This is a genomic window from Paraniabella ginsengisoli (genome assembly GCF_022513635.1).
In the GTDB taxonomy this organism is placed as follows: Bacteria; Bacteroidota; Bacteroidia; order Chitinophagales; family Chitinophagaceae; genus Niabella; species Niabella ginsengisoli.
Window position 1 is genome coordinate 1 of record NZ_JAKWBL010000005.1, and the last position, 57,671, is coordinate 57,671.

The following is a 57,671-nucleotide window of genomic DNA, read 5'->3' on the forward strand; positions in this document are numbered from 1 at the left end:
TGAACGGTGCTTCCAAATCTAATAAAGGCTGGGAATTTGTAATTGGATATCGTGGCGAAAGAACAACAGATTTCAGTTATAATGTTCAGTTCAACTTTGCACATTTCAGAGATAAGATAACTGAGCTTCCTGAAGAAGTGAGGCCTGCTTATCCAGGCAATCTTGTAAGCACCATTATCGGGCGTTCACAATTCGACATTTTTGGTTATAAAACTGACGGATTATTCCAGTCGCAAGCCGAAGTAGATGCAGCTCCTGAACAAATTGGCGCAGGCCCGGGAAGAATAAAATATGTAGATGTTAATGGAGATAATGTAATTAACGATCTGGACAGAACCTGGATTGGCACTACATTACCGAGCCTGGAATATGGTGTAAGGATTGATATGAATTATAAAAAATTCGACGTTGCTATTTTTGGTTCGGGCGTTGCAGGAAGAACCGGCTTTGATGTGTACTCTCAATTTAACCAACTAATGCGCAGCCGCGAAAATGTGGGCCCGGGCGTATTTGACGGATGGACGCCACAAAATACTAATACCACTGTACCTGCACTTACACTTAGTGACAATAATAATGAAACCCGTACGTCGGACTATTTTATGGTAAGTACAGCCTTCTTTAAAATGCGTAATATACAACTGGGTTATACGCTTCGTCCACAAAAAGTATTTTCAAATCTTCGCTTCTTTTTAATGGCCGAAAATCTGTTTTGGTTTAAAAGCAAAGATTATTTAAGTCCCGATCCGGAACGGATTGACTTCAATCCCATTCCAATTCCCAAAACTTACACATTTGGCATTAACGCATCATTTTAATTAAAAACGATTGAGACATGAAACGCTTAAATAAATTTTTTACGTTCACAGATGGGATGTCTAAAAAGCGTTCCATCCGACTATTAAAAAACATAAAATATATACGGATGAAATATTCTATACGTATTATAACATATATAACAATCACATTAGTTATTGCCTCTTGCACCAAGCAATTAGACTATAAACCCGAAGGTTATTTGGCTTCTACCGATCTTACTTCAGCCGAAGCAGCGGAAGGGCTGGTAACTGCCGCTTATGCTGCCATTGGTAATGGTGATATGATCGGTCCTATTTACAGCAACTGGGCTTATGGCAGTGTACGCTCCGACGATACCTATAAAGGTGGAGGAGGAACCGGAGACCTTGACGAAGTGGATAAAATGGAACATTACAATCTGGTAACCGCTGATATGAGTGGAATTGGCTTTCTTCCAAGAACATGGAGAAACTTGTACAAATCAATATCAAGAGCCAATACAGCTTTACGTGCTATAAACGCATTAACAGATAGCGACTTTCCACAAAAACAATCCCGTGTAGCCGAATTGAAATTTTTAAGAGGACACAGTTATTTTACTTTAAAATTGTTATTTAAAAACATTCCCATATTTGATGAAAATGCAACTGAAGAGGAAATTTTAAAAACATCGAATGATTTAAGCAATGAAGAATCGTGGAATAAAATAGCAGCTGATTTCCAATATGCAATTGACAACCTGCCCGAAACGCAAACAGATCTGGCAAGAACTAATAAATTAGCGGCTCAGGCTTATCTGGCCAAACTACGACTTTTTCAGGCTTATGAACAAAATGAAACACATCAGGTAACCAATATTAACAAAGAACGATTACAGGAAGTAGTAACCTTAACGCAGGCTGTTATATCATCTAATAAATATCGCCTTAGCGCTGATATTTCAGATAATTTCCTTCCGGAAACCGAGAATGGGCCTGAATCGATTTTCGCTATTCAGTTTACAATAAACGACGGAACAACGGCTGGCAGAATGAATTATGAAGATGGGCTAAACTATCCGCATGGTGCGCCACAATATGGTTGCTGCGGTTTTCATGCAGGCAGTCAAAATCTTGTAAACGCACACACAACAGATGCAAACGGACTTCCCAACTTTACTACATTCAACAATACAATTGCCAATCTGAACTTTGCTACAGTTGATGTAAGGCTTGATCATACGATTGGTATTGACGGACACGTTTACAAATATGACAACACCAAATTATTCAGCAATAGCTGGGTACGCGATGCCGGTGTGTATGGAAATTTTCACACCATGCGCAGCCAGCAACTAGCAACCAGCTCTTCCTATTTTAAGAACGGGCCTTTTATGGGTTCAGCAAAAAACTACGATGTATTGCGTTATGATGAAGTGTTATTAATGCAAGCTGAAGCTTATATTGAATTAGGCCAACAGTCATTAGCTTTGCCACTCATCAATCAAATAAGAGAAAGAGCTGCAGCCAGCACAGAAAGGTTGAAAAAGCTAGATGGAACTTTTGCATCAAGGTATAATGTAAAACCTTATCCGGCTACAGGTTGGACGCAGGAATATGCACGCAGAGCTTTACGTTGGGAGAGAAGGTTAGAATTTGCAACAGAAGGCCATCGCTTTTTTGATTTGGTAAGATGGGGAATTGCAGCTCAGGTTTTGAATGATTATCTGTCGGTTGAAAAAGTAAGAAGGCCGTTTCTTTCGACAGCAGTATTTACAGCAGGAAGGGACGAATATTTCCCTATTCCTCAATCAGAAATAACTTTTACTAAAGGATTGTATAAACAAAATCCGAAGTACTAATATAGCGAGGAGGAAATAGCAAGTGTCGAGTGGGTTGCAGGCTTTAAGTTCACAATCTATTATCAACTATCATCTGCAGCTCACATCGTCGCTTATGTAGGATGACTTATAATCGGGACGATGAAGGGAGCGTCGCAATTACGATGCCATGTATTTTCCTGATGATAAAATAAATATTTTCGTACACTTCATTTCATTAACATCAGAACCAGTCAATAATGATAAAAAAACATTCGCTTACCGGAATGCTGTTATGCTTCTTGATCTGTCATAAAGGTTTTACACAACAGGTAACACTTAGCAGTGTTCTTAAAGAAATGACAAACTTTGATGCTGTAACAAAATATCCATCTCCATTATATTCGATGAAGCAGGTAAGTAGTTATGACAGAAAATCCATTTCACCGGACAAGCCTGGCTGGTTTGCTAATGCAGATTTCAACCAGTTTATGAGGGAAGAGAAAAACGGGAGCCGTACTGAATATGTAATGATGGACGCTGAAGGCCCGGGTGCCATTGTACGCTTCTGGCTTACGACCATTGTGAAGCCCGGCACTATGCGGTTCTATTTTGATGGAAATGAAAAAGCCGCAATTGAAATTCCGGGGTTCGATTTGTTAAGAGGATTTAAATTAGGTTCAGCGCTGTTGAACCCGCACAGCAGTTACGAGCCGGAAGGCAAGGGTGGCAACACTTTATACTTTCCATTGCTATATCAAAAACATTGTAAAGTAACATGGGAATATACAGACACATCTGTCATTAATAAACCTCATTATTATCAAATAAACTATAGAACTTATACGCCGGAGACAAAAGTAGAAACTTTTTCGCCCAATCATTTTACAAAATATAAAAAAGAAATTGATAAGGCAGAACAGACACTTTGGAATCCGATGGCTGTTGCAGGAAAGAAAGTCAGCACCAATAAGATTCTGGCGTCTGGTGAAGAGATCAATATTTCGTTGCCAACAGGAACAAATGCTATTCGCTCCATATCTGCAATTTTAAAAACCGATATTAATATTAATTATGAAAAAATGTGGCGTTCCATATTTTTAAAAATCGAGTTTGATGGTAAACAAACGGTAATGTGCCCGCTTGGAGATTTTATAGGCGGCGGTTATGGAGGAAAAAAATCAAAAGCTGGTATCGGGATTTATCGGATAGTGGTGCCTTGGTTAGTCGTTGGGTGATGCCTTATCAGAAAAATGCAAAAATTTCATTTATTAATAAAAACCCGTTCCCGGTAAACATCAAAACTGATGTAAGCGTGACTGCATACAAATGGGATGATGCAACGATGTATTTTCATACAACTTATAAATATGAAGAAAATATAAAAGATGCTAAATGGGATTATGATGTAACCAAAGTTGCGGCCAAAGATCCGGCAGCGCCTATCGACTGGAACTTTGCGACTATCAATGGGAAGGGTGTGTATATGGGCAATACGCTCTCTATCAACAACCGCATGAATACCTGGTATGGTGAAGGCGATGCTAAGGCTTATGTTGATGGAGAAAAATTCCCTTCCGAATTTGGTACCGGGCTTGAAGATTATTATAATACTTCATGGGCACCTGTAGTTTTATACCAAACTCCTTTTGCTAATGCCACACGCGCTGACAATCCGTCTTCTGCCGGATTAAATACTTTCACAAGAACAAGGATTTTAGATGCAATTCCTTTCAGCAATAGTTTTTCATATGATATGGAAATGCTAAGCTGGGACGGAGGCGTAATTGATGCAGCCGCAACAACATATTGGTACGGTATGCCTGGTGCTAATTGATAGTTTAAAAGTTAACTTACCCATCACAATAAAAATATTCTTTCTACATCTTGCAAAAAAATAAACATGATTAAAACATTACTCAACACGTTTTTATTTCTTTTAGTTTTTGTGTCCGGATTTGCACAAGACCAATCGCCAACTAAAAACATTGCTACCTATTTCACAGCAGAAAAAAATACCTGGTTTTGCCGGTTAAAAATGGCGCAACCAAGCGAAACCTGGAGCTTTGGGTAGACGGTATAAATACACGTTTCTGGGATATGGAACTGGCCGAAGGTGAGCCAGATTGGTATGCTTATATGCGAATCGATCAATGGAAGGGCAAACCTGTTGAACTTAGAGTAGACAAAGTTGCAACAACATCAAAAGTGTTTGATACTGTTTTGCAAAGTGATAAGGATACCAACACAAATGAGTATCATGAGAAGTTACGTGCACAATTTCACTTCTCGCCCAAGCGAGGCTGGACGAATGATCCAAATGGAATGGTCTATTTCAATGGTGAGTATCATTTGTTTTTTCAACACAATCCATATGGCCGAAACTGGGGCAATATGACCTGGGGACACGCCGTGAGTAAAGACCTCATTCACTGGACTGAACTTGATGACGCGATACATCCAGATCAAGGAGGCCCCGTATTTAGCGGCGGCGGCGTGGTAGATAAAAACAATACCAGCGGATTAGGTAAAGACGGAAAACCAGCAATGGTACTGTTTCATACGGGTGCTAAAGGTTGGGGACAATATATGAGCTGGAGTACGGACGGACGCAACTTTCAGCAATACGGCAAAGCAGTTGTGCCGCGCATTAATAAAGACAATCGCGATCCGAAAGTAATATGGCATGAACCAACAAAGAAATGGGTGATGGTTGTTTGGGTAGAACGGGGCAACAACGAACAGCACAGCATGCAGTTTCTTACTTCTCCGGATCTTAAAAACTGGACGCCAACAAGCATTACTTATGGTGGCATAGGTAACGACCGTTATCTTTTTGAATGTCCTGAGTTTTATGAATTGCCTGTACAAGGTTTGCCCGGCGTAAAAAATGGGTGCTTACTGGCGCTAATACTGAATATGCTATTGGAACTTTTGATGGCAACAGTTTTAAGGAGGAGGAAAAAAGCTACAAAACCAATATGGACGCGACTTTTACGCACCACAAACATTTAGCGATGAACCAACTGACAGGCGCGTTGAAATTGGATGGTGGCGCACTAATACAGCTAAGGGAGATATGACATTTAACCAATCGATGAGTTTACCTATAGAACACAAATTGGTAAAAACAGCTGAAGGCATCAGGCTTACACGAATGCCTGTGAAAGAAGTTGAAACGCTGAGAGGTAAATCTTACAAATTAGGAAATAAAACTATTAAAGAAAATGGTGCAAACCCGTTGAAGGATATCAATATAGAATTAGCTGAAATAAGCATGGATATCATTCCAGGTAAAGCAAAGGAAGTAATACTAAATGTTCGCGGAGTAGATGTAAAATATGATGTAACTAATCAGCTACTGATAGTAGATGGTGTTAAAGCACCAGCGCCTTTGCAAAAAGGTAAATTGTCGTTGTTGTTGTTTGCAGATCGCACTGGCCTTGAGATCTTTGCCAATAACGGGTTAATGTTTATGCCAATTAATATCAATATTGAAGGTAGCAACAGAACCTTATCACTATCCGCCAAAGGCGGCACTGCAAAGGTTTCCAATCTTCAGGTATATGAATTGAAAAGTATTTGGCATTGACAGTAAACATCATAATTATTAAAAAATAAATAGCATGACTTTAAAAATAAAATGGCTTTTATTATTATTCATTGTTAGTTATTCCGGGCTGTACTGTAGCCAGAAAGAGGCCAAAGAGCAGGAAGAACAACATCGCCCAATCATTCATTTCACACCAAAAAAGGCTGGATGAACGACCCAAACGGAATGGTATTTCTGAATGGAAAATATCATTTATTCTTCCAGCACAATCCTGATAGCACTGTGTGGGGTCCGATGCATTGGGGCCACGCTACAAGTACCGATCTGGTTCATTGGCAAGAGTTGCCGATAGCTTTATACCCGGATAGTTTAGGTACGATATTTTCCGGCAGCGCCGTTATAGATGAAAACAACACGGCAGGATTTGGAAAAAACGCGATGGTGGCTATCTACACCAATCACAGCCACGAATTAGAAAAAACAAATGTTGATACATTCCAAACCCAAAGCATTGCTTATAGTTTAGACGAAGGTAAAACCTGGACTAAATATAGCGGCAATCCTGTTATACGAAATCCGGGCATTCACGATTTTCGTGACCCAAAAGTATATTGGTTTGATGCAGATAAAAAATGGATTATGACATTGGCAACATTAGATCATATCACTTTTTATTCATCGCCCGACTTAAAAAACTGGAAAGAAGAAAGCAAGTTTGGTAAAAACATTGGCGCACATGGCGGCGTATGGGAATGCCCCGATCTTTTTCCGATGGATTATAACGGAAAACAAATATGGACCTTAATTGTAAACATTAATCCTGGCGGGCCAAACGGAGGATCGGCTACTCAATATTTTACTGGAAATTTTGACGGCCACAATTTTACACCTTTTGATACAGCAACGCGTTGGTTAGATTATGGCCCTGACGAATATGCTGGCATTACCTGGAGCAACACCGGTAACAGAAGAATATTTTTAGGCTGGATGAGCAACTGGCAATATGCCAATGTAGTGCCTACTGAAAAATGGAGAAGCGCTACAACTATTGCAAGAGAACTTTCTTTAGAAAATGTAAACGGCAGTTATTTAGTTACATCAGTGCCTGTAAAGGAATTGGACAAGGTGGTTAAAAAACAAACAGTCTTATCAAATATTGATGCAAAAAATTACACGCTAACGGATGACCTGATCAAGCTGAATGGTGCAGCCAGACTTAGTTTCAGCTCCAATAAGATAAAATCATTCGATATTATCTTATCGAATGAGAAAGGTGAAAAAGTAGTAGTGGGTTATAGCAGAACCAACAAGAAATATTTTATAGACCGCACTAAAAGCGGCAATATTTCTTTTGAAAAAGGTTTTGCCCAAAAGCATACAGCACCTCGTTTCAGCACAAGCGACACAATGAATATCACACTTGTCATTGATAAAGCATCTGTAGAACTTTTTGCCGACAATGGTCTGACTGTAATGACTGAAATATTTTTCCCGACAACACCATTTTCAATCATTACCATTCAATCTCCTGAAGGGATGATGATTCAGGAATTGAAGTTTGATGAGCTGAGTGGAAAATGATAATGTTCGTTTATGGTTTTTTATAGACCGCAATTTAAAACCGTGGTCTATAAAATAATCATAGGCTATAAAATTTTTTATCAAAATCCTATTCAGCATTGGCATACATTTTTTGAGCCTTATCAATTTCTGTTTTCCAGCTTGTCATCATCTTTTTTACTATTTCAGGATTTTGCGCAGCTACATTTTTTTGTTCGTAAGGATCATTTTTATGATTGTACAATTCAATAGTTGGCTCGCCTTTTCTAAAATATTTTGTAAACCGATAATGCGGTGTTCGTATGGTAATACCCTGATTGTAATAACTTAAAGCAGCATCTCGTAAAGAAGGCTGTTTTTTATTTTTCAGCAATGGCACAAGACTTTGTCCATCTGCCGCATAAGGCATATTAAGTCCGCACAATTGCATCAGTGTTGGATATACATCAACAGAACTTACTATGTTGTTACAAACTTCGCCTTGCTTCATTTGCGGTGTTTTTACAATAAAAGCGCTGCGCAGTGCCCAATCAAAAAGCGTGTGCTTACCCCAAACCAAATCATCGCCCAAGTGCCATCCATGATCGCCCCAAAGCACCACGATTGTATTTTTATCCATTCCCGTTTCTTTCAATGCCTCCAACACTTTTCCTATCTGTGCATCTGTGTAACTAATGCTTGCATAGTAAGCGTGGCGCAGCTTTCGGGCATAAGCGTTGGATACTGGCTTGTTTAAAGAAGCGCGTTCATCACTTAATTTATATCCGTTTAATTCGCCGCTCTCATGCAAGCTCGCTTTATTTACGGCTTGAGGAATAAAAGGCGAAGGCGAGAGTGAGAGGCCATCTTCCTTGTACATATCCCAATATTTTTGGGGCGCATTAAAAGGCAAGTGGGGTTTAAAAAAACCAACACCCAAAAAAACGGTTGCTTTTGCTGAGCCAGCATTTTTATTTTTTCTGTGGCCAACTTTGCTGTCAGACCATCAACATAACCCTCATCATCACAATCGCCGGCTTCGTAAGGTTTTACCATTTTGTCTTTCGTTGTGCGACTCGAACCATCCTGGTAACCAAAGAAAGCATTCCATCCCGTTTTCCATTTACCGGCATCAAAAAGCATTTCATCCCAGCTATTGGGGAGCTCCAACTTATTGCTCCGCTCTTCATCATACTCGTATAAATACCCATCTGCCGAATGGCTTATTTTTCCAATGCCAACGGTATAATATCCGTTTCGTTTAAATTGCTCAACAAAGGTTTCAGGATTTTTTCCTGACGGTTTTCCGGAAACGGTTTTCTCTAATGCGTTATTAGCTATTTGTATTTTCGTTTGCGGATACATGCCGGTTAATATGCTGGCTCTTGAAGCCCCGCAGGTAGGCACCGCAACATATTGTCGCTTAAAAAGCATGCTGGCATTTGCCAACTGATCTATATTAGGTGTATGCACTTCTTTGTTGCCGTAACAACCCAAATCGGGTCGTAAATCATCAACAAAAATAAACAGTACATTAGGTTTGTTTTTTTGAGCAGTTGTATCAGAAATAAACGAGAAAAAATCAGTATTAAAAAAAGAAATCGTTGTTGCATGTTCAAATATAAAAACATCGACAGAAAGTCAACTGTTTATTTAAATAAAAAGAATCATTTAACTTTCCAAAATGGGTACAGTAGAAGTTTCTCCAAATCACACCTTGTTCGTTTTTTCGCACATTGTTACTTATGGCAATGCCGCAAATGCTGCGCTTACAATGCAAATAAATGATGAAATTGAAACTATGTGGAATGAGCCACAGGCAAAGATTGTGTTTAACAATGATTACTATAAAGTACAATTCAAAATATCGGCTGAACATAAACCACACATTACGCCCGAAGAAATTTTAAGCAATGATGATCCTCGAAATAACTATTTCAGAATAGAAGCATTTGCACACGGTAATATTTCATTTGTCGATGGATTGGGTTGCAATACCGGTTATTTTAAACTGGAGAATTTATACAAAGGCTCCACAACTGCGGCTCATGAATACGGACATACACTTGGACTGAAACACCCTACAATACTGGATTTGAGAGGAAAAGGCATTCCGGGCATTATGTATCCAAGAGGCACATTGGTAGATCCTGAGTTTCAATACGATCCATCTATTCCTGCTGGTGCTAAGGGCGGCACCATGCATCCTATGTATAGAAAAGTTCTTGAAAGTGATATTGCTTTATTGAATATCGATCGACTTGATTTTAGCAATAGCAAAGCTGTTATCGGTGATTTTAGCAGTGTGTGGCATCCAGATCATAAGGATATCGACTATGTATAATGATTATTTCTGAGCTAATAATTGCTCAATAGCCGCATGAATGGTTGGATAAGAAAACTTAAAGCCCGCATGCTGTGCTTTGCTGCTGCTAACTGTTGTGCTTTTCAAAACTTCGGTACTCATTTCTCCAAGTATAATTTTTAGCACGAATTGCGGAACGGGAATGGTCAGGAAAAAGTTTTTATTTGATTCTTTTGCCAATTCTTTCATAAATACTTTATTAGATACCGGATCCGGCGCTACAGCATTATAAATACCTTCGAAGGCTGTATCTTCTATTCCCTTTATATATAATTCGACCAGGTCGTCGATATGGATCCAACTAATGATTTGTTTGCCGGAACCTAAAATAGCGGCTACACCAAGTTTTAAAGAACGCTTAAATTCTTTTAAAGCTCCGCCTTCATTACTTAGTACAATACCAGTTCGAAATATAGCAAGCCTTATGCCCAAATCAGTAACCGGCAATATTGATTGCTCCCATTTATAACAGGCGTCACCGAGGAAATCTTTTGCATGCGAAAAAGTTTCTTCAAAAGGGTGTGAATTCGGGATAACCGGATCTGCGCCATACCATCCAATCGCAGATGCACTAACAAATACTTTTACTTTATGGTTAATGGTACTTAAAGTTTTAACAAGCAGTTCACCGCTTTTTACACGGCTTTCTATTATTGTCCTTTTACGTTCTTCGGTCCATCGCTTTCCTGCAATATTAGCTCCCGCAAGGTGCATGATAAAATCGGCCTCTGCAACGGCATCCATATCTATCGTCTCCTTTTCTACATCCCAATGCGCATAACGGATATTACCTTTTTTATTAGACTTGTTTCGCGTTAACACAATCACAGAGTAACCTCTCTCAGTTAACCTCTTGACAATTTGAGTGCCTATCATACCTGTGCCACCTGTAAGTAAAACGGTGCTCATACCTTATAGTTTAGAAGATTATATAATTTTAATGTTTAACTAAGTATGTCGTTCCGACTGAAGTTTTTCGCTCGGGATGACGACGCAAATACCAGTTCTCTTATAATTGCTTTCAAATACCATGCAACAAACTAATCTACTAAAAACCCCCGCATCGAAGCGAGGGTAACAACTATAAAACTAAGCCAAACTCCACGTGCAGACTAGTAGACTAATCTGGCTTTTTCCCATCCAGAAAGGTATTAATGGTATTGATCTGTCCATGATTTTGATCATCAGAAGAAATCTCAAATTTGCTGTAATAACTTTCAATATGAGATGTATTGTTCTTTAGTTCCATGTTACGCCTAATATAAGCAGGAACATTTTCAAATTCGTCTGATGGATCGTTTGAGTTAACATTAAAAGAAAGATTGCGCAGCTTCTGAATGCGTTCTAATTGCCTACGCTTTTGCAATTCTTCTTCTTCAAAAGCGTGAGTCAATGCGTCAATTGTAGGCTCCACCTCTGTCTCTTTCTCAATAGCTGAAAAACTAATAGTAGTTTTTTCAACAGTCTCGCTTTTTTCATAAACCGAAAATTGATCTCTGGAAATTTCTTTCTTTTCCACATACGACTCTTTCTTTTGTGCCGCAGGTTCTTCAGCCTTTGCTTCAGCGTAAATATTGGCTGGCTTTGACAAATAGCTTTTTACAGGCTCTTCTTTCTCTTCTTCACTTTCAGCCTCTTGCTGTCCGGACTGATTTGAGTGTTCCATTATCCGTTCGCCAGGTATAGCCGGTGAATAAAACACATCTGCTGCTTTGTCTTCAACAACTACTTCTCTTTCAAAATTCTCAACATCCTTCACAAATTTCAGTTCTTCAGTTTCCGGACTTAAAAGAAAACTATGAGTTTTACTTTCCTTTACTACGTCTTCAACAGTCGGCATTGGCACGTCTATAAAAGAAACATCATCTACTAATTTAGGAGCCATTGGATCTGGCTTTAACTCAATTACAGCCTGAGGTTGAGGCTCAATAGCAACAGTTTCCGTAGTTACAGGCGTACTTACTTCATTATCTGTTGCTTTAGCAGCAGGTGCTGCGTTCAGCTTCATTACAATCTTTCCTTCGGCAGCCTCTTCTTTTTCAATACAGGTTTAACAAAAGGATCTTTATTTTCAAAACCAGTAGCAATAAGGGTTATACCGATCTGATCTCCCAGTGTGCTATCATAGCCTAAACCTAAAATAACATCGGTGCTATCGCCAGCATGGCTTAGCAGATAAGACTGAATAACTTCCACTTCATCCATTGTGAACTCATGTTCGCCTTCGGCGGAATTAATATTGATCAGTATCCATTTTGCTCCTTTAATATCATTGTCGTTCAATAGCGGAGAGCTAAGTGCTTCTTCTATAGCTTGCTGTGCCCTTTCTTCGCCTCTTGCTGACGCGTTCCCTAAGATAGCTCTACCGCCGTTTTTCATTACAGTACATACGTCTGCAAAGTCAACGTTGATCTGGCCTGTGCTATTGATAACATCTGTAATACATTTAGCGGCAGTTGCTAAAACATTATCTGCTTTTTCAAACGCTTCGCGCATTTTTAAATTACCATATTGGTGGCGTAATTTATCGTTGCTTATTACCAATAAAGTGTCTACGTATTGTTTTAGCTGGCTGATTCCTTCTTCTGCCTGTTGCTGGCGTTTTTTGCCTTCATAAGCAAAAGGAGTAGTGACAATTCCAACCGTTAGAACACCCAGATCCTTACATATTTTAGCAATGATTGGGGCCCCGCCAGTACCGGTACCACCGCCCATACCTGCGGTGATGAAAGCCATTTTAGTATTTACTTCCAGGATCTTTCTGATCTCTTCTAAAGACTCAACAGTTGCCTGGCGGCCAATTTCAGGATTTGCGCCAGCACCTAAACCAGATGTAAGCTGTGGGCCTAACTGAATTTTATTAGGGATTTTGCTGTTGGCAATAGCCTGAGCATCTGTATTACAAATAATAAAATTTACACCATCGATATCCTGACTGAACATGTGATTTACGGCGTTTCCACCGCCACCACCTACACCTATTACTTTTAGTATAGATGATTGTTCTGTTGGTAAATCAAATTGTATCATAACTTTAATTTTTAGTACGCTTGCAGCGCACGATTTTAAAATGGGTTAGTAAGTATTACCTTACTCCGCCTCCCCTCTCCAATCTCTATCCAAAGACAGTTTTGGAGAAGGGAAACAAGGCCTAAGGGTTATAAACTTTAAAAGAACTTTTATTGATAATTGTACTGTTGTTGCAGTATGCGATCAGCCTGCGGCGGACACGCGCAAAATTGATCATAGTAGCACTGCAGCTGACGGAAAAAATTATAAATGTCCGTCTTCCTCTTCGGCAAACATTTTAATAATACCGTCTTTAAACTTCTGCCAGAAGCCTTCTTTAAGCGGCCGTCTGTTTCCCGTTTTTACAGGTCCTGATTCGGCAGCCTCAACCAATTCTCCTTCCAATTCTTCCGGAGATTTTTTCAAATCGTTTGGAACTTCCACATTGATAAAGCTTTTCTCAAATACCTTACGATTATTTTCATAATCGTCGCAGCCTTTTAAAATCAGCCCCAGGCAAGTTGAATAAGTTGGCTTAGCCAACTCCTCAATGTGGCCGGCAGCCAAATGCTCATTGGGCAAACCAATACGAGCCGGCATACCAGTTACGTATTCTGTAAGCTGAATCAAATGCCTTAGTTGAGAACCGCCACCCGTTAAAACGATACCTCCGTTTAGCTGGCGATTGTCCATACCAATTTGTTTTAAATGGTAAGTAACAAAATCCAGTATCTCACTCATGCGCGCCTGTATGATGTTTGCAAGGTTTTTAACGCTGATTTCTTTTGCTGGCATACCGCGCAAACCAGGAATAGTGATATATGCATTAGCTTTTGCTTCGTTTGCCAAAGCGCTACCAAACTGCGTTTTCATTTGTTCTGCCTGGCTTTTTAGAACACCCAAACCAGCTTTAATATCGTTGGTTATGTTTTCACCAGCAAAAGGAATTACTGCAGTGTGACGTAATACACCTTCTGCAAACACAGCGATATCAGTTGTTCCACCGCCAATATCTACAATCGCAACACCAGCTTCCAGATCTTCCTGTGCCATTACTGCTGCAGCCGAAGCAAGCGGCTGCAACACCAGATCTTTAGTGCGCAAACCAGCTTTCTCAACACTTCTGTTAATGTTGCGAATAGCATTTTTATCGCCGGTAATGATATGAAAATTAGCGCCCAGCTTAACGCCGCTATAACCAATCGGCCTTACAATATTGGGCATATTATCAATCGTATATTCTTGCGCAATAACATCGATGATCTGGTCGCCGGCAGGAATATATGTTTTGTATTGCTTACTAACCAGCAAATCCACTTCAGCCGGAGTGATCTCTTCTTCCTCATTTTCGCGAACAATATCTCCGCGTGTTTGAAGGCTTTTGATGTGATGGCCTGCAATGCCCACATACACATCGTTAATGTTAAGATTTGGATTTAAAGAAATACAATTGTCTAAAGCCTGATTAATTGCCTTAATAGTTTCATCAATGTTCAGTACCTGTCCGTGCTTTACTCCATTGCTATTGGCTTTACCAAAGCCAAGTATCTCCAGCTTGCCAAACTCGTTCTTTCGCCCGGCAATAACCGCGATCTTGGTGGTACCAATATCAAGGCCTACAATAATGGGTTGTTCGGAATTCATAGTATATCGTTTTTTAGTTGTTTTATATGTTCAATTATTTTTTCGCCTTTGTGTTCAACTGCTCACCCCTTTTTCTTCGCAGCGGTTTTAGTATTGGATGTTACCTTCGCTTTTTTCGAAGCCTCTTCTTTCTTAGTAACAGCTTTTTTCACTTCTTTTTTAGATGCACTTTTAACCGTTTCATTCTTCTTAGCGCCCCCTTCTTTATACCTGTTTTTGATTCGTCTTTTTTTGTGTCCGTTTTTTTAGCTACAGGTTTCTTTTCACTCTTTTGTTTATCAGTATTATTTTTAACCGTGGGCTTTACTTCTTTTGCTGGCGTCGATTTAGCAATTGCAGCGGCAGCGGTCACTTCCTGCTTCTTGTCATCAGCCGGCTCGTTATTTTGTAAATACTGTATAGAATCTTCAGAAACATCGTTTCCCTGATAGATCATTTGTGCTTCAGCTGATGTGTCTATCTGTAATACGCCATCATAATTCAATGATGGTGCCACCTGTACCATTTCATTATATTGTCTTGATTGCTGTAAGAGGTTTTCAATATTTTTTCTTAATTGAATCGAATCCACCTTTGTATAATTGCCTTCAACACCAATTACCTGGCCACTGTATTGCACGTCTATTTTTTGATACTTATCAAAACCTGTACGTTTCAATACCTGATCATAAAACAAATACAGTCTGTGAAACTTAGAAGCTATATCTGAACCATCGCCAAGGTCTACTGTATGGTTGCCCACAACCGGAACCATTTCCATATTCCAGCAATCCTGACCACAATTATTAATGCCAAGTTGTGCCACCTGCGCACTCCAAAAAGGATCACTGTTTATAAAAGATGCAGTTGCAATTACATTTTGAATTAATGAACTGTCCGCTCCATTCATTACTTTTTTGACGGAAAACCAGTAAACACAGGCAGATCCAAACTTACCTTCTCTGACAAGGGAATATGTTTTCCGGCTTCATCAATATAAAAAGATTCACCTCGATCTGTGAAAACCCTCGCCAATGGCTTACGTTCAGTAACATTTGCATGAAGGATATCATTATTATCAAAATAAAGATCAGCGTTATAAACCCATGAGCTCTGTTCCAAAAGATCTTCTATCAATGGCAAATCAAAGTCTGATTTGCGCTGACCTTTATATCTCCTTTCATTGCTGTTTTCAACAATTCAACAATATTTTCTTTTGAAGTAAAAAGCATACCGTCTTTGAATCCTTCAATCTCGATGTTGTAGCCTTTGCAAACGTTGGCTTCCTGTACACGCATAGCTGCTGTAACAACAGTAACCATACCTGCAGCCACACCTAACCACATCAGTGTTAGAAAAAATCTTTTTATGGCTCTTTGTTTTCTCACTTTTACTTTATTAAAATCTGTTTTATAGGCTCTACTAATTTATGGATATCACCTGCGCCTGCGGTAATGATTACTTCTCCAAACTCTTTGTTCCTGCTATTTGAGAAATTTTCAGTCCATTTCAAAAGCTCTTCTTTACTTAACAAAGACTTTGTTGGGCTATCCAATTTTTCAAGGATTATATTGCTTGTTACACCTTCGATCGGCAACTCTCTTGCAGGATAAATGGGTAACAAAATGACGTTATCTACCCCACTTAGCTCTTCTGCAAATGCTGCAGCAAAATCCCGTGTCCGACTGAATAAATGAGGCTGAAAAATTAGTGTGCATCTTCTTCCGGGGAACAGCGATTTTGCACCATTTATCAACGCTTTCAATTCTTCTGGATGATGTGCGTAATCATCAACAAAAATCAGGTCAGGTTGATTGATAATATATTCAAACCTTCTTTTTACACCTTTAAAACCGGCTACTGCTTCTTTTATTTTTTGCTCTTCAATTTCCAGGCTATCTGCAATTCCTATCGCTGCCATCATATTCTCCACGTTATGCATTCCGCCCATGTTCAGTCTTATATCGTTTATAACCCGGCCGCTCAGAACTGCATTGAAATTGTATCCACCGTCCTTTATCACTATATCGGAAGCATGTATATCGGCGCTTTCATTTTGCAGGTTATAGGTAAGCGTTCTATCTCCTATCATCTGTCTTTCTAAACCAAACCTTTTTAATAGCAAACCGTCTTTTTTATTTTTCCAGCAAACTGCCTGAAAGCATCCTTAACATTTTCTTCATTTTCATAAATGTCCAGGTGATCCGCATCCATAGCAGTGATCACCGCTACGTCAGGGCTTAGCTTTAGAAAACTTCTATCATATTCATCGGCTTCAATCACGCACACATTGTTGCTACTGCTCCAGAAATTAGTACCATAATTGGCCGAAATCCCACCCAAAAAAGCATTACACCCAAAGCCGCTATCACGCAGCAAATGCGCTATCATAGTTGATGTAGTGGTTTTACCATGTGTACCCGCCACGCAAATATTAAAAGAGCTTTCGCTGATGATCTGTAAAATATCGCTGCGTTTTACTACCGCATAACCTCCATTCATGTAATAAAGCAACTCCTTATGATCTTTTGGAACAGCTGGCGTGTACACGACATAATCTGCATCCTTTGCAATAAGATCCAGGTCTTCTTCATAATGAATGTTAGCTCCTTCATGCATTAATTGACGAGTAATCTCAGTTTCGGTCTTATCGTATCCACTAACATTCTTGCCAAGAGATAAAAAATATTTTGCAATAGCACTCATGCCAATACCGCCTATTCCTATAAAATAGACAGACTGAACATCATTAATATTTTTATGTGCTATACTCATTCTATTGTTTTCAATACTTCTGTTGCTACTCTTTCTGCAGCGTTTGTAATAGCCAACTGAGAAAGATTATGACTTATTTCATTTCTTTTATCCGCATTGGCCGCCAGCTCAATGGCCATCTTAACTACTTTAGTTTTTGCGTCAGCATCCTTCACCATCAACGCTGCATTTTTGTTCACCAGTTGCTGTGCATTTACAGTTTGATGATCTTCGGCAGCAAAAGGGTACGGAACAAAAATGGTTGGCTTATTTGTCACACATATTTCAGCCACTGTCATGGCTCCCGCTCTGGCTATAACTATATCGGCAGCGGCGTATGCCATTTCCATATTTGAAATAAAAGTATTAGCCCATACTTCCTTATGTTCTGCTGCTTTTTGCGCAGCTTCTTCAGCGAGACTTTTACCGGTTTGCCAAATGATTTGCAAACCAGCTTTTATTAATTCATCGATACCTGCCAATACAGCTTCATTAATAGATTTCGCACCAAGGCTACCGCCCACAACTAACAATGTTGGCTTATTGTGCTCCAGTTCAAAAAAGTTGATTGCATCATTTTTATCAATCTTAGATTCTACAATTTCCTTTCGCACCGGATTACCTGTTACCATTATTTTTCCGGCCGGAAAAAATTTTTCCATGCCATCGGTTCCTGTAAAAATTTTGCTGGCACCTTTACCTAACATCTTATTCGCCTTACCAGCAAATGAATTAGACTCGTGAATAAAAGTCGGGATGCCTTTTGCTTGTGCGTGTTTTAATACAGGAAAAGTGGAGTACCCACCAACACCAATTACGGCATCAGGATGAAACTCACTAAATATTTTTCTTACCTGAAAAAAGCTTTTAATGATCTTAGCAGGTAACCCAATATTTTTAATCAAAGAACTACGATTCAATCCTGCAATGTCTATACCTTCAATCCGAAAGCCGGCCTGAGGTACTCGTTCCATCTCCATCTTTCCTTTCGCACCAACAAATAAGAACTCAACATCAGGCTGCTGCAACCTGATCGCATTTGCGATAGCGATAGCAGGAAAAATATGCCCGCCAGTACCGCCGCCTGCTATGATGATTCTTTTACTCACTTTCTTGTTTCTCGTTTTTTTCGTTCATTTCAGAAGACGCAACCTTCACCGGCTCCAGGTTTTCTACGTTTCGTGATACACTAAGAATAATACCTATTGCAAGACATGTAAATAAAAAGCTTGAACCGCCCATACTTACCAGCGGCAGCGTAACACCTGTTACAGGAAACAGATTTACAGTTACTGCCATATTTGCCAATGCTTGTATTGCCAACGTAAAACTCAGTCCTAAAGCCAGGAACGCGCCAAAGGCAAATGGACATTTTTTAAATATCCTAATACATCTATATAAAAAAACCAGATACACAAACACCAGAAATGCACCACCAATTATTCCATACTCTTCGATGATGATCGCAAATATGAAATCATTATATGCCTGAGGAAGATAATCACGGGTTGTGCTGTTACCAGGACCTACACCAACAAAACCACCTTTTGCAATAGCAATTTTTGCCTGGTTTACCTGATACATTTCATCCGTATCAGCTTCTTTACCGCCATATATAAAATTCTCAACCCGGTTAACCCATGTGCCAACACGTGCGCCAAGCCTTCCAGACTTTTTAGAATCAGTTGCTACATGCTCCGTTGCAGCTGGCTCTGCGACCCTATCTGAACTATGTTTCGCGACTGCCGCAATAATCAGCATTGTGATGGGAATCAATGCCACGCCTACCACCATTAATAAATGCTTTGTATTGACCCTACCTATAAACAATAAGATCATACAACTGGCGCCCAGCAATAATGCTGTAGATAGATTTGCCGGTGCGATAAAAAGACAGGTTATACCAATAGGAATAATAACTGGCAAAAATCCTTTTTTAAACTCTTTAATTACCTGTTGCTTTCTACTTAGCAATCTTGCGAGATACATGAACAGCGCAAGCTTCGCTAAATCGGAGGTTTGCATGGTCATGTTAATAAGTGGCAAACGGATCCAACGGCTCCCTCATTCATTTTTACACCAAAGAACAACGTGTAGAATAATAAAGGAATACTTAGCAAAAACAATATCCATGCAAGCTTGGAGTAAATAGTGTAATTGACTCTATGCGCAAAATATACTACCGCAAAACCCAGCAATATAAACATCACCTGCTTTAAAAGATACACTTCTGTATTCCCTTTGTAATTCTTATATGCCAAAGAACCTGTAGCACTGTAAACTGCTAAAAGAGATACCAGCGTTAGCAATACAACTAAAGCCCAGATCACTTTATCTCCACGTGTATGGCGATTTAAATTCTCCCGCCAGTCCGTTGAGGAAACACTACTTGATATTTCAGTTGTTACAGACATTTATTTTTTGTTCATGGTTCATAGTTAATAGTTCATCGTTTCTACAAATCAATTACTGCTTTCTTAAATTGCGCACCTCTATCTTCATAATTTTTAAAAAGATCGAAACTGGCGCAGCCTGGACTTAACAACACCACGTCTCCTTTTTCCGAATAGCCGAAAGCCGCAACCACAGCTTCTTGTGCGCTGGCAGTATCAATAACTACAGACACCGCGCTGTCGAAAGCCTCATGTATTTTTTGGTTATCTACGCCCAAACAAACAATAGCTTTCACCTTTTCTTTTACCATGTCCGTTAGCAAGCTGTAATCATTTCCCTTATCCACACCGCCCAAAATCAACACCGTAGGTTTATCCATACTCTCTAATGCATACCAGGTAGAATTAATATTGGTAGCTTTACTATCATTGATAAACTCCACTCCGCGAATAGTTGCCACATGTTCCATCCTGTGTTCCAGGTTTTGGAAAGTTTGCACTGCTTCGCGAATTTTTTCCTTGCGAATCTCCATTGTAGTTCCAGCCAGGCAACCCGCCATAGTGTTGTATTGATTATGTTTACCCTTTAATGTAAAGTCGTACACGCTCATTGCCATAAAATCATCGCCGGTTCTAACGTACATATCGCCATCCTTAATAAATGCTCCGCTGTTTTCGTGTGCCATACTAATTGGTAATTGTTTTGAGTTAATTTTAAATTGATCGATATATTCCATTGTCACTTCATCGTCCATATTGTAAATGAAGTAATCGCCTGTCTTTTGATTCTTTGTTATGCTGAATTTACTCCTGATATAATTTTCGAATTTGTAATCGTAACGATCTAAGTGATCTTCTGTAATATTTGTCAACACTGCTATATCAGGCCTGAACTCAATAATATCATCTAACTGAAAACTGCTAACCTCAACTATATAAACCGGCTTAGGGTCCAGCGCCACCTGCTTTGCAAAAGACTCCCCAATATTACCAACCAGCGCTGCATCAAGTCCAGCTGTTTTAAAAATGTGGTAAATCAACGAAGTGGTTGTGGTCTTTCCATTACTTCCTGTTATGGCTACAACTTTACTATCGCCTTTATACCTGTAAGCCAATTCTATTTCACTAATAATTGGAATTCCCTTTTTGCGTATCTGTATTATCAACTCATTTTTCTCAGGTATGCCTGGACTTTTCATTACTTCATCAGCCTGCAAAATTCTATCAACACTATGCTGACCTTCTTCCCACTCAATGCCAGCAGCATTTAATTCGTTACGATATACTTCCTTCAAAGAACTACCATCAGACAAAAAAACTTTATACCCTTTTTGTTTGGCCAACACCGCCGCACCAACTCCGCTTTCGCCACCGCCAAGTATCACCAACAGCCTCTCCCCCAACCCTCTCCTCCGGAGAGGGGAGAACTTTGGCTATTTAAATTGACTTCAACTTTTTCCACCGGATTTAAAAATTATCTAAGCTTTAAGGTTACTACACATATCACCACTAATAATATCTGTACAATCCAAAACCGCGTTACAATCTTCGCTTCATGATATCCTTTCTTTTGATAATGGTGATGCAGTGGGCTCATCAAAAAAATTCTTCGCCCTTCCCCATACTTTCTTTTAGTGTATTTAAAATAAAACACCTGGATCATCACACTCAAATTCTCTACTAAAAAGACACCGCAAAAAATAGGTATCAACAACTCTTTGTGTACAATAATTGCCATCGCAGCAATGATGCCGCCCAGTGTTAAACTTCCTGTATCGCCCATGAAAACCTGCGCCGGATAAGAGTTGTACCACATAAAGCCTACGCAGGCTCCTATCATCGCTGCCAGAAATATCGACAGCTCGCCCAGGTTGGGTATGTACATAATATTCAGATAATCTGCAAAGAGCAGGTTCCCACTTGCATAAGCAAAAATGCCAAGCATCACACCAATGAGCGCAGACGTACCCGAAGCCAAGCCATCCAATCCATCCGTGATATTTGACCCATTGGATACCGCAATAATGATAAACGTAACGATCAGAATATACAGCACCCAGGTGTATGGCTTCAAAGCATCGGGCAACAATTTTGAATAATTAAACTCATGGCTCTTTACAAATGGAATGGTTGTGATCGGCTCTTTAGATTCTACAAAATACTTCGGATTACCATTTACCGTTTTAGTAATAACTCCCGGATTGGAAGGGTTGCCGGTATATTCTCTCCATATTTTTACATTACTATTAAAATATAAAACAGAGCCTACCAAAACACCTATTCCTACCTGGCCCAAAATCTTAAACCAACCGGCCAGCCCGTCTTTGTCCCCCTTTTTATATGCAGCGCCCTGTTGCTGCGCTAATCTTTTTGCACGCAGTTTTAAATAATCATCAATAAAACCAATGGTTCCAAGCCAAAGCGTAGCCACTAACATAAGGATGACATAAACTGTATTCAGGCGGGCAAACAAAAGTGTTGGAATGATAATCCCAAGAATGATGATGATTCCGCCCATCGTTGGTGTGCCTTTTTTGCCTGCTCACCTGCCAAACCCAAATCGCGCACGGTTTCACCGACCAATCTTGCACGCAAAATGTTAATCAGCTTTTTACCATATATAAGTGTAATAGTTAAAGCCAGCAACACCGCCATCATAATGCGGAATGTCTGAAACTCCATCAACTGCCTTCCGGGGAAATTGATGCCCTGCTGCTTAAACCATTCAAATAAGTGATATAACATAATTTAATTTGCCAATTTGCCTATACAATAATGTAATAATGAAAAGCCAAACGTTTTCTCAATTCACCATTCACTATTGACTATTTCCCTAACAACTCAAACATTTCCTTTACTACTTCCTTATCATCAAAGTGATGTTTTACACCATTTATTTCCTGGTACTTTTCATGCCCTTTACCAGCTACCAATACAATATCTTCTTTATTAGCTAGGCTGATAGCTGTTTTTATAGCTTCTCTTCTATCTGTTATTGATATACATTTTCTTCTTGCGGCCGTGGGCACGCCAGCTTCCATTTCTTTAATAATTTCACCGGCATCTTCAAAGCGGGGTTATCACTTGTAAATATTACCTTATCACTTTGTTCGCAGGCTACTTCCGCCATTACCGGACGTTTTGTTTTATCACGATTACCGCCGCATCCAGCAATAGTTATAACCTGCTCAAAACCTTTCTTCAATTTTCTGATAGTCGCCAGCACATTTAACAATGCATCAGGCGTGTGAGCGTAATCTATAATTGCAATTATTTTTTCAGAAGGTGAAATCACGTATTCAAACCGTCCTTCAGCACCATTCAATACACTTAATGTTTGCAATACTTCATACTTATCATGTCCAAGGCAAATAGCAGCACCATATGCTGCCAACAGGTTATGCGCATTGAATTCACCGATCAAACGGAAATGAACTTCCTGCTCATCAACTACCATATGCAAACCCATAATACCGTTGTCAAGTATCTTTCCTTTAAAATCGCTTACAGTTTTTAGCGAATACGTTTTGACTGTAGCATTTGTATTTTGAACCATTACCACTCCTCGCCTGTCGTCGATGTTGGTAATTGCATATGCCTTTTTAGGTAAAGTATCAAAGAACAATTTCTTTACGCGGATATACTCATCGAATGTTTTGTGGTAGTCCAAATGATCGTGCGAGATATTGGTAAAAATGCCTACTTCAAATTCAAGACCTGCAATGCGCTGTTGATTGATAGCATGAGAACTGACCTCCATAAACACATGCGAGCAACCCTCATCAACCATCAATTTCAATAACTGGTTTAGCTGAACTGCGTCTGGCGTTGTATGTGTAGCAGGTACAACCTGGCTTCCAATATGGTTTTGAACTGTGCTTAGCAAGCCACATTTATATCCAAGGTTACTAAACAGTTGATACAAAAGTGTAGCCACTGTTGTTTTACCATTGGTACCTGTAACACCCAGCAGTTTTACTTTAGAAGAAGGGTTCCCATAAAAATTATGAGCGGTGATTCCCGCAGCAACTGCGCCATTACTTACTTGGATGTAAACTATTTCGGGCTTTTTTATTTCAGGCAATATTTCACAAACAATAGCTATAGCTCCGTCTGTAATTGCTTTTTCAATGAACTGATGGCCATCTGTTGCTGAACCTTTTAATGCTATAAAAATATTTCCGGGTTGAATATTCCGGGAGTCAATACAAATGCCTGTAATATCAATATCAGTATTTCCTGATACTGACACTAAACTGGCTTTATATAAAACATCCTGTAATAACAACTTCGGTATATTTAGATTTTATAATTAAGTAAGATTTAAAACAATAGGCTGCCCCTTTTTAAATGATTCGCCAGGTGTAATAGACTGACCGGCTACTTTGCCACTACCTTTTACCTTTACACGTAAACCCATTTCTTCCAGTAGTTTAATGGCATCTCTTAAGCCCATACCCTTTACATTGGGAACCAGATTGTCTCTTACTATATTTGTTTTTAAAATTCTTTTATAATTTGTAGCATACATGGAAGCCCAACTATTTTGCCGGATAGAATCAACGTAAGGCATCTCCAAATAACCTAACACGTTTTTGATAGCGTTTGAGCTGCCAGCATAGAAGTAACTGGTGCTATCTACTGCACCTTCATATTGCTTTGGCGTTTTTCTCTCAACATACATGGAGTATATTTTTGTAGCAATTTCTCTAAACACCGGCGCTGCCAATTGACCACCATAGTATAAACCAGAACCAGCCCTTGTTCTAACCACAACGATACAAGAATATTGAGGGTTGTTTGCAGGGAAATAACCAGCAAACGAAGCTTGATATATCCTACTCGAATATCCTATACCACGATCAGCAACTTGCGCAGTTCCAGTTTTACCAGCTACCAGAAAGGGCATATCTTTAAATACTCCTTTCCCAGAGCCTTCCGTGATCACAAGCTTGAGCGCATTTTGAGCAGCCTCTAATGTAGCAGGTTTACATATTTGCTGTTCTAAAACAACAGGCTCGTTTTCCTTTACAACAACTCCGTTATTTCGAACACTGTTTACTAAATAGGGGCTTACCATCGTGCCATTATTGCCTATTGCATTGTACAAAGTCAACAACTGCATAGGGCTTACGTTTATAGCATAACCAAAAGCCATTGTCACCAAATTCATTAAACCGCCATGACTTGTTTCTAATGGCGCTGCGTAGGGCCGGGGAACTGAAGAAAGATCAATGGGCGATTTTTTTGTAAGATGATATTTTTCCAAATACTCTTTAAATTCAGTTGGTTCTTTACCAAAAGCTTTAAGCGCAACTTTACCCATACCAATGTTAGAACTATGTGCTATACATTCTTCAATTGTCAACACTGGCTTGGGCATTCTGTGTGCATCTGTAATAGGCCTTGGACCAACCTGCATACGTGCTGTACTCCCTACTTCAAATAAATCTCCTGGCTTAACAGTTCCCTTATCTAATGCCGCTAAAAAACTCACGATCTTAATAGTTGAACCCGGCTCCGTAACCCTTAAAGCATAATTATCATTTTCCCAATAAGTGGTGTCGTTGGGATTACGGCCTAAATTTGCAATAGCTTTAATTTTACCCGTTTTCGTCTCCATCACTATTGCTGTACCATACTCTGCATGCACAGACTGCACCATGCGCAGCAAAGCAGTTTCTGTAATATCTTGCATATTTACATCCAACGTAGTATAAATATCTCTCCCATCTTCGGGTTCCACCTGAAAGCCTTGTACCGGAACTGCTCCACCGGAAATATACCTGACAAGGCGCTGTCCGTTTTGTCCTTCTAACAAACTGTCGTAGCTCATCTCCAGGCCTACGTTCATTTTTTTACTTTGCCATCGCTGTTGACATACTCACGGCTTAAGCCAATAGTTCTGTTAGCCAACAATCCAAAAGGTGCAATGCGCTTGCTGCTTTGCTCTACAATAATGCCGCTTTTATTTTTCCCTAACCTGATCAATGGAAAATCGCGAAGCGCTTTATAATCTTCGAAAGGAAGTTTTCTTTTAAGAGAATAATACCTGTTTCCTTTTTTATACGCTTTATCAAATTCAGCCTTATATTCCTTAGCGGTCTTATCTCCGAAGTAATCTGCCATTGCATGTGCAAATGAATCAATGTAAGTATGATATACTTTTCCACCTTTATAAATCAACCCATCTGCCTTAAAGTCCATGTATATATCAAACTGCGGCAACGAAGTGCTAAGCATCTGACCATCTTCACTAAATATGGTACCTCTGTCTGCATTGATCTCAACGATCTTCTGATGCATGCTTTATCGCCCATGCTTCGCCAGTGCTCTCCCTGAAATTTCTGAATAACAATTGCTTTACCCAGAATCATTACAGACAGAACCACTATGCCTATAAAGCATAGATATACGCGCCATAATATATCCTTCTTTATTTCCATACTTCAACTTCTTTCGAAGAGTAACGTTCTAATTTTTTTTATTGAACATTCGCTATATAATCTTCAAGCGAATCTTTAAGAACATAAGGTGTTTCATTTAGCTCACTTAAACCCAGCGGCTGCAATGCTTTTGACAACTCACTTGGCTTACTGCGGAACATCACTTCGCTTTTAAGGCTTTTATATTCCCACTGCAACTCCTTTACATCTTTCGCCATTGCATTTATTTTTCTAACCGTCTTATCTGCAGTGTGGCCATTATATATGTAAACGACAGCAAGAAAAGCAAGAAAGAAAAGAAAAGGCACCTGTTTTACTATTGACTGATAATTCAGCCACTTTTTCCAATTTACCTTTGCTTGTTTTTCCTGCATGATTTCGGATTTCTGATGTCTGATTTATGATTTTCGAAATTGTCAACTTTCATCTGTCACTTCCTTTCTGCTACCCTTAGCTTAGCACTTCTTGATCTTGAATTTTTCCCTACCTCTTCCTGATTTGCGATCAGCGGCTTTTTTGTGATCACTTTAAATACCTCTTCTCTTTTTATGTTCGTAAATGGATTGTCCACCACTTCTTCAAAACTTCCTTCTTTAAAAAAATTCTTAACCAGCCTGTCTTCGATGGAATGAAAAGTAATAACAGCTAATCTTCCACCGGGATTTAATAACACTACTGATTGCTCTAACATCTCTTTCAATACCTGAACTTCTTCATTAACCTCCATTCGCAAAGCCTGAAAAACCTGAGCGAAATATTTGTTAGGATTTCCTTTCACAACCTCTCTTAACGCATTCTTAAATCCATCAATAGTTTTAAGTGATACCGAATTGCGAATAGAGACAATTGTTTTCGCAAGCGTTTTGGAGTTGGTCACTTCCCCATATTGTTCAAATAACTTATGCAACTTTGTTTCAGCATATTGCTGCACTATATCAAATGCAGTTACAGATTGCCTTCTATCCATCCTCATATCCATATCTGCATTATACCTTATACTAAAACCGCGATCCGCTTCATTAAACTGATGGCTGCTTACACCCAAATCAGCAAGTATACCATCTACCTTTTGCACATTCTCTAACCGGAGAAACCGTTGGATATGTCTGAAATTTTGCTGGATAAAAATTACCCGCTTATCATCCGGCACATTTCTTTTCGCATCTTCATCCTGATCAAAAGCATACAGCCTTCCCTTTGCGTTCAACTTGCTTAATATTGCTGCTGAATGACCGCCACCGCCAAATGTGCAATCCACATATACCCCATCGGGCTTAATAGCCAATCCATCTATTGTTTCATTCAGCAATACAGGGATATGGTATTCAGTTGACAAGGAATCTTCGCTTTTTATATCATCCTTTTTCTTTGGCATACCCTTTCAACTTTTAAACCCGGACGCTACGCATCCGTCTATTTTAGTTTAGCTCCTACGGAGCTTTTCCATTTCAACTTTTCAACCAGTCAACTAAACTCCCATCACCTGGCTTGCTAAATCGCTAAACGATTCCGGCGAGAAAGCATCAAAGAACTCTTTGTATTTGGCGCTATCCCAAATCTCCATTTTATTACCTGCCGGCACTAACACAATATCTTTCTGAAGCGAAGCATATTCTTTCAATGTTGGTGGTAATAAAATGCGGCCTGCGCTGTCAGGCTCTACCAAAGTAGCTCCGTTTAAAAAGTAGCGCTTAAACTGCCTTACCTTTGGATCAAAATCATTCAAAGCATTGATCTTTTCCGCAATTGGCTCCCAGGAACTTAACGGGTAAAGACTTAAGCATTTTTCAAATCCTCTATTAATGACAAACTTTTCCCCATCTCCTTCCACCAGCTGCTTTTTGAAACCAGCTGGTAAAAGAAAGCGGCCTTTGGCGTCAACCGTAGCCTCAAACTCACCGAGGAAACCTGTCATAAATATTAATTAATAAACTAAACTAACACAAAGTAACACTTTTTCCCACTTTAATACCAAATTTTAGGCTTCTTGATTTATCCACAAATTGAAAAAGAATAAAACCCTTTACTGTAAAGAGTTTTAGCGGATTTCAAGACATTTTCACAATAAAACCATGTTAATACAATGTGGATTACTCAACCGAAAAAGTTAATAAGGCAGAAAAACTGTGATTTTCGGTGATTTTGAAGGCAAATACGGTTGAAAATCTGGAAATTTGCTGCGTTTGTGCGATCAGACATGTACATAAGTTGAAGTGTGCGACGCAAGACTGCCGATAGAATTACTGCTGCTGACCACAAAAAAAATTAAATGAATCCAAAAAGCCTATCAATAAAGGATTATACATACGATCTTCCCGATGAAAAGATCGCATATCACCCCTTACAAAACCGGGACGATGCCAAACTTTTGATTTATCATAACAAAGACATCAAAACAGATATTTACAGAAATATTGCCGAACATATTCCAACAAATAGTTTAATGGTCTTTAACAACACCAAAGTGGTGGAAGCAAGGCTGTTGTTTCAAAAAGATACCGGCGGCATTATTGAAATTTTTTGCCTTCAACCCCATGAAATGTATGCTGATATTACTTCGGCTATGAACAAGACAGGAAGTGTAAAATGGCTTTGTCTTATTGGCGGTGCATCAAAATGGAAATCCGGGCAAATATTGTCTTTATCTTTTTCAATAAATAATAACCCATACACATTAGAAGCACATTTTATTGAAAAAGAACAGACTGCTTTGTGATTGAAGCTGGAACGGGGCATTTAGTTTTGCTGAAGTATTGCATAGCGCCGGGCATGTACCGCTTCCTCCATATATAAAAAGAGTAGACGAAAAAAGTGATAAAACCCGCTACCAGACAGTATTTGCAAGATTTGATGGATCAGTGGCAGCACCAACTGCAGGCTTGCATTTTACAAATGATGTACTGACATCACTTTCTCAAAAAAACGTCGCTACTAGTTTTGTAACGCTACATGTGGGAGCTGGCACGTTTAAACCTGTGAAAGCGGAACTCATGCAGGAACATGAAATGCATTCGGAGTTTATTGAGGTTGACCATGAATTGATCGAAGAACTTATTGAACATACCGGACCAGTAGTGGCGGTAGGAACAACATCGTTACGAACTCTGGAAAGCCTTTACTGGCTTGGTGTTAAGCTCATAGAAAAACAAAAAATCTTCAATAATGATCTTCCATTTGTTGATCAATGGGAAGTGTATGAAGAAAGAAAACATCCTGCTAAAAATGATGCATTGAAGGCTGTACTTGATTTTCTGAACAGCCATAATATAAATAAGCTGGTAGCTAAAACACAAATTATTATTGCGCCGGGTTACGATTTTAAAATGATCGACGGCTTAGTCACCAATTTTCATCAACCTTCTTCAACCCTTCTTCTGTTAGTAGCGGCATTGGTTGGCGACAACTGGAAGCGCATTTATAACTATGCACTTTCAAACGATTTCAGGTTTTTAAGTTATGGTGATGGGAGTTTATTATGGAAAGCCTCCCTATTTCACACAACGAACGCAAAGGATACAATGAAACAATGATTTTAGATCTGCTGTTTAACTATCGTTGAATGAGACGGGGTTAAAAAAATCAACGACCCAGTTTGAAGAAATTTTCACACAAAGTTCGCAAAGAATGATGCCTTTCCTTCGCCAATGAAGAGCGCAAAGTTCGCCTTCGGCAAAGTTACGTAGCAGCGGCTGCTAAACGTTGTGAAAGAGAGCAGAAAAATAAGATTACGAAAATAGGAAACCCCGCACGGGCGGGGTTTCTAAAAACAATAAACAAAACTAAAACTTAGTTAAGATGTGATTCGATCTTTTTAACAAAATTACCTTTAGGCTGCGCTCCAACTAATTTGTCTACAACCTGCCCGCCTTTAATAAATAAAATAGCAGGAATAGAAGTAATGCCATAATCCATAGAAACCTGAGGGTTTACATCAACATTTAATTTGCCAATGTTTACTTTTCCATCATATTCTTTGGAAAGCTCTTCAATTACCGGGCCGATAGCGCGGCAAGGGCCACACCATTCTGCCCAAAAATCTACTACAGTTAATTTATCTGAATCTAAAACTTCAACCTGGAAGTTTGCGTCGTTAAATTCTTTTGCCATTATTAGATAGTTTAAAAAAGTTTGAAATAATTTAATGCTAAGTGAACAACAAATTTAGGTCCTAGAATTAAATAACAGCAATTGTGGCATTTTGTTGTGAAGAAAATGTCAATTCAAAAGTTTCAATACTGACAATTTTCCACTAACAACTGTTATGGAATGTAGAAACTTAATGAGTAGTAACACTTAAACGCTCCGGCTGATGCTTATGCCTGAAAAATAATGCAAAGGCGATGGCTACCACCAATGCATAAATAGCAAAGCCCAGCCAGATGCCTTGCCAGTCTTTGTCACCATCGATAGTTGTGAAAAACTGATCAATCACTACTCCGCTTATCATACTTCCCATTACAGCTCCTATGCCATTGGTCATCATCATAAAAATTCCTTGTGCACTTGCCCTGATCGACTCGCTGCTTTCTGTTTCGACAAATAAAGAACCGGAAATATTAAAAAAATCGAAGGCCATTCCATAAATAATACATGACAAAATAATCATCCACAATCCTTCTGCAGGATTTCCATAAGCGAATAACCCAAATCTCAACACCCAGGCGATCATACTAAACAGCATCACTTTTTTAATGCCAAAGCGGCGAAGCATAAAAGGAATGGCCAATATAAAAAGTGTTTCCGAAATCTGCGATATCGACATAATGATCGCCGGATATTTTACAGCAATAGTATCTTTATACGCATCTACTTTTGCAAAGTCGTGCAAAAAAGTATCGCCGTAAGCATTGGTTAATTGCAAAGCTGCACCCAATAACATAGAAAATACAAAAAACAAAGCCATTTTCCTGTTTCTAAAAAGAGAAAAGGCATCGCGTCCCATACGAATGCCGGCCTCTTTATTACCGGCTCCTTTCAATGGTGGCGGGCATTTGGGCAAACTAAAAGCATAAAGCCCTAATACTAAAGAAGCGGCGGCAGCTACATAAAATTGCCCTGCCGATTTTTCCAGGTGCGTTAAGCTCACCACCCACATAGCAGCAATAAAACCAATGGTTCCCCAAACTCTGATAGGTGGAAAGTCTTTGATTACATCTTTTCCTGAAGTTTTGAGCGCCGTGTAAGAAACAGCATTCGCAAGGGAAATGGTTGGCATATAAAAGATCATATTAATGAACATGATGAAAAAAACGCACCCGGGCTATTCACCATTGGTATCAAAAACAATACGATCGCTCCCATTAAATGACAAAATCCTAAAAGACGTTCTGCATTAATAAAACGATCTGCAATCAGTCCCATAACTGTAGGCATAAAAATCGCTGAAAAACCCATAGTCGAGAAGATAGCGCCAAACTCGGTGCCGCCCCATTGCTTGGTTTGAAACCAATAAGCACCAATCGTAATAAGCCATGAACCCCAAATAAAAAACTGTAAAAAGCTTAAAACAGTAAGTCTGAGTTTTATCGACATATATTTACCCCCATCCCCTAAAGGGGAGATTTATGAGATTGAATAAAAATATAACCGCGAAACGAATCTAAATAAATTTCTAACATCAAACCAAATACAATCAGAATCAATTCCTAAATTGTATAGCCAAATACAATCATCAATGAGCGAAAAATTAGATTTACTGATTGAATATTATGCTGAGGAAATGGCAACACTTCAGCAATTGATGGATAAAGAGATTGAAATTGAAAACAATTATTTAGCGGCAAGCTGGTATCAACAAGGGTTTTATAAGGCGAAACATCAGTATGATTTGCTCAATAGTTTTAAAGATTCACCCTTCTCAGAAAAAGAGCGGGCATTAAAGCGGATAGATGAAATTAAGATCAAACTTGAAAATTGCGAAGAAGGAGATCCTGAACATTTCAAGTTTTCTACACTACTCAGTTTTGCAGAGGAACAATATCAGACACAAATTCTTCCTGCCTCAATAGAAATGGAAAACACGCAACCCGATGGACTGGATCAGGCACTAAAAAAATTATTCAACAAAGAAATTAAAGGCTTTGACCTGGTTATCAACAAAAGGACCAACTTTCGGTTTAAAATAACACGTAGCGTAAATAAGGTCTTTGTGACCCTGCCTGACATTAACTCGCTTAAAAAAAGTGGCAGGCTTGATGATTTTGATATCCGAAGTTTGCAACAAATAGGCTTTGTATTAAAATCAAAACCTTTGCGGCTTCTTAACAAATTCTCATTAAAAAATAAAGAAGAGATCAATAATATAAAAACCTTCTTATCGCGTTGGTATTTCAGTAGGTTCGGCTTTGGTATTGGTCAAACATTGGGCTATATTGAAATGTATTGAATTCATTAATGGTTTTAAATTTTCATAAATGGGCTCGTTCAATTACAATAATAAAATATTTAAACCAATGAGTAACACCGAAAACGGTGAAACTTCAAGCAATACTATTTTCAAATACTCACAAAACGGCAATATCTTAACTGCAATTTACAGCGGCGGTAAAATAAAATCCGGGCACCTTATCGGGCTGGTAAATGAAAAGGGCGAAATTGATATGCGGTATCACCAAGTTAACGAAGAAGGAATTTTGATGACGGGTATATGCCATTCCATTCCTGAAATATTACCTAACGGAAAAATAAGATTAAACGAAACCTGGCAATGGACTTCGGGCGATTTATCAAAAGGTGAGTCTGTAATAGAAGAAGTCTAAACGCTTAGGCTAGCATTAATGGTAGTCCATATAGTCAACAAGGTAAACATCTCCATCCAAAAACTCAAAAACAATACGCCAGTTAGCTTTTACGGCAACGGCCCATTTCCCCCTTAAATCGCCTTTCAAAGCATGAAGATTGGCGCCGGGAAAATTAATATCATTGATCAATACCGAGGCATCTAAAATGTCTAATATCAATCCAATTCTCCTGATCTGGTCAGCCGGTAATTTAGAACTGTCGCCTTTTACCCAATAAAGCTTTAAGCCTTTATGCTGAATGCTCTTTATCATTCGATCAGGCTATTGCTTTTATATCCTCTTTGAAATTTTTCTCAGCCAGCCACAGGTCATAATTTCTTTGCAGATTAAGCCAAAAAAGAGGACTGGTTTTAAATGCTTTACTTAATCGCAAAGCCATTTCAGCAGTAATTCCCTGTCTTCCATTCAATAGTTTATTTACGGTTATCCGAGTAACACCGATATTTTCTGCCAGGTATGAATTAGTAATACCTAGTGGTTCTGCATACATTTCTCTCAAAATAATCCCTGGATGTTCGGGAGCAATACCTCTTTTTAATTCAGCATTCATAAAACATTTTTATATATAGTGTAAAGATACAGTTTACAAGTAAAAGATGAAAAATTTTAAACCTTCCCCCTAAAAAATCCGTTTTATCTTTGCACCTAATTTAATTGAGCAGATGACTGTAAATACTTTACCCAACGTTAATAACGATCTTAAAAAAATAGCAGACAAAATTTATAACGGACAAAGAATTAGTGATACCGATGGTTTATATCTTTTTGAGCACGGCAGCCTTGCCTTTGTTGGAGCCTTAGCCAATCATGTGCGCGAGCAAAAACATGGCGATACCACTTATTTTAACAGGAACTTCCATATAGAGCCAACAAATGCCTGCATTTACTCCTGTCACTTTTGTAGTTATAGTAAATTGTATGCACATCGTGATGAAGCCTGGGAACTTTCTCTGGAACAGATGATGGACATCGTAAAAAAATATGATAATGAACCTGTAACAGAAGTTCATATTGTAGGTGGTGTGCACCCAAAAATGAACCTGGAATTTTTTGCAGAATTATTGCGCAACATTAAAGCCCATCGTCCAGAATTACATATTAAAGGTTTTACGGCTGTTGAGCTTGATTATATGTTTCGCAAGGCGAAAAAAACAGTGTTGGAAGGCATGCAATATTTAAAAGATGCCGGGCTTGAAAGTTTACCAGGCGGCGGTGCAGAGATTTTTGCGCCTGAAGTAAGGGAACAGATTTGTGCTGATAAAATTGACGGCGCTGGCTGGCTAAAAATTCATCAAACAGCACATGAATTAGGAATGCAATCAAACGCAACCATGCTTTTTGGCCATGTAGAAAATTACGAACACCGAATAGATCACATGCGCCAACTGCGCGATTTGCAGGATCAAACAAATGGCTTCAATACATTTATTCCTTTAAAATTTAGAAATGGCGATAATGACATGAGCCATGTGTCAGAATCATCTTTGATAGAAGACATGAAGATGTATGCCATGGCGCGTATTTATTTAGACAATTTTCCGCATATTAAAGCCTATTGGCCAATGCTTGGCCGACAAAATGCACAACTGTCACTGTCATTTGGAGTGAATGATATTGACGGAACTATAGATGATACCACAAAGATCTATTCGATGGCCGGTTCTGAAGAGCAAACGCCATCTATGAGTACTGAAGAATTGGTGGTGCTTATTAAGCAGGCTAAAAGAAGGCCTGTTGAAAGAGGAACGCTGTATAATGTAATTAAAGATTACAGCGAGATAGTACATACCGATTTACCTTCATTGAACTAAAGGTTATCGACGTTAATGTGGGCTGATATATGCACCACAAATAAATGGTGCGACGCATGATCGATGCCATGTATTTACTGCTGGCTACATAAAATGCCGTCATCACAGATTTGCTCTTTATCCATTTATTGATTATATTAGCTTATATAAATCAAACCTAGTATGAGCAAAGTAGCCACCATTCTTGCCAGGAAGGGAAGCAATGCAGTTTCTATTCAAACAAACACCACAGTTTATGACGCACTTAAAATTATGTCCGATAAAAATATTGGATCGTTGATAGTGCTTGAAGACGGAAAATATGCAGGTATTTTGACAGAAAGAGACTATTCCCGAAAGGTAATTCTTCAGGGAAAACATTCTTCCGAAATAACTGTAGGAGAAATTATGTCAACCGATTTGCCAGACGTTAATCCGAGTGACACGGTTGAGCGTTGTATGCAGCTTATGTCTGATAAAAACATTCGCTATTTACCAGTATTTGATGGCGGAAACCTGGCTGGTATTATATCCATCAGCGATGTAGTTACAGAGACCATTATTCAACAAAAAGAAACAATCAGCCAGCTTAAAAATTATATCCAGGGATAAGGTGAAATGGCTTTATGATTCTAAATCATGAAGCACCTTATTGATTATTTCACTTATCTCATCTGCCTTTTTCATAATCATCATGTGAGTACCGCTTTTTATAATATGCGTGGGCTTAATGGCTTTTATCGGGAAAATCAGGTCAGCGTCGCCATGTATATGAATTATATTGTCCGGGCAGTTGGTGTTGCTCCAATTTAATATTTGGTTCAGCGCCCAAATCATATAATCCTTGTCTATAATGCGGCGGTAGTGATTGGCAAACTCCTGTTCCTCTTGTGTAAATGCCTAAGCGCTTGTTAGCAAGGGCGAAAAACCTTTCGTTTGCCTGAATACGCCTGATAGGAAAAATATGGTTTAGCTTCAACTTGCCAATCAACCTCCATTTTAGTGGCAGCTCGTTTGTATTCTTAACACTCGATATCAATATGATTTGCTTAACCGGCCTGTTTTTATCAATTTCCAATGCTACCATTCCTCCAAATGAAACACCAATTATAATAGGATTTTCATCCGTAATCTTTTCCGCCATTCGGGCAACGTATGCCTGATAAGTCTCTCTGGGCAAAGGTTTCAACCAATTTATAAAAACAAGTTCCGAATTTTCGATCTTTAAATTATCGAATATTTTTTCATCTGCCCCAAAACCTGGTATACAGTAAATCCTTCTTGGGGATGAAAGTTTTTTCTTTGCTTTTTTGAAAATTTTCTGCAGCCAGTTCACGTATTATTATTTTTATTTTCTTAATTAAATTTATAAAAACAAACTATACCAACAAAAATGCGAAGGAAAATTCCTTCGCACTATATTATATGTGTTAATTTTTCTGCTATTAACTTAGTCCAAACATTCCTTTATTTAATTGTTGCAGTAACTGAGTTTTATGTTCTGCCGCAACAAGTAAAGATATGTTATGCCTGCTTCCACCATACGAAACCATACGAATTGGTATGTTTCTTATCGAACCAAATAACTTCTTAATAATCTCTTCTGTTTCGTTGATATTGTGACCTACTACTGAAATAATGGTTTGCTCTTCATCTACTTCTACAGTTCCTAAAACTTCCAGTTCCTGAAGAATTAATTTTAAAAATTCCGGGTTGTCAATAGTAATAGACACGGCCACTTCAGAAGTAGTGATCATATCTATAGGCGTTTTGTATTTTTCAAACACCTCAAATACTTTTCTTAAAAAGCCGTACGCAAGCAACATACGACCGCTCTTAATTTTTATAGCAATGATATTATCTTTTGCAGCAACCGCTTTAACACCCGCCGATGCTGCTTCCTGGGTAATCAGAGTGCCTTTTGCTTCAGGCTCCATCGTGTTTAACAGGCGAACCGGAATTTTGTATTGCTGTGCCGGCCATATTGACGCAGGATGCAAGATCTTAGCACCGAAATAAGCCAGTTCGGCTGCTTCATCAAAACTAAGCTGCTCAACAGGCATTGTTTTATTTACAACACGCGGGTCGTTATTGTGCATACCATCTATATCGGTCCAAATCTCACAAACAGATGCATTGATTGCCGCCGCTACCAAAGATGCGGTGTAATCACTTCCTCCACGTTTTAAATTATCTACTTCTCCTCTCGCATTTCTACAGATATAACCTTGTGTTACGAGAATTTTTTTGTCTTTATGCTGATTAGTGATTTGGGCGAGGCGGGTTCTTATGCTACCGATCTGTGGTTCTTCATTTTCGTCGATACTCATAAACTCCAATGCAGGAAGCAAGGCATAAGATTCTCCAATCTCATCCAGGTAACAGCAAAATATTTTAGTAGAAAGTAACTCTCCTGCGCAAGCACATCCTTGCTCAATGCCTCGCTAAATGATATTTTCAGGATAATATTTAGAAAGTCAAAGTGTTCTTCAACAATTGCTTTTGCCTTATTATAAGCAGCTTCGTTTTTTAGCAGCTCCTTTATAAAATTGTTATAATGCTCTTGCAAAGCATTTATATTCTGCAAAGCAGTATGCCTGTCGTTAGCCGCAATATGATTACCAATAGTCACCAATGCATTAGTCGTTCCCGACAATGCAGAAAGCACTACCAGCGCAGGTTCTGTTTGGTTTTGTAGTAGCGATGCAATATGTTTCATGCGTTCTGGTTTACCAACGCTTGTACCGCCAAATTTCATTACTTTCATTCGTAAATATCTTTATTTAAAATCTGTAAAATAATTGGGTTGCAAATATACGGCAGCCATTTGTATCAGGTGAAAATTGATTGTTATACCAGCAATTGAATATGTGGCATCTTCGTTGCGTCGCAATCACTTTAACTTTAGAATATATGGCATCCAATATATACGACGATTATCCATCAATCCAAAAACCAGCCTATACCTAATTTTCCTGCCACCTGCTTCAGATCCGCAACAACAGTAGCCAACAATGGAATACCATTTTTACTTCTTTCTGTTTCCATTTCTCTTTCCGGATCGCCAGGCACTAATACCTTGTCATGGCCAGGTAAAGTTTTGGCTGTTCTAAAACCGTTGATCCAGTCATCCATATCTCTTTTAAATTCGGTAGCAGGCCTAAACGCATCTATGCGCATGGCACCGAAAAAATGGCCAATTCCCTTTCCCGGCTGCTTTTGGGGCATAGGTACGTAAGCAGGAAATGGGGGTACCCAGGGTGCGTAATTGGCTCCGCTTAATAATGCGGAAAAAATATCAACCATCGCCCCCAATGCATATCCTTTGTGGCTACCATGGTCACGGTCGCCGCCAAGCGGCAACAAGGCACCTCCTTTCTTTAAGATATTAGCATCATTACTTGGATTGCCATTAACATCCTGAACCCATCCATCGGGAGCTTGCTCATTTTTTCTCTGCAAAATTTCCAGCTTTCCATTGGCAGCAGTTGTTGTAGCAAGGTCCATCACAAAAGGCGGTTGATTTCCTGCTGGTGCTGCCATACAAATAGGATTGGTTCCTAACATTTTTGAGATTGAAAATGTGGGCGCCACCAATGGACTGGCGTTAGTCATTGACAAGCCAATCATATCGTGTTCTAACGCCATCATAGCATGTACCGCGGCTATTCCATAATGATTACTGTTTTGTACGCTTACCCAGCCCGTACCCACATTTTTCGCTTTTTCTATGGCAATCTTCATAGCCACAGGCGCAACTACCAAACCTAAACCCCGGTCTCCGTCAACAACAGCTGTGGAGGGCGTTTCATGAATAATCTTGATATTAGGTTTTGCATTAACTCTTTCTGCTTCCCACAACCTTACATAGCCGCTCAATCTTGCCACACCATGAGAATCTACTCCCCGCAAATCAGCTGACAATAACACTTTAGCAGCAGATGCTGCTTCCTCAGCCGGGCAACCCATTTTTGTAAATACTGCTATGGTAAATTCATATAATTTGTCGTAATAAAATGTTTGAGTCTCCATGGAAACAAAGAAACATGATTTTCTGAGAATTGACTATAAATCCTTTTTAACCGAGATTACGTTTTTTGGCACCAAAATGGTTTATATGTTCATATTAATCAATTATTAAAAACTTACTATATGGAAATTTTATGGACAATAATTATTGGTGCAATTGCCGGATGGCTAGGCTCCATTATATTTCAGGGAAGCGGCCTCGGCCTGATTGGTAACATCGTAGTTGGTATACTAGGCTTTTTTGTAGGCGGCTGGTTACTTGGTAAACTTGGCGTAAGCCTTGGCAGCGGTACACTTGGTACTATTCTAAGCGGCGCCTTGGGAGCCATTGTAATACTGGTAATACTTAACCTTATTTTTCGGCGAAGGGTGTAAAAAACTCACCAGTTAATAATTAAGCCCAAAAGGGCTTTTTTATGAACATAACTTTACTACAAATTTTCTGATAAACCTTTCATAAAAGCCGCATACTCCAACACGTAATTGGTCTTTCTCTCATATTCGGTTTTGGGAAAAGCCTTGCGCAACATTTGCAGTGCAGTATAAGCATCGTCTTTTGTGTGAAACAATCGTACAAAAGGATCTTCATCTGTTAACTTGTCCGCTAAACCAATACCTCCATTGTAATATCTAAATGGCAGATTAAAAAGTTTTGTATTCACATAAGTGGCTGAAGAATAATATAACGATCGTATGTAAAGGTTGTTATAGTTAAGCAACCCTCGCAAAGTTTCTTTAATCTGCTCGCTTGTTTGCGGTGCTTTAGGCATATTACGCCAGCTATTAATTGAAGGGTCAAATATGTCAATATCACTTAACTCTTTCATATCTAGTTTTACCATTTTGCAGTTAATTCTTACGCCATCTGAACCTGCCGTAAACGGGGAATGATGTCAAGGTTCATGCTATCTTTGTTCAAATAATTTATGACAAAACTCCAGCCTTCTTCCATTTTAGGAAAATTAATTCTATTAGAAGGTACAAAACTCCATTTCGTATTCATAATAGAATGATGTTCACTTCTTGTACCCATAACAAAACTGCCTTTAGTAAATTTAAAGACATTCAATTCCATATTTTCCTTATAGTTTTTTAATTCGTTTTCAAAATCCAATTCTTCACGGCGATCCGGAGCTACCACATCTGTACGAACGCAAAACCATGTACCCTGTAAATTAGTTAGCTTATCATCGTTTTGGGATTCAGCCTCAAAAGGCTCATCATTTAGACCAGCAGTAAACCCCCGATGCATGAAGTCAAAACCACAGAAGTGAGGATGATGAAAATTTTTCTCATAAGCTTTAATGAATGGCAAAAATAAATAATGCCCCGTAAAAAAGAACGGGGCATTAACATAAAAAGAAAATTTCATCTAAAACGGCAAATCATCGATGGGCTCTTCCGATCCGCCATTAGAAGTAGTTGATGATGAAGGAGATGAAGTATTTGCCTGTGGCGCGTTATAATTATTATTGCCAGGTTGCGAGCCTCCATCGTTTTTACTGCCCAATAACTGCACTTCGCGTACCCGCATCGATAAGGCAGCGCCCGCAGTTCCGTCGCTCTTTGTAAAAGATCTTACTTCAGGCTGTCCTTCTACAAAAACCTGCGTTCCTTTTAGCAGATAAGGTGCAACTGCTGTCCTGTCTGTCCAATACGCACAATCAACCCAGGTAGTCCTTTCCTGCTGAACGCCCTGACTATCTTTGTATCTTTCAGAATGCGCCACAGTAAAGTTGATAACGTTTCTACCATTTACGTTATTTACCAAACAATCCTTACCCAGGCGACCAATTACCTGTATTTTAATCATAGTGCTCAGTTTTAATTATATTAAAAAAATGAATAAGCAAATTAACGAAAACAGTTGAAATCAATAAAAATTAATCAATTGAAAGGTTAAATTCTAAAACCGTAAGTAGATTTAAACCTTTCGGCTCCTAAACATGTTAAACTGTGGTTTATTATCTTTGCATCTTAATTATTTTCGATAAAATGAGCAAAAAAGGGAAAGTTCTGGTGGCGATGAGTGGCGGTATCGACAGTACCGTAGTGGCCCTTATGCTTCACCATGAAGGGTACGAAGTAGTTGGTATTACCATGAAAACCTGGGATTATGCCCAAAGTGGTGGTAGCAAAAAAGAAACCGGCTGCTGTAATGTTGACAGTTTTAACGATGCGCGAATGGCGGCTGTGCAACATGGTTTCCCTCATTTTATTTTAGATATACGCGAAGAATTTGGAGATTTTGTAGTCAATGATTTTGTAGAAGAATATTTGGCAGGACGCACACCAAATCCTTGTGTATTATGTAATACGCACATTAAATGGCGCGCACTTTTAAAAAGAGCGGATGCATTAGGCTGCGAATTTATTGCTACAGGCCATTATGCCAAAATTCGCCAGCATGAAAATGGCCGATATGTAATCAGCAAAGCTGTTGACCAAACAAAAGACCAGAGCTATGTATTGTGGGGCTTGCAGCAGGATTTGCTAAGCAGAACACTTCTCCCTTTGGGCGGCTACCATAAAACCGAAATCAGGCAAATGGCCATCGATTACGGTTATCCCGAACTGGCGAAAAAGAGTGAGAGCTATGAAATATGCTTTGTACCTGATAATGATTACCGTGGTTTTTTGAAACGCCGTGTAGGTGGTTTGGAAGAGCGTGTGAACGGCGGCAACTTCGTAGATAAGGACGGAAACATACTAGGCAAGCATAAAGGCTATCCTTTTTACACAATTGGCCAACGCAAAGGCCTGGATATAGCTCTTGGCAAACCTGCTTTTGTTACAGAAATCAATCCTGATACAAACACGGTTACGTTGGGTGATGAATATGATCTTGATAAGAATGAAATGTTGGTAGGCAAGCTTAATATGATCAAATATGACGTTATAACCCCTGGGATGGAAGCAACAACAAAGATCAGATATAAAGATTCTGGAACCTTGTGTACCCTATATCCCGAAGGTGCTAATATGCGCGTAAATTTCTATCAAAATGCAAAAGGAATAGCTCCCGGCCAAAGTGCTGTCTTTTACGAAGGAGATGACGTTATTGGCGGTGGCATTATTCAGGGAGAAAATCGAATTGTCAGGTAGTTTTATCGAATAAATGTGCTTCCTTTCAGCGCTTTTCTTATATTGCGCTGCGCAACGCTAATTTGCAATTTTATAATACCAAGCCTATGCACTATTCTCTATTGTATAAATCAAATGTATCCAAATCTCTGATTCTATTCTTTTCTTTGATATTATTGGTTTCCTGCTCACAGGAAAAAGAAATTTTTGAGACAGAAAGCATTGCTGATTACATGCCATTTCAAGTTGGAAAATCCATTACTTATCGCCTCGACTCAACTGTTTTTGTATTAAGCGGCACCGTTGAGGAGATTCATAAATACCAGGTGAAACATACCGTATTGCAGGAAACAGACAATAATAACGGCAGCAAAACATTTGTTGTGCAAAGACTTATCAATAATGAAACTGCAACCGGCCCATGGCTTAACAACGGTACTTATCAGGTTGTACTTTTCGATAATAAAGCAGAAGTTATAAATGACAACCTACGGGTATTGGCTTTACAAGCACCATTAAAGCAAGGTTTCTCTTGGAAAGGAAACAGTCAGTTACCATCTGCGCCATACGCACAACTATATGATATGGCTGCAGGGCGTGAAATGAATGAATGGGATTTCACCTACACAACATCAGGCAATGAAAATATTGAAGGACAAGAATATCAGAATGTTTGGACTGTAGAACATCATGATGAAACCTTAAATATTCCGCCAACGCCCAATACCAGTTACGGCTCGAAAGAAGTTTCTTCAGAAAGATATGCAAAAGGTATCGGGCTGGTATATAAAGATTTTCAATTGTACGAATATCAGGGAGGAAATCAAGAGAGCGGCTATAAACCTTATTATACTGGCTTTGGCATTACCATGTGGATGATAGCGCATGACTGACGTTGCGTTTAGTTGACGAGTTTAATGTTGACAGGTTGACAAGGAATCCTGCAGATCAACTTATCAAGGCAATAAATAACTCACACCTTCCAACGCCAGGTCTGTATTTGCAAAAACTTCGCGGGTTTCCGTTTCAAACTCTTGCAGCGTATCATACTTGCTGCTAAAATGTCCAATAAGCAATTTTTTAACGCCAGCTAATTGCGCAATTTTTCCGGCTTGCCTGGTTGTGGAATGAAACCTTGCGGTGGCTATGTCAGCAAGCGAATCATGATATGTAGTTTCATGATAGATCATATCCGCATCTTTTATATGAGTCAGGATCCTTTCATCATAACGCGTATCGGCACAAAAAGCATATACTTTTCCTTTAGGTGCTGCTATAGTAAGTACATCATTTTTAATAACGTTACCATTCTCGTCAGTATAATCCTTTCCGCTTTGTAAGCTATTATAAAAAGTTACAGGTATATGTTGTTCTTTTACTTTTTCGATATTCAGCCTTCTGGGATTTCTCACCTCTTTAAAAACAAATCCATAACATTTTATACGATGGTCAGTTCTAAAACAACTTACTTCCACATCATCCAAGTTAAGTAAAAGCCCACTCTCCTTTATCGTTACAAAAGACAGATTAAAACAGAGCTTTGTATCTGCAACACGGAGCTGCATTTCAATAATTTGCTGCAGCGGTTCGGGAGCAACAATAGTAAGATCTTGTTGCCGGCCTAGCAAAGCAAAAGAATTAATAAGGCCTATCAATCCAAAATAATGATCACCATGAAGGTGCGAAATGAATATATGAGAAATGCGGCTTCGCCTTACTTTATAATTGATCAATTGTATCTGCGTTCCTTCACCACAATCAATTAAAAAACTTCTGGCCGGCATTGTCAATACCTGGCTTGTGGGGTGCCTGTCAAAAGCCGGAACCGCCGAATTATTCCCAAGTATTGTTACTGCAAACATTAACCAATTTCTAATTTTAAATTTCTAATCTAAAATTTTCTATTTATTCCAACACATCATCATCCATCAATTCGCGTTCTATCTCTTCCATCTGCACAATGTCTGACGCTTCGCTTATTGTAGGCGCAACATTTAAAAGTTCTGAAAGTTCATTATCTGCCAAAAAAGTTTCTACATTTTCTGTTACACAACACGCCACAAACGAAGCATTATTTTCATAAAAATCCTGTTGAATATGAAGCAATTGCTCTGCCACAGCGGCATCCAACGTGCTAACATTACTCATATCAAACACAACATTTTTCACTTCATTTTTTAAATAAGGAAGCAAAACGACTTTGATTCCATCTGTCATTGTAGCAGACAGAACCGGTTCAATTGGCGTGATGACGTGAAATTTCTCTTTGGTATCTATTTTGACCTGCATGTAAAGATTAAATTTGGAAAAAGATGTATTTAATAAACGAGAAAACCATTCAGTGCATTCCTACATCTTCTTAATAAAAGACACATGGTTTAGCTAATGCATGGTGCCTTTGTTTACAAATAACGTAAACCAGTACCAAATATATTTGTTAATATTGTAACTAATCATTTTATCTAAAAAATATGGATAATAATTTTTCAACTCAGGTAAAAGAAATCATCTCCTACAGCAGGGAAGAAGCGCTGCGGCTGGGAAATGACTTCATTGGCACGGAACATTTGCTGCTTGGTTTAATACGTGAGGGAGATAATACGGCTATAAGAATTCTGAAAGGTTTTAATATAGATATTTTTGAACTACGTAAGGAAATTGAACTGGCAATAAAAGACAAGACCGGAAAAAACATCGCGAACATAAACAGTCTGCCGCTTACAAAGCAAGCAGAAAAAGTGATCCGCGTTACGGTGCTTGAAGCAAAGGCATTAAAAAGTAACCAGGTAGAAACAGAACACCTGATGCTTTCTATTTTAAAAAACAAGGAAAATGTTGCTACGCAGATCCTGAATCAATATGATCTCGATTACGATATGTTCCGTCAGGAATTAGGCATCGTAAAATCAAATGAGCCTCGTGCTGAGTTTGGTGAAGAGGGTGATGATGACTTTGAAGATGAAAAGAAATATTCTCAACAATCAAAAGGGTCTTCATCTAAATCGAATACCAAAAGTAAAACGCCGGTGCTGGACAACTTCGGGCGTGATGTTACAAAGCTTGCAGAAAGCGGCACGCTTGATCCAATTGTAGGTCGGGAAAAAGAAATTGAACGCGTGTCGCAAATATTAAGTCGCCGAAAAAAGAATAACCCCATTTTAATTGGTGAACCAGGCGTTGGTAAAACTGCCATAGTAGAAGGTTTGGCTTTGCGTATTGTACAAAGGCGTGTAAGCCGTGTGCTATTCGACAAAAGAGTTATATCCCTTGATTTAGCTTCTTTAGTTGCAGGCACCAAGTATCGTGGTCAGTTTGAAGAAAGAATGAAAGCGATCATGAACGAACTGGAAAAGAACCGTGACGTAATTCTTTTCATTGACGAAATGCACACAATAGTGGGTGCAGGTGGCGCCAGTGGCTCGCTCGATGCCAGTAACATTTTCAAACCAGCTTTGGCTCGTGGCGAACTGCAATGCATTGGTGCATCTACTTTGGATGAATACAGAATGCATATTGAAAAAGATGGCGCTTTAGACCGTCGTTTCCAAAAAGTAATGATCGATCCGCCAAGCGTTGACGAAACCGTGCAAATACTGAATAATATCAAATCAAAATATGAAGATTTTCATAGCGTTACTTACTCCGATGAAGCTATCGACGCTTGCGTAAAACTAAGCGACCGCTATGTAACGGATCGTCTGTTGCCGGATAAAGCAATTGACGTAATGGATGAAGTAGGCGCTCGTGTTCATTTAAAGAACATCAACGTTCCTGAAAACATTGTGGAGCTTGAAAAGAAGATTGAAGACGTAAAAGAAGAAAAGAACCGCGTTGTAAAAAGCCAGAAATTTGAAGAGGCCGCGTCACTGCGCGATACTGAAAAGAAACTGGCCGACGAATTGGAACGCGCTAAAGCTCAATGGGAAGAGGAAAGCAAACATAAACGCTACCCCATTACCGATGAAGATATTGCCGAAGTAATACATAGCATGACCGGCATTCCTGTTAGAAAAATGGTGGAAGCCGAAACAGAGAAGTTGCGCAAAATGACGGATGATATGAAAGGCATGGTAATTGGCCAGGATGATGCCATTCTTAAAGTTGTTAAAGCCATTCAACGTAATCGTGTAGGTTTGAAAGATCCTAAAAAACCGATCGGTAGCTTTATTTTCCTTGGGCCTACAGGCGTTGGTAAAACAGAGTTAGCACGCTCATTGGCAAGATATCTTTTCGATTCGGAAGATTCACTTATTCGAATTGACATGAGCGAATACATGGAAAAATTCACAGTGAGCCGCCTTATTGGCGCACCTCCCGGATATGTAGGTTATGAAGAAGGTGGCCAGCTTACAGAAAAAGTGCGCCGCAAACCTTACAGCGTAATATTGTTGGATGAAATTGAAAAAGCACATCCTGATATTTATAATATTTTACTGCAAGTGTTGGATGATGGACAATTAACTGATGGATTAGGAAGGAAAGTGAACTTCAAAAACACGATCATCATCATGACATCAAATATTGGTGTGCGTCAGTTGAAAGACTTTGGTGCGGGCGTTGGATTTGCGACACAATCACGTTTGCAGAACGAAGACGAAGAGAATAAAGCCGTGATTGAAAAGGCCTTAAAACGCACTTTCTCTCCAGAGTTTTTAAACCGTATCGACGATGTGGTGATCTTCAACAGCCTTACAAAAGACGACATCTTTAGCATCATCGATATTTCAATGAAGGGTGTTTTAAAACGCATAGAAACTTTAGGCTACGGCTTAACACTCACTGAGGATGCTAAAACATTCCTCGCGGACAAAGGTTACGATCAGCAATTTGGCGCAAGGCCCCTGCACAGAGCCATTCAAAAATACCTGGAAGATCCATTGGCAGAAGAAATATTGAACATGAGCGTCAAACCCGGTGATATACTAGAGGTTGACTTTGACAAGGAAGCCGACAAACTGGTTTTTTCTATAAAGGAAAAAGCTGACGCTCAGGAAGCATAGATAAAGCAATTCATTAATAAATTTTAACACCTCGCAAATGCGGGGTGTTTTTTATGGAACGAACTGAACTGCTACTATCATCTTCGTTTCCGCCAGTTGGCGGATCGGTTTATCGTCCTGATTATGAATCGCCAAAACTTGTGCTTTCAAAGAATCATTCTCTTAATCCAAATTGTTAAAATTTATGTAATAGATGTTCTCCATAATTATAATTACGAACATCATCGTATTTTCAAATTATTAAGCACACTTAAAAACTACCATTATGCGCTTCACTAAACCAAAAATCTTATCAATCTTCTTTATCCTTGTTGGCATCATTGCAATTGTAACACTCGCTTCATGGAACTTGCCAATGTCACCTGGAATGTTTGATAAGTTTTTTTCCGTTTCTGACACAATCCCCGGCAACTGCAAAGAAAAACTAAGTGATCTTGACGAAGCTTTTGCCAAGCTTGAAAAAGCAAAAATTGAATTAAAAGAAAAAGACATTGCAGCATCTGTTACTAAAGCATTGCGCGAGATTAATATTCAGCAGATACAAGAAAGTGTAGACAATGCGTTAGCAGATGCTGATGTTGCACTTGACAAAGTGGATCTCGAACATATAAAATCCAACGTTGCGAGCGCCATTGCCAAAATCAATACCGAAAAGATCAACGAACAAGTAAAGATTGCAGCCGAGAACCTGAAACCTCAAATCGAAAAATCGATTGAAGAAGCCAGGCTTCAAATTGAGAAAGCTCAGAAGGAAATAACTGATGCCAAAAAACAACTTCGTACAAAGAGTTGAAGTCAGATTCAGGTTGCCGGTTTCTAGTTCCAATAGTGGATAGTAATTCTGTAAAACTTGAAACCCGCAACCTGAAACTTGTAACGTTTCCTCACATCCCCCCTTCTTGTTGGAGCCACCGGCTTAGGCCATTCGCGAGGCTTACCGGTCGAAGGATCAACAGGCAATACCACCTGTTCCCTCGAAGCTTTTTCAGGATCTTCGCTTGCGGCATAAGCCATGACAGCTGTTGTTAAGATGGCATTATTACGCAGGTCATCAAATACAATTTTATCATAAGTATCCCGATTGGTATGCCAGGTAATAGTTCCATAATCCCAGCTCAAAGAACTTAGTGAAAACGCTGGTGCACCAGCCATTACAAATGACGCGAAATCAGAACCGCCAGTGCCGGGCTGGCCAGGAAAACTGGTCTCCACATATTTACGAACATCTTGTGGTACTTTAGAAAGCCATCGGCTTAAATAATTATAGGAATGTAAAAAGCCCATGCCCTGCAGACTTGTAACACGTCCTGTTCCATTATCCTGGTTAAAAACGGCCTGAATATTTGCCACAATTTCCGGATGATCTTCTACAAAAGCTCTTGAGCCGTTTAGGCCTTGCTCCTCACTTCCCCAGTGTCCTACAAGAATGGTACGCTTAGGATTGGGGTAAACTTTCTTTAAAATACGCGCTGCTTCCATCATCGTTAAGGTTCCGGTGCCATTATCAGTAGCGCCCGTAGCACCATCCCAGGAGTCAAAATGCGCTGAAAGAATTACATACTCATCAGGTTTTTCAACACCTTTTATTTCTGCAATAATATTGAATGTTGGAGCAGGGGGCAGCATTTTGGACTCGACAGTCATGTTCATCTTAGGCTTTTTACCAGATTGCGCCAGCCTGTATACCAATCCATAATCCTCAAGTGATAAATCAATGGTAGGTACTTGCTTTGTGTATGCACCAAAAATTTTATCGGCACCAACAGCCTTCGACCAATTGTTCGTGATCACGCCGAGCGCTCCTGCATTTTCAAGTGCAACGGGTAACGTTCGGCTTGTATAACCTGTTTTACTGATACGTTCTGTCCATTCAGTGAAAAGCGAATCGCGGTCCTTATTCATCTTTGCAACAGATTCTTTAATTCCAAATTCTTCCCAGTTTTTATCAGGGCGTCCGGTCGGCTGAAGCAAAGAAATCATCACAAATTTTCCTTTAACTGTAGAAAGCCATTTTTCAAATTCGGCGCCATTGGCAGCAGCAGGCAATATTATTACTTCTGTAGAAACCGTTTTGCCATTCGTACCCGGACTCCATGCCAGTTGCATACCTTCCAAAGATTTTACCCGGGGATAAGTCATTTCAAAGTGTGCCGGCCCTCTTTGCCAACCACGCCATTCACCCCATTTTTCGCTGTGGGCTGCAATGCCCCAACTTTTATATTTTTCAATGGCCCAATCCCCGGCCTGCTTCATTTCTGGTGTTCCAACAAGTCTCGGTCCAATACCGTCCAGTAATTCATGTCCTAATACCTCAAGCTGTGAATTTTGTGTAGCTTCTGTTACGATGGCATCAACAACAGCATCCTTATCTATAGATGGCTTTTGTGCAATAACAACAGTTACAGACAGTAAGAATGGTAGAAGGATAGACCTTTTCAAACAAAGCATATTAAAATGATTAAGGAAACTAAGATACAAAATGAGCAGATACGAATCTGTTGATTTGTTGATTCTATCTATATTTGGCAATATATATATATGAAAATTGAATACCCAAACGTTGCATTGCTTGTTCATACCTGCGACAGGTATGCCTTTCTTTACAAGGGGTTCCAAATATTTTTTGAAAAAAACTGGAACAGCGAAGTTCAGTGCAGCTATTATTTTGCAACGGAAGAAAAAGATTTCGCTTTCGGCCAGTTTAAAAATATCCAATCTGGAAATGGAGAGTGGGCAGACAGGCTTGCATTATTATTGAAAGAAAAAATAAAAGAAAAATACATACTCTATTTTCAGGAAGACATGTGGTTAACAAGTCCTGTAAATAAATACTTTTTCGATCGCCTTTTTGCGCTTGCAGAACAGCATAACTGGCAGCAGGTAAAACTACATAGTTCCAATGCTTATGTAACTAAAGAAACCGATTTGTTTATAGAAGGATTTAATGTTTCTCAAATAGATAATAAAGGTTCTTCCTTTCTAATGTCACATCAAGTTACGCTTTGGAACAAGGAGTTTTTACTAAAGCAACTTTATAAAAAAGAACATCCTTGGCGAAATGAAAGACGCGGCACACAAAGACTTAAAAAGTTAAATCCGCAAATATTTCAAATTGATTATTTCGCAGAGAATGGCCAGCCAGCATACAACAATAATCAAAACCTAATATTAAGAAGTGGTTATTACACCGTATCAATTAATGGAATGTTAGGAAATACGGTTGAGCCTTATATAAAAGCACTTTTGAATGAAGATGAGCATCCTGAAAATAAAAAATATGGACTTCAATTACAACATCATTATAACAACCAGTTGACGCACGACGGATTATCCAAGCCCAGAAAGGTAGATATTTTTAAAAGGATCAAAAACTGGTTTCAGGGTAAATAGAAACAGCGAAGCGAATTATTTTTAGATAATTAATTACGCCCCGCCGTTCATTCAGTTTTTTAAAAATTTTGATCATCTGCTGATGGGCCGTAGCTTCCAGGCACTTTGATATCGTTTAGCCGATAATACACGCCAAGCTGCGCACGATGATGTGTTATTTGGTTTAGTGAATGCCTTATAGCCGCATATTTAGTCCATTCAGCTAACTTGTTGCCATTATATTTCAAACTCCAAAAAGGCTCCAAATCAGCTTCAGTAGCCTTTTCCAAAGCTTTTAATGAATCACTGTAATTTTTTTCTAAAGCATCAAGTAGCTGCTGACGGTTTTCATATAAAGCCGGCTTGTCGCCTTCAGCGAGATCAAAAATTCGGTTTTTAGCATAAAAGAAGCCCAACCAAACACTTCCGTAATATGCTGCGCCAGATGCATCAGTTTCATACTTTTCTCATGCGGCGCATAATCATTTTTTCCTTCGGGAAACTCGTTCAGGAATTTTTTGGTTGTATTATGCTCTTCGGTTAATTCCTCCCTAAGTTGTTTTAAAGTATCCATATAGTTTTCGATTAATTGTTTGATGAAAGGTACAAACTATTTGAAGTTCGCGAATGTGAAAATTTTGTAAACAGTAGCGGTAAACGTAAATTTTTTATGCCACGAATGCACGAATAAATAGGATTGATTAATGATAAAATGAAGTATCCACAGAGTAATGAAGTAAGCAGAAAATTGCAACCCTTTCACATCTTTCCGAAATTTAAACTTATGTTTTGGGTTTGTATTTCTCTGAGACATAATTCCTGTACTTGTTCCAACGTGGTGAGTTGTTTCATCGGCTTATTCGTTTATCCATCTTTAATTTCCATCGCTTATTTTTGATGTCAAATAAATGTATTATGCAACTCAATCAATATATCGATCATACCATTTTAAAACCTACAACCTTAGTTAGCGATATTGAAAAAGTTTGTGCGGAAGCAAAGCAATACCACTTTGCGTCTGCCTGTGTTCCGCCACCTTTTGTAAAAAAATCAAAAGAACTGCTTCTAGACAGTGGTGTCAAAACCTGCACTGTTATTGGGTTCCCGTTTGGCTATTCTGCCATCGAAGCTAAACTTGCCGAAACGCTTTTAGCTATTGTTGACGGTGCGGATGAACTAGATATTGTAATTAATTTAATCGCATTAAAAAATAATGATTGGCAATATCTCGCCAACGAGGCGAACCATTTAATACCTATCATCAAAGAAAAAGGGAAAACAGTTAAGATCATTATTGAAAGCGGTGTATTGACAGATAACGAAATCATTAAATGTTGCGAACTGTATGGCGTTGCGGGTATTGATTATTTAAAGACTTCTACAGGTTATGCTGAGAAAGGCGCGAGCATACATGCCGTTGAATTATTTAAAAAACATTTGCCACAAGGAACGGGTATCAAAGCCAGCGGTGGTATTCGGGATTACGATTTTGCCAAAAAACTAGTTGAAGCCGGTGCTGCCAGGTTAGGATGCAGCGCAAGCGTGGCGATTGTAGAAGGGGGAAAAGGGGAAGGAAGTTATTGAAAACAGTTGACGGATGGTAGTTGACAGAGGACAATTTGTACATCTCTGTATGTGAACTCATAAACTAACCCCTCCCACTATTTTCAACATACCCTTTTAGTTCTTCATTAAAAGCTTTTTCTTTTATTAATTGCTCTAATGTCAGGTGCATCCTGTAACGCCAGTAGTGCTGAGGGTTTGCTGGTATGTTAATGCGTTCATCATCCGGGTTGGTGCGGCGTAATTCGGCACTCATACCCAAAATATCCTGTAGCTGAAAAATACTCCACATTGCAGGTGAATATAAATGCTGCAACACAATGGCCCGGTTAATCCAGGGCTCGCAGAACTGCGGCGCATCGCCGCTTTGTCCCAACTCATTATTATAAAATTGTTGAGTCGTATTTTTATCTTCTTGCCACCAGCTGCGTACCGTACTCATATCATGAGTGGATGGTGTAACAACAGATAAATAGGGAGCATCCGCCAGATTGCAAAATTTCACACCGGGATTTTTCGGCATTCTTTGTATTTCGAGGCTTAAAATCCCCAATTGTTTCATAACGCCCGGAACAGTTTCGGAACCATTCCCAAATCTTCGCCGCATATCAACATATTAGTTGCAGCCTTCAGTTCGGAAGTTTCTTTAATGATTCCTTTCTCCAGAAATCATTTTGCCTGCGATAGAAATAATCTATATATAAATTCCAAATCTTTTCTCTCATTTGCGGCTGCAAGTGGCGAAAGGAGCTGGTTTGGTCGATTGCTATCCGAAAATGAAATTCAGTTTTTTCTAAGCTTTCTTCTTCAAATAATATTACGTTACTGATCAGATCGAACAAGCCATCGCGCAACTGAGTACTGTTGCTATCTTGCTTTTTATGAAAATAGGATTCAACTTTTTTCTGTGTGTCAAATTGTGGAAGCAATAGGTATTGTCGCGGGCCGTGCTTCTGTAAAAATTTCTTTTTACATTTTCCGATTGTTCTTGAAATATTTCAATCAACACATCATCGGTTATATACGGCATACAGAACCTTTCATAATCAAACCAAATTCCCTGCTCGCCAAACTCGTTAATATGTATTGGTAAACAGGGATCGAATTTCCCCATTATTCCTTGAATAGCATGTAATGGAATGCTCCATATTCTAAAAAAGCCGAGGATATGATCAATTCTGAAAGCATCAAAATAATGGCTCATTTGCTCAAAGCGTTCACGCCACCAGGCGAATCCACCGTCTTTCATCTTTTGCCAGTTGTAAGTAGGAAAGCCCCAGTTCTGGCCTTTTACAGCAAAATCATCAGGTGGCGCACCGGCCTGTACTTCCATCTTATATAAATCAGGAGCCACCCACGCATCGCAACCAAAACGATAGACTCCAATGGGGATATCCCCTTTAACGATTACACCCTTTTTACGTGCATATTCAACCGCGTCGCTTAACTGCAGATGTAATTGATACTGCACATAACAGTAATACAACACCTGTTTGTTAGCAGGATTGTTGTCTTCAAAAAATTCGTTTATTTCTTTCTCATTATAAATTTTGTTTGTTTGCCAATCCGACGGATTGGGAGACAGGTATTTATCGCGTAGATAAGAATAAGCCGCATAGGGTTTTAGCCAGCTTTTATTTTTCTCAAAAAAATCCTTATAGGAATGCGACTTTTGAAACGTAGCTGCCCGCTCTTCAAACGATTCCCGCAATACAGCCATTTTAAATTTCATCACCGCTTCGTAATCAACATGTGCCAGTTCATTCAGTTGCTTACGTTTGGTTTTTATAGCCTCCTTTAATTCTTTATTTTTCTTTCCATCAATTTCGTCGATATTGATATAAATAGGATGAAGCGCAAATGCTGAAATGGCTGCGTATGGATAAGAGTCAAGCCATGTATTAGTAGCCGTTGTATCATTCACCGGCAGGATCTGGATCAATTTTAGCTTCGTTTTTACCGCCCAGTCCGTAAGCAGTTTCAGATCGCTAAACTCACCAACACCGAAGCCATTTTTACTTCGCAAACTAAAAACCGGAATGGCAACACCGCCCCCGCGCCAGGTTTCGCCTTGCATATTAACAAAGCCATCTTGCAATATAGTTTGTTCATTAACTGAAGCTTGCTCAAAACATACGCGGTTTCCTCCATCTTCAAACCGGATAAATTCTTTTTTGCTTTATTAAAAATTCCATACTTATAAGCAAAAGGAGATTGAGTGCCTTTAAGGTTCAAGGCTGCAAACCAACACATACCGTCAAAGTTTAAAACGATCGGATCTTTAATATCCCAACACTTTAAAGTTTCGCCATCTCCTAAAAGGCATACAACTTCGTCCTTTCCCAACAGTGGAGCTTTTATTTTAAAAACATGAGTAGTTTCTTCTTTATATTTAACTTTTACCGCTTTATGCCTGGGTAATAAAACTTCTTGAAATGGAGCCGTATAAAAAGTATTGGCAACTGCTCCAGCATAGTTCCAGGTATCATAAATATTCAACACTTCGATATTTTCGCGGTCAATAACTAATTGCCTTGGCTGCTGAAACTCGTCAATGCAAACACCTTCTGCATCTTTAAAAATATATTTGTAAGACAATGTTTTTTAGGTAATGCAGCAACATCAATATTTATTTCAAGCCTCCAGTATTCATCGTTAAAGTACTGCATTTCTACACTTTTACTACTTGGTCCTAATTCTTGGGCGTTAGCAATTATATATAGTTGTTCACCAAAATTTGTGTGATATTTTAAAAAGAAAATAAGCTTCATCTGTAAATGTTTTAGTTTGCAGCTAGTGTGAAAAAATCAACACGGACATATCCTAATATTGGAATTCTATCATTGTGTACAATATACACACAATAAAATTATTCCCAACTGCTCTCTCAAAATAAAGTTTGTAAAGTATTCATTTTTCGCCTTCATCACTTAAATTTGCAGCAAAACAAATAAAGTATGTCTTCTGCTTCAAAAAATAAAGGGTTAATGTGGATTTTATTTCTGATTGCAACTTTTGCATTCGTTTTCGCATGTTTCAGTCATTGGCCATGGTTGACGTTGATCCTTCCTTTCGTTACTACGTTCTTTGTTAAAGCGATGGATATTATTTAATTTACTCCTGTTATAATATTGAAAAACCCGCTTTGAAGCGGGTTTTGTTTTGTACAATATAGTTCTATTACTTTTTCGTAGTCCTGATCACACCTCTGATATAACCAATCGATTCGGCAATACCCGCAAAAGGATTTTTCATGTTGCGTTCATGCTCCAGGCTTAGCACGCCAGAATAACCTACTTGCCGCATCATTTTTACAAATGCAGGGTAATCAATAATTCCTCTTCCCACTTCTACCGAATAACCTTGTTTTGTAGGTGCTGTAACATCTTTCAGGTGCATATCAAAAACTCTTGTATGATACTTTTTAAGATCAGCAACAGGATCCTTGCCATTACGTGTATCATGCCCAATATCTAAACACATTCCCATACGCGGATCGAGGTCTTTTACATTGTTCCAAACATCTTCTGCATCAGGATAAAGTTTCATATCAGGCCCATGAAGATGAATCGCATACTTCATATCATACTCCTTCACTTTCTTATTTACATAAGGTAGTAACTCATAGTTTGGAACGCCAACGATTAATTTTACACCTACGCGCTTTGCATATTCAAATGCTTCATCCACCTCTTTTTCGGTTTTCATGTAGATAGGTCCAACAGCATACCCTGTAACGCCTTTAGCTTTTAACTTTTCATGAAAAGCTGCAATCTGGTTAGCATTTGCGTCTAATGGCAAATGAAAACTTTTAATGCATAAGTAATGTACATCACTCTTTTCCATTGTTTCAAGAGCCGTATCAATTCCAAAATTGACAAAAGTATATCCGGCCATTCCTACTTTAAACTTCTCGTAAGTATCGATGGGTGGTTGAGGGTCGGGGCGCTTTTCCTGAGCGCTCGCAACAAGGCTTATCAATAAACTGACAGCAATAATTAAATTAAACTTCTTCATATTATGGGCTAAAATAAAAAACCATCTGCATATACAGATGGTTTCTATAATAAATTATAAAACTATTTTTTCTTAATGGCTGCTTTAGGTGCAATCATTGCCAGCATTCTTCTACCTTCCAGCTTTGGCATGTTCTCTAAAGTGCCAAATTCTGCAAGCCTTTCTGCAAACTTTAATAACAAGAGCTGACCTCTATCCTGAAACTGAATAGCGCGACCCTTAAACTGTACGTAAGCTTTTACTTTGTTACCGTCTTTCAAAAAGCCTTCCGCATGTTTAGCTTTGAAATCAAAATCATGGTCATCAGTATTGGGCGTAAATCGAATCTCTTTTATTTCTGTCGCTTTACTCTTCGCCTTCATCTCCTTCTCCTTCTTCTTCTTATCGTAAAGGAACTTATTATAATCAATGATTTTACAAACTGGAGGATCTGCCGTTGGTGAAATTTCTACCAGATCTAATTCTTGTTGCTGAGCCATTTTTAAGGCTTCTTGCGTAGCGTAAACGCCAGCCTCAACATTATCGCCCACCAGTCTTATTTGTGGAACCCTGATGTGGTGATTAATTCGGTGTTCTGCTTCTTTTTGTGGTAAACGTCCTCTGAAGTTTCCTTTTGGTCTGTTGCCTCCCGGCCTGTAAGGACCACCCGCACCAGGCGGACGGTTAAAAGTTGGTTTCTGTGGTACTGCCATCTAAAACTTATTCGTTATGTTTCTTCCCGTCTGGAAACATTTATTTTTTGCGGTTTTAATGCCATACGGGAATGGCATGTTAAAAAATTTTCACAAAGATGGGAATTAAACTTAGTATTACCATTTTTATTTTAACAGATTTATTGAGGCAATTATCTTACCAAAAATTCAAAAATATTCTCTGATAAATACTAAAAATAGCCGAAGCTAACGCCCCGGCTATGTATTATTTAAAGATGATAGACTTATGCTGCTTTTGCCTTCTTTTTACGATAGCTGATCTTTGTAATAAGCACATAAAGTACTGGTACTATAAAGATGGCCAATGAAGTGGCAGCAAGCATACCGCCAAATACAGTCCATCCAATGGTACGGCGACTAACGGAAGCAGCACCGGATGCAATCATTAGCGGAACGACACCTAATATAAACGCAAGAGAAGTCATAATGATCGGCCTTAAACGAAGCCTGACAGCCTGCAAAGTCGCCTGTACCACATCCATACCTTTATCTACACGCTCTTTTGCAAATTCTACAATCAGGATCGCATTTTTGGCGGCCAAACCAATTAATGTAATTAATCCGATTTGAGCGTAAATATTATTAGATAATTTAGGCAAAAGTGTCAATGCCAGAATTGATCCGAACGCACCAATCGGAACAGCCAGTAATACCGAGAACGGAACAGACCAACTTTCATAAAGTGCCGCAAGAAATAAGAACACAAATACGATCGATATTGCGAAAATGGTTGTCTGCTGATCTCCCGCTGCAATCTCTTCACGGCTCATGCCCGAAAATTCATACCCATAACCAGCAGGCAATGTTTTAGCCGCCTCTCTCAATGCGTCAATAGCTTCACCACTACTTGCTCCATCTTTTGGAGCACCATTAATTTCAACCGAGCGGTAAATATTGTAGTGCGATATAACAGCCGGCGCTTCTATGAGTTTTGTTGTAATAAGCATATTCATTGGAACCATGCCGCCCTGGCTATTGCGAACATAATAGTCTTTTAAATTATCTATCGAGCCGCGATACAGATAATC

60 protein-coding genes and 5 pseudogenes (1 of these 65 running past the window's edge) are annotated in these 57,671 nt (G+C 39.0%); 22 read left to right on the forward strand and 43 right to left on the reverse strand.

Annotated features, from left to right (window positions below; all coding sequences use genetic code 11):
* From MKP09_RS24600 to MKP09_RS24635, 8 genes and pseudogenes are all read left to right on the forward strand, one after another.
* Positions 1–818: pseudogene (locus tag MKP09_RS24600) on the forward strand (SusC/RagA family TonB-linked outer membrane protein); the annotation flags it as partial.
* A gap of 107 nt (positions 819–925) precedes the next feature.
* Positions 926–2,638 (forward strand): RagB/SusD family nutrient uptake outer membrane protein, encoded by a 1,713-nt coding sequence (locus tag MKP09_RS24605; protein WP_240833388.1) that lies wholly within the window; start codon positions 926–928, stop codon positions 2,636–2,638.
* 218 nt (positions 2,639–2,856) lie between these two features.
* A complete protein-coding gene (locus MKP09_RS24610; RefSeq protein WP_240833389.1) occupies positions 2,857–3,834 on the forward strand; it encodes a hypothetical protein in 978 nt (325 codons plus the stop codon).
* A complete protein-coding gene (locus tag MKP09_RS24615) occupies positions 3,834–4,433 on the forward strand; it encodes a DUF2961 domain-containing protein (protein ID WP_490355061.1) in 600 nt (199 codons plus the stop codon). The genes MKP09_RS24610 and MKP09_RS24615 overlap by 1 nt, the downstream gene beginning before the upstream one ends.
* Positions 4,434–4,499: 66 nt before the next feature.
* Positions 4,500–4,670, forward strand: coding sequence for a hypothetical protein (locus MKP09_RS24620; RefSeq protein WP_240833390.1), 171 nt, complete (start codon positions 4,500–4,502; stop codon positions 4,668–4,670).
* The gene (locus MKP09_RS24625; RefSeq protein WP_240833391.1) at positions 4,622–5,611 is read left to right on the forward strand and encodes a glycoside hydrolase family 32 protein; all 990 of its coding nucleotides are present in this window, start codon (positions 4,622–4,624) and stop codon (positions 5,609–5,611) included. The genes MKP09_RS24620 and MKP09_RS24625 overlap by 49 nt, the downstream gene beginning before the upstream one ends.
* A gap of 64 nt (positions 5,612–5,675) precedes the next feature.
* Positions 5,676–6,188 carry a GH32 C-terminal domain-containing protein gene (locus MKP09_RS24630; RefSeq protein ID WP_240833392.1) on the forward strand — a complete coding sequence of 171 codons (513 nt, stop codon included), beginning with the start codon at positions 5,676–5,678 and terminating at the stop codon, positions 6,186–6,188.
* A gap of 168 nt (positions 6,189–6,356) precedes the next feature.
* Positions 6,357–7,730 (forward strand): glycoside hydrolase family 32 protein, encoded by a 1,374-nt coding sequence (locus MKP09_RS24635; protein WP_240833393.1) that lies wholly within the window; start codon positions 6,357–6,359, stop codon positions 7,728–7,730.
* Positions 7,731–7,818: 88 nt separating this feature from the next.
* Here the strand turns inward: MKP09_RS24635 and MKP09_RS28510 are convergent.
* A pseudogene (locus MKP09_RS28510) lies at positions 7,819–9,185 on the reverse strand (sulfatase).
* 187 nt (positions 9,186–9,372) lie between these two features.
* Between MKP09_RS28510 and MKP09_RS24650 the strand changes: the two are divergent.
* Positions 9,373–10,032: a M10 family metallopeptidase domain-containing protein gene (locus MKP09_RS24650; RefSeq protein WP_240833396.1), complete on the forward strand. Its 660-nt coding sequence runs from the start codon at positions 9,373–9,375 to the stop codon at positions 10,030–10,032.
* Between the two features lie 3 nt (positions 10,033–10,035).
* Here MKP09_RS24650 and MKP09_RS24655 read toward each other — a convergent pair whose 3' ends face one another.
* The 20 genes and pseudogenes from MKP09_RS24655 to mraZ all read right to left on the reverse strand — a co-directional run bounded on the left by MKP09_RS24655 (position 10,036) and on the right by mraZ (position 28,193).
* Complete coding sequence (locus MKP09_RS24655) at positions 10,036–10,962, reverse strand: TIGR01777 family oxidoreductase (protein WP_240833397.1); 927 nt, start codon at positions 10,960–10,962, stop codon at positions 10,036–10,038.
* 211 nt (positions 10,963–11,173) lie between these two features.
* A complete protein-coding gene (locus MKP09_RS24660) occupies positions 11,174–12,061 on the reverse strand; it encodes a hypothetical protein (RefSeq protein WP_240833398.1) in 888 nt (295 codons plus the stop codon).
* Positions 12,061–13,083, reverse strand: a complete 1,023-nt coding sequence (gene ftsZ, locus MKP09_RS24665) for a cell division protein FtsZ (RefSeq protein ID WP_240833399.1) — start codon at positions 13,081–13,083, stop codon at positions 12,061–12,063. Before ftsZ ends, MKP09_RS24660 begins: the two co-directional genes overlap by 1 nt.
* A 243-nt stretch (positions 13,084–13,326) precedes the next feature.
* The gene (gene ftsA, locus MKP09_RS24670; RefSeq protein ID WP_240833400.1) at positions 13,327–14,706 is read right to left on the reverse strand and encodes a cell division protein FtsA; all 1,380 of its coding nucleotides are present in this window, start codon (positions 14,704–14,706) and stop codon (positions 13,327–13,329) included.
* A gap of 148 nt (positions 14,707–14,854) precedes the next feature.
* Positions 14,855–15,595 (reverse strand): hypothetical protein, encoded by a 741-nt coding sequence (locus MKP09_RS24675; RefSeq protein ID WP_240833401.1) that lies wholly within the window; start codon positions 15,593–15,595, stop codon positions 14,855–14,857.
* Positions 15,595–15,828, reverse strand: coding sequence for a cell division protein FtsQ/DivIB (locus MKP09_RS24680; protein WP_240833402.1), 234 nt, complete (start codon positions 15,826–15,828; stop codon positions 15,595–15,597). Before MKP09_RS24680 ends, MKP09_RS24675 begins: the two co-directional genes overlap by 1 nt.
* The gene (locus tag MKP09_RS24685) at positions 15,819–16,073 is read right to left on the reverse strand and encodes a hypothetical protein (protein ID WP_240833403.1); all 255 of its coding nucleotides are present in this window, start codon (positions 16,071–16,073) and stop codon (positions 15,819–15,821) included. Before MKP09_RS24685 ends, MKP09_RS24680 begins: the two co-directional genes overlap by 10 nt.
* Before the next feature lie 2 nt (positions 16,074–16,075).
* Complete coding sequence (locus MKP09_RS24690; protein WP_262915712.1) at positions 16,076–16,810, reverse strand: glutamate ligase domain-containing protein; 735 nt, start codon at positions 16,808–16,810, stop codon at positions 16,076–16,078.
* Positions 16,801–17,460: a Mur ligase domain-containing protein gene (locus MKP09_RS24695; RefSeq protein WP_262915713.1), complete on the reverse strand. Its 660-nt coding sequence runs from the start codon at positions 17,458–17,460 to the stop codon at positions 16,801–16,803. The genes MKP09_RS24690 and MKP09_RS24695 overlap by 10 nt, the downstream gene beginning before the upstream one ends.
* Positions 17,457–18,548 carry an undecaprenyldiphospho-muramoylpentapeptide beta-N-acetylglucosaminyltransferase gene (gene murG / locus MKP09_RS24700; RefSeq protein ID WP_240833404.1) on the reverse strand — a complete coding sequence of 364 codons (1,092 nt, stop codon included), beginning with the start codon at positions 18,546–18,548 and terminating at the stop codon, positions 17,457–17,459. The genes MKP09_RS24695 and murG overlap by 4 nt, the downstream gene beginning before the upstream one ends.
* On the reverse strand, positions 18,541–19,464 hold the full coding sequence (locus MKP09_RS24705) for an FtsW/RodA/SpoVE family cell cycle protein (protein ID WP_262915714.1): 924 nt from the start codon (positions 19,462–19,464) through the stop codon (positions 18,541–18,543). Before MKP09_RS24705 ends, murG begins: the two co-directional genes overlap by 8 nt.
* A gap of 2 nt (positions 19,465–19,466) precedes the next feature.
* On the reverse strand, positions 19,467–19,853 hold the full coding sequence (locus MKP09_RS27140; RefSeq protein ID WP_262915715.1) for an FtsW/RodA/SpoVE family cell cycle protein: 387 nt from the start codon (positions 19,851–19,853) through the stop codon (positions 19,467–19,469).
* 41 nt (positions 19,854–19,894) lie between these two features.
* Positions 19,895–21,235: a UDP-N-acetylmuramoyl-L-alanine--D-glutamate ligase gene (murD, locus tag MKP09_RS24710; RefSeq protein ID WP_240833405.1), complete on the reverse strand. Its 1,341-nt coding sequence runs from the start codon at positions 21,233–21,235 to the stop codon at positions 19,895–19,897.
* A gap of 71 nt (positions 21,236–21,306) precedes the next feature.
* Positions 21,307–22,269, reverse strand: a complete 963-nt coding sequence (gene mraY / locus MKP09_RS24715; RefSeq protein ID WP_394801140.1) for a phospho-N-acetylmuramoyl-pentapeptide-transferase — start codon at positions 22,267–22,269, stop codon at positions 21,307–21,309.
* Positions 22,270–22,657: 388 nt separating this feature from the next.
* A pseudogene (locus tag MKP09_RS24730) lies at positions 22,658–24,084 on the reverse strand (UDP-N-acetylmuramoyl-L-alanyl-D-glutamate--2,6-diaminopimelate ligase).
* Between the two features lie 60 nt (positions 24,085–24,144).
* On the reverse strand, positions 24,145–25,686 hold the full coding sequence (locus MKP09_RS24735; protein WP_240833410.1) for a penicillin-binding protein: 1,542 nt from the start codon (positions 25,684–25,686) through the stop codon (positions 24,145–24,147).
* On the reverse strand, positions 25,683–26,138 hold the full coding sequence (locus MKP09_RS24740) for a hypothetical protein (RefSeq protein WP_240833411.1): 456 nt from the start codon (positions 26,136–26,138) through the stop codon (positions 25,683–25,685). The genes MKP09_RS24735 and MKP09_RS24740 overlap by 4 nt, the downstream gene beginning before the upstream one ends.
* A 178-nt stretch (positions 26,139–26,316) precedes the next feature.
* Complete coding sequence (locus tag MKP09_RS24745; RefSeq protein ID WP_240833412.1) at positions 26,317–26,652, reverse strand: FtsL-like putative cell division protein; 336 nt, start codon at positions 26,650–26,652, stop codon at positions 26,317–26,319.
* A gap of 56 nt (positions 26,653–26,708) precedes the next feature.
* A complete protein-coding gene (gene rsmH / locus MKP09_RS24750; RefSeq protein ID WP_240833413.1) occupies positions 26,709–27,653 on the reverse strand; it encodes a 16S rRNA (cytosine(1402)-N(4))-methyltransferase RsmH in 945 nt (314 codons plus the stop codon).
* Positions 27,654–27,746: 93 nt separating this feature from the next.
* A complete protein-coding gene (gene mraZ / locus MKP09_RS24755) occupies positions 27,747–28,193 on the reverse strand; it encodes a division/cell wall cluster transcriptional repressor MraZ (protein ID WP_240833414.1) in 447 nt (148 codons plus the stop codon).
* 354 nt (positions 28,194–28,547) lie between these two features.
* Here mraZ and MKP09_RS27145 point away from each other — a divergent pair, with 354 nt between their 5' ends.
* Both MKP09_RS27145 and MKP09_RS27150 read left to right on the forward strand, forming a co-directional pair.
* Positions 28,548–28,994, forward strand: coding sequence for an S-adenosylmethionine:tRNA ribosyltransferase-isomerase (locus MKP09_RS27145; protein ID WP_262915717.1), 447 nt, complete (start codon positions 28,548–28,550; stop codon positions 28,992–28,994).
* A gap of 37 nt (positions 28,995–29,031) precedes the next feature.
* Positions 29,032–29,808 (forward strand): S-adenosylmethionine:tRNA ribosyltransferase-isomerase, encoded by a 777-nt coding sequence (locus MKP09_RS27150; protein ID WP_262915718.1) that lies wholly within the window; start codon positions 29,032–29,034, stop codon positions 29,806–29,808.
* A gap of 256 nt (positions 29,809–30,064) precedes the next feature.
* On the opposite strand, the gene trxA is transcribed toward MKP09_RS27150, so the two are convergent.
* Both trxA and MKP09_RS24770 read right to left on the reverse strand, forming a co-directional pair.
* Positions 30,065–30,385 (reverse strand): thioredoxin, encoded by a 321-nt coding sequence (gene trxA / locus MKP09_RS24765; RefSeq protein ID WP_240833415.1) that lies wholly within the window; start codon positions 30,383–30,385, stop codon positions 30,065–30,067.
* Between the two features lie 169 nt (positions 30,386–30,554).
* A pseudogene (locus tag MKP09_RS24770) lies at positions 30,555–31,810 on the reverse strand (nucleoside permease).
* 142 nt (positions 31,811–31,952) lie between these two features.
* Between MKP09_RS24770 and MKP09_RS24775 the strand changes: the two are divergent.
* Positions 31,953–32,663, forward strand: a complete 711-nt coding sequence (locus tag MKP09_RS24775) for a hypothetical protein (RefSeq protein ID WP_240833416.1) — start codon at positions 31,953–31,955, stop codon at positions 32,661–32,663.
* A gap of 28 nt (positions 32,664–32,691) precedes the next feature.
* A complete protein-coding gene (locus tag MKP09_RS24780; RefSeq protein ID WP_490355062.1) occupies positions 32,692–33,036 on the forward strand; it encodes an avidin-fold protein in 345 nt (114 codons plus the stop codon).
* A gap of 15 nt (positions 33,037–33,051) precedes the next feature.
* Here the strand turns inward: MKP09_RS24780 and MKP09_RS24785 are convergent, their stop codons facing one another.
* Both MKP09_RS24785 and MKP09_RS24790 read right to left on the reverse strand, forming a co-directional pair.
* Entirely contained in the window at positions 33,052–33,330 is a 279-nt protein-coding gene (locus MKP09_RS24785; protein WP_240833418.1) for a type II toxin-antitoxin system RelE/ParE family toxin, read from the reverse strand.
* Positions 33,331–33,334: 4 nt separating this feature from the next.
* Entirely contained in the window at positions 33,335–33,628 is a 294-nt protein-coding gene (locus MKP09_RS24790; RefSeq protein WP_240833419.1) for a HigA family addiction module antitoxin, read from the reverse strand.
* A 112-nt stretch (positions 33,629–33,740) separates the two neighbouring features.
* On the opposite strand from MKP09_RS24790, the gene mqnE reads away from it, so the two are divergent.
* Together mqnE and MKP09_RS24800 are read left to right on the forward strand one after the other, a co-directional pair.
* Positions 33,741–34,889, forward strand: coding sequence for an aminofutalosine synthase MqnE (gene mqnE, locus MKP09_RS24795; protein ID WP_240833420.1), 1,149 nt, complete (start codon positions 33,741–33,743; stop codon positions 34,887–34,889).
* A 162-nt stretch (positions 34,890–35,051) separates the two neighbouring features.
* On the forward strand, positions 35,052–35,480 hold the full coding sequence (locus MKP09_RS24800; RefSeq protein WP_240833421.1) for a CBS domain-containing protein: 429 nt from the start codon (positions 35,052–35,054) through the stop codon (positions 35,478–35,480).
* A gap of 142 nt (positions 35,481–35,622) precedes the next feature.
* Here MKP09_RS24800 and MKP09_RS24805 read toward each other — a convergent pair whose 3' ends face one another.
* The 4 genes from MKP09_RS24805 to MKP09_RS24815 all read right to left on the reverse strand — a co-directional run bounded on the left by MKP09_RS24805 (position 35,623) and on the right by MKP09_RS24815 (position 38,900).
* A complete protein-coding gene (locus MKP09_RS24805; protein ID WP_240833422.1) occupies positions 35,623–36,204 on the reverse strand; it encodes an alpha/beta hydrolase family protein in 582 nt (193 codons plus the stop codon).
* Positions 36,205–36,313: 109 nt separating this feature from the next.
* Positions 36,314–37,306, reverse strand: coding sequence for an aspartate kinase (locus tag MKP09_RS24810; RefSeq protein ID WP_317235498.1), 993 nt, complete (start codon positions 37,304–37,306; stop codon positions 36,314–36,316).
* Complete coding sequence (locus tag MKP09_RS27155) at positions 37,195–37,635, reverse strand: amino acid kinase family protein (protein ID WP_262915719.1); 441 nt, start codon at positions 37,633–37,635, stop codon at positions 37,195–37,197. Before MKP09_RS27155 ends, MKP09_RS24810 begins: the two co-directional genes overlap by 112 nt.
* Before the next feature lie 176 nt (positions 37,636–37,811).
* Complete coding sequence (locus tag MKP09_RS24815) at positions 37,812–38,900, reverse strand: Ldh family oxidoreductase (protein WP_240833423.1); 1,089 nt, start codon at positions 38,898–38,900, stop codon at positions 37,812–37,814.
* 120 nt (positions 38,901–39,020) lie between these two features.
* Here MKP09_RS24815 and MKP09_RS24820 point away from each other — a divergent pair, with 120 nt between their 5' ends.
* Positions 39,021–39,272 carry a GlsB/YeaQ/YmgE family stress response membrane protein gene (locus tag MKP09_RS24820; protein WP_240833424.1) on the forward strand — a complete coding sequence of 84 codons (252 nt, stop codon included), beginning with the start codon at positions 39,021–39,023 and terminating at the stop codon, positions 39,270–39,272.
* Positions 39,273–39,328: 56 nt separating this feature from the next.
* Here the strand turns inward: MKP09_RS24820 and MKP09_RS24825 are convergent, their stop codons facing one another.
* From MKP09_RS24825 to MKP09_RS24835, 3 genes are read right to left on the reverse strand one after another with little or no spacing between them, the layout of a single operon-like run.
* Positions 39,329–39,739 carry a hypothetical protein gene (locus tag MKP09_RS24825; RefSeq protein WP_240833425.1) on the reverse strand — a complete coding sequence of 137 codons (411 nt, stop codon included), beginning with the start codon at positions 39,737–39,739 and terminating at the stop codon, positions 39,329–39,331.
* Positions 39,740–39,753: 14 nt separating this feature from the next.
* Positions 39,754–40,212 carry a hypothetical protein gene (locus tag MKP09_RS24830; protein WP_240833426.1) on the reverse strand — a complete coding sequence of 153 codons (459 nt, stop codon included), beginning with the start codon at positions 40,210–40,212 and terminating at the stop codon, positions 39,754–39,756.
* Between the two features lie 57 nt (positions 40,213–40,269).
* Positions 40,270–40,710, reverse strand: coding sequence for a single-stranded DNA-binding protein (locus MKP09_RS24835; RefSeq protein ID WP_240833427.1), 441 nt, complete (start codon positions 40,708–40,710; stop codon positions 40,270–40,272).
* Positions 40,711–40,892: 182 nt separating this feature from the next.
* Here MKP09_RS24835 and mnmA point away from each other — a divergent pair, with 182 nt between their 5' ends.
* Positions 40,893–42,002 (forward strand): tRNA 2-thiouridine(34) synthase MnmA, encoded by a 1,110-nt coding sequence (mnmA, locus tag MKP09_RS24840; RefSeq protein ID WP_240833428.1) that lies wholly within the window; start codon positions 40,893–40,895, stop codon positions 42,000–42,002.
* Between the two features lie 212 nt (positions 42,003–42,214).
* Complete coding sequence (locus MKP09_RS24845; RefSeq protein WP_240833429.1) at positions 42,215–42,874, forward strand: hypothetical protein; 660 nt, start codon at positions 42,215–42,217, stop codon at positions 42,872–42,874.
* A gap of 63 nt (positions 42,875–42,937) precedes the next feature.
* On the opposite strand, the gene MKP09_RS24850 is transcribed toward MKP09_RS24845, so the two are convergent.
* On the reverse strand, positions 42,938–43,843 hold the full coding sequence (locus MKP09_RS24850; protein WP_240833430.1) for a ribonuclease Z: 906 nt from the start codon (positions 43,841–43,843) through the stop codon (positions 42,938–42,940).
* A gap of 43 nt (positions 43,844–43,886) precedes the next feature.
* Positions 43,887–44,270 (reverse strand): STAS domain-containing protein, encoded by a 384-nt coding sequence (locus tag MKP09_RS24855; protein ID WP_240833431.1) that lies wholly within the window; start codon positions 44,268–44,270, stop codon positions 43,887–43,889.
* 182 nt (positions 44,271–44,452) lie between these two features.
* On the opposite strand from MKP09_RS24855, the gene MKP09_RS24860 reads away from it, so the two are divergent.
* Together MKP09_RS24860 and MKP09_RS24865 are read left to right on the forward strand one after the other, a co-directional pair.
* Positions 44,453–46,981 carry an ATP-dependent Clp protease ATP-binding subunit gene (locus MKP09_RS24860; protein ID WP_240833432.1) on the forward strand — a complete coding sequence of 843 codons (2,529 nt, stop codon included), beginning with the start codon at positions 44,453–44,455 and terminating at the stop codon, positions 46,979–46,981.
* Between the two features lie 265 nt (positions 46,982–47,246).
* The gene (locus MKP09_RS24865; protein ID WP_240833433.1) at positions 47,247–47,774 is read left to right on the forward strand and encodes a hypothetical protein; all 528 of its coding nucleotides are present in this window, start codon (positions 47,247–47,249) and stop codon (positions 47,772–47,774) included.
* Positions 47,775–47,797: 23 nt separating this feature from the next.
* Here the strand turns inward: MKP09_RS24865 and MKP09_RS24870 are convergent, their stop codons facing one another.
* Complete coding sequence (locus tag MKP09_RS24870; RefSeq protein ID WP_240833434.1) at positions 47,798–49,420, reverse strand: M20/M25/M40 family metallo-hydrolase; 1,623 nt, start codon at positions 49,418–49,420, stop codon at positions 47,798–47,800.
* A gap of 99 nt (positions 49,421–49,519) precedes the next feature.
* Here MKP09_RS24870 and MKP09_RS24875 point away from each other — a divergent pair, with 99 nt between their 5' ends.
* Positions 49,520–50,371 (forward strand): hypothetical protein, encoded by an 852-nt coding sequence (locus MKP09_RS24875; RefSeq protein WP_240833435.1) that lies wholly within the window; start codon positions 49,520–49,522, stop codon positions 50,369–50,371.
* 59 nt (positions 50,372–50,430) lie between these two features.
* Here the strand turns inward: MKP09_RS24875 and MKP09_RS24880 are convergent, their stop codons facing one another.
* Together MKP09_RS24880 and MKP09_RS24885 are read right to left on the reverse strand one after the other, a co-directional pair.
* Positions 50,431–50,640, reverse strand: coding sequence for a DinB family protein (locus MKP09_RS24880; protein WP_240833436.1), 210 nt, complete (start codon positions 50,638–50,640; stop codon positions 50,431–50,433).
* A 29-nt stretch (positions 50,641–50,669) separates the two neighbouring features.
* Positions 50,670–50,924: a hypothetical protein gene (locus tag MKP09_RS24885; protein ID WP_240833437.1), complete on the reverse strand. Its 255-nt coding sequence runs from the start codon at positions 50,922–50,924 to the stop codon at positions 50,670–50,672.
* 341 nt (positions 50,925–51,265) lie between these two features.
* Between MKP09_RS24885 and deoC the strand changes: the two genes are divergently transcribed.
* A complete protein-coding gene (gene deoC, locus MKP09_RS24890) occupies positions 51,266–51,934 on the forward strand; it encodes a deoxyribose-phosphate aldolase (RefSeq protein ID WP_240833438.1) in 669 nt (222 codons plus the stop codon).
* A 64-nt stretch (positions 51,935–51,998) separates the two neighbouring features.
* Here the strand turns inward: deoC and MKP09_RS24895 are convergent, their stop codons facing one another.
* The 6 genes and pseudogenes from MKP09_RS24895 to MKP09_RS24920 form a co-directional block, all read right to left on the reverse strand.
* Positions 51,999–52,520 (reverse strand): 4-alpha-glucanotransferase, encoded by a 522-nt coding sequence (locus MKP09_RS24895; protein WP_240833439.1) that lies wholly within the window; start codon positions 52,518–52,520, stop codon positions 51,999–52,001.
* Positions 52,521–52,742: 222 nt separating this feature from the next.
* Positions 52,743–54,011, reverse strand: a complete 1,269-nt coding sequence (locus MKP09_RS24900) for a 4-alpha-glucanotransferase (RefSeq protein ID WP_240833440.1) — start codon at positions 54,009–54,011, stop codon at positions 52,743–52,745.
* Positions 53,894–54,511, reverse strand: coding sequence for a CBM20 domain-containing protein (locus tag MKP09_RS24905; RefSeq protein WP_240833441.1), 618 nt, complete (start codon positions 54,509–54,511; stop codon positions 53,894–53,896). The genes MKP09_RS24900 and MKP09_RS24905 overlap by 118 nt, the downstream gene beginning before the upstream one ends.
* Positions 54,512–55,093: 582 nt before the next feature.
* Entirely contained in the window at positions 55,094–55,930 is an 837-nt protein-coding gene (locus tag MKP09_RS24910; RefSeq protein ID WP_240833442.1) for a sugar phosphate isomerase/epimerase family protein, read from the reverse strand.
* Between the two features lie 62 nt (positions 55,931–55,992).
* Positions 55,993–56,622, reverse strand: a complete 630-nt coding sequence (gene infC, locus MKP09_RS24915) for a translation initiation factor IF-3 (protein WP_240833443.1) — start codon at positions 56,620–56,622, stop codon at positions 55,993–55,995.
* Between the two features lie 245 nt (positions 56,623–56,867).
* Positions 56,868–57,671: pseudogene (locus MKP09_RS24920) on the reverse strand (efflux RND transporter permease subunit) (it continues 2,333 nt past the right edge of the window).

Coding starts and splice junctions, on each gene's coding strand:
- MKP09_RS24790 (WP_240833419.1), bottom strand. CDS start 33,628: ATGAATGCTGAATTAAAAAGAGGTATTGCTCCCGAACATCCAGGGATT.
- MKP09_RS24835 (WP_240833427.1), bottom strand. CDS start 40,710: ATGATTAAAATACAGGTAATTGGTCGCCTGGGTAAGGATTGTTTGGTA.
- MKP09_RS24605 (WP_240833388.1), top strand. CDS start 926: ATGAAATATTCTATACGTATTATAACATATATAACAATCACATTAGTT.
- MKP09_RS24785 (WP_240833418.1), bottom strand. CDS start 33,330: ATGATAAAGAGCATTCAGCATAAAGGCTTAAAGCTTTATTGGGTAAAA.
- mnmA (WP_240833428.1), top strand. CDS start 40,893: ATGAGCAAAAAAGGGAAAGTTCTGGTGGCGATGAGTGGCGGTATCGAC.
- MKP09_RS27145 (WP_262915717.1), top strand. CDS start 28,548: ATGAATCCAAAAAGCCTATCAATAAAGGATTATACATACGATCTTCCC.
- MKP09_RS24860 (WP_240833432.1), top strand. CDS start 44,453: ATGGATAATAATTTTTCAACTCAGGTAAAAGAAATCATCTCCTACAGC.
- MKP09_RS24660 (WP_240833398.1), bottom strand. CDS start 12,061: ATGAAGCTGAACGCAGCACCTGCTGCTAAAGCAACAGATAATGAAGTA.
- deoC (WP_240833438.1), top strand. CDS start 51,266: ATGCAACTCAATCAATATATCGATCATACCATTTTAAAACCTACAACC.
- trxA (WP_240833415.1), bottom strand. CDS start 30,385: ATGGCAAAAGAATTTAACGACGCAAACTTCCAGGTTGAAGTTTTAGAT.
- rsmH (WP_240833413.1), bottom strand. CDS start 27,653: ATGCCAAAGAAAAAGGATGATATAAAAAGCGAAGATTCCTTGTCAACT.
- MKP09_RS24895 (WP_240833439.1), bottom strand. CDS start 52,520: ATGCGGCGAAGATTTGGGAATGGTTCCGAAACTGTTCCGGGCGTTATG.
- MKP09_RS27155 (WP_262915719.1), bottom strand. CDS start 37,635: ATGAAAGTAATGAAATTTGGCGGTACAAGCGTTGGTAAACCAGAACGC.
- MKP09_RS24695 (WP_262915713.1), bottom strand. CDS start 17,460: ATGAGTATAGCACATAAAAATATTAATGATGTTCAGTCTGTCTATTTT.
- ftsA (WP_240833400.1), bottom strand. CDS start 14,706: ATGAATTCCGAACAACCCATTATTGTAGGCCTTGATATTGGTACCACC.
- MKP09_RS24800 (WP_240833421.1), top strand. CDS start 35,052: ATGAGCAAAGTAGCCACCATTCTTGCCAGGAAGGGAAGCAATGCAGTT.
- mqnE (WP_240833420.1), top strand. CDS start 33,741: ATGACTGTAAATACTTTACCCAACGTTAATAACGATCTTAAAAAAATA.
- MKP09_RS24615 (WP_490355061.1), top strand. CDS start 3,834: ATGCCTTATCAGAAAAATGCAAAAATTTCATTTATTAATAAAAACCCG.
- MKP09_RS24745 (WP_240833412.1), bottom strand. CDS start 26,652: ATGCAGGAAAAACAAGCAAAGGTAAATTGGAAAAAGTGGCTGAATTAT.
- MKP09_RS24655 (WP_240833397.1), bottom strand. CDS start 10,962: ATGAGCACCGTTTTACTTACAGGTGGCACAGGTATGATAGGCACTCAA.
- MKP09_RS24885 (WP_240833437.1), bottom strand. CDS start 50,924: ATGGATACTTTAAAACAACTTAGGGAGGAATTAACCGAAGAGCATAAT.
- MKP09_RS24705 (WP_262915714.1), bottom strand. CDS start 19,464: ATGCAAACCTCCGATTTAGCGAAGCTTGCGCTGTTCATGTATCTCGCA.
- MKP09_RS24815 (WP_240833423.1), bottom strand. CDS start 38,900: ATGGAGACTCAAACATTTTATTACGACAAATTATATGAATTTACCATA.
- ftsZ (WP_240833399.1), bottom strand. CDS start 13,083: ATGATACAATTTGATTTACCAACAGAACAATCATCTATACTAAAAGTA.
- MKP09_RS24620 (WP_240833390.1), top strand. CDS start 4,500: ATGATTAAAACATTACTCAACACGTTTTTATTTCTTTTAGTTTTTGTG.
- MKP09_RS24910 (WP_240833442.1), bottom strand. CDS start 55,930: ATGAAGAAGTTTAATTTAATTATTGCTGTCAGTTTATTGATAAGCCTT.
- MKP09_RS24855 (WP_240833431.1), bottom strand. CDS start 44,270: ATGCAGGTCAAAATAGATACCAAAGAGAAATTTCACGTCATCACGCCA.
- MKP09_RS24875 (WP_240833435.1), top strand. CDS start 49,520: ATGAAAATTGAATACCCAAACGTTGCATTGCTTGTTCATACCTGCGAC.
- mraZ (WP_240833414.1), bottom strand. CDS start 28,193: ATGACAGGTTTCCTCGGTGAGTTTGAGGCTACGGTTGACGCCAAAGGC.
- infC (WP_240833443.1), bottom strand. CDS start 56,622: ATGGCAGTACCACAGAAACCAACTTTTAACCGTCCGCCTGGTGCGGGT.
- MKP09_RS24675 (WP_240833401.1), bottom strand. CDS start 15,595: ATGAATGGAGCGGACAGTTCATTAATTCAAAATGTAATTGCAACTGCA.
- MKP09_RS24650 (WP_240833396.1), top strand. CDS start 9,373: ATGGGTACAGTAGAAGTTTCTCCAAATCACACCTTGTTCGTTTTTTCG.
- MKP09_RS24820 (WP_240833424.1), top strand. CDS start 39,021: ATGGAAATTTTATGGACAATAATTATTGGTGCAATTGCCGGATGGCTA.
- MKP09_RS24845 (WP_240833429.1), top strand. CDS start 42,215: ATGCCATTTCAAGTTGGAAAATCCATTACTTATCGCCTCGACTCAACT.
- MKP09_RS24865 (WP_240833433.1), top strand. CDS start 47,247: ATGCGCTTCACTAAACCAAAAATCTTATCAATCTTCTTTATCCTTGTT.
- MKP09_RS24630 (WP_240833392.1), top strand. CDS start 5,676: ATGACATTTAACCAATCGATGAGTTTACCTATAGAACACAAATTGGTA.
- MKP09_RS24825 (WP_240833425.1), bottom strand. CDS start 39,739: ATGGTAAAACTAGATATGAAAGAGTTAAGTGATATTGACATATTTGAC.
- MKP09_RS24610 (WP_240833389.1), top strand. CDS start 2,857: ATGATAAAAAAACATTCGCTTACCGGAATGCTGTTATGCTTCTTGATC.
- MKP09_RS24775 (WP_240833416.1), top strand. CDS start 31,953: ATGAGCGAAAAATTAGATTTACTGATTGAATATTATGCTGAGGAAATG.
- MKP09_RS24635 (WP_240833393.1), top strand. CDS start 6,357: ATGAACGACCCAAACGGAATGGTATTTCTGAATGGAAAATATCATTTA.
- MKP09_RS24850 (WP_240833430.1), bottom strand. CDS start 43,843: ATGTTTGCAGTAACAATACTTGGGAATAATTCGGCGGTTCCGGCTTTT.
- MKP09_RS24740 (WP_240833411.1), bottom strand. CDS start 26,138: ATGCATCAGAAGATCGTTGAGATCAATGCAGACAGAGGTACCATATTT.
- MKP09_RS24735 (WP_240833410.1), bottom strand. CDS start 25,686: ATGAACGTAGGCCTGGAGATGAGCTACGACAGTTTGTTAGAAGGACAA.
- MKP09_RS27140 (WP_262915715.1), bottom strand. CDS start 19,853: ATGTCTGTAACAACTGAAATATCAAGTAGTGTTTCCTCAACGGACTGG.
- MKP09_RS24780 (WP_490355062.1), top strand. CDS start 32,692: ATGGGCTCGTTCAATTACAATAATAAAATATTTAAACCAATGAGTAAC.
- mraY (WP_394801140.1), bottom strand. CDS start 22,269: ATGTTAGTGGCTACGCTTTGGCTTGGAACCATTGGTTTTATTGATGAT.